This window comes from Yoonia sp. SWMV100, assembly GCF_056108365.1.
The window spans coordinates 562,191-618,887 of sequence record NZ_JBWBAQ010000002.1 but is presented as its reverse complement, the minus strand read 5'-3'; the positions used below and the strand labels follow the sequence as shown (position 1 = coordinate 618,887).

Sequence of the window (56,697 nt, the reverse complement as noted above, 5' to 3'; positions counted from 1 at the left end):
AACGGGGCCCTGTCGGTCATGTGTGGCGGCGCGCAAGACAGCTATGATGCCGCAGCCGAAATCATCGCGGCTTATGCCCGGATCTGCCGTCGTATCGGCGACAGTGGGGCGGGGCAGATGACCAAGATGTGCAATCAGATTGCGATTGCTGGTTTGGTGCAGGGACTGGCAGAGGCGCTTCATTTTGCGCAAAAAGCGGGGCTTGACGGGCAGGCGGTGGTCGAGGTGATCAGCCAGGGTGCCGCCGGAAGTTGGCAAATGTCAAACCGGTCCGAGACGATGTTGGCGGATCATTTTGACCATGGCTTTGCTGTCGATTGGATGCGCAAGGACCTGGGCATCTGTCTGGATGCGGCGGACGAAAACGGCGCCAGCCTGCCTGTGACTGCATTAGTGGATCAGTTTTACAAAGACGTCCAAAAGTTGGGCGGCGGACGGTGGGACACATCGTCGCTTTTGAAACGGTTGCAAGCGGCTGGTTAAAACAGCGTAATTTCGGATGCTGGTGCGACACGGCGTTGGACAGGTTCGATCACTTGTCCGGCACCTGCAATTTGCAACTGCCGCGCCGCGCCCGTTGCCGGGGTAAACTGCACACGGCGCGCCAGATCACCACCAATGCTTTGCGACACACAAGGGATCCCCTCGCGGTCCAGAAACTCTAAGGCGAACTCAGCATTTGTGCGTCCGATATCGCGTGCGTGTTGGGTCATCCTCGCTCCGCCAAATACTTTTGCCTGCAGTTTCGTCCGATCACCCCCAGCGCGCAGAACACGGTTAATCAGCAACTCCATCGCGTTCACCCCGTATTTAAGGTCATCACTTTTTGCCTCGCCCGCACTGGCGAGCAAAAAGTGGTTCATCCCGCCGATACGCGCGAATGGATCATATAGGCAGACTGCAATACACGACCCCAACACCGTCGACATCACGACGGCAGGGTCGGACGAAACAGAATAATCACCTTGCACAATTGTTACGGTTTTCTGATGTTCAACGAGCGTGTGGTCAACTGTCATCGAGGTTCCCCTTAGAGGCGGCCTGCAAGAGCATCGGGCCAATTTTAGAAAGCGGCAGTTGCGTTTCGACACCGCCTAAATCGTACGCGACCTTTGGCATGCCGTAGACCACCGAGGTTTGCTCGTCCTGTCCGAACGTCTGCGCACCGGCTTTGCGCAGGGCGACCATCCCGGTTGCGCCGTCGCGGCCCATACCTGTAAGAATGACAGCAGTGACCTGACGCGCAAATGGAACAGCAGATTCAAACAGCGCGTTGACCGACGGTCGGTGGCCATAACTATCCGTCGTGTTGCGCAGTGAAACTCTGGGCGTATTGCCGGCTGCAATACAAAGGTGCGCGGTGTCGTTCGGTGCAAGATAGATATTCCCAACTTTTAGTTCCGCGCCGTCGGTGGCTGCGCCAACATTTGCTTCAGTTGCCCCGTCCAGCAGACGAATAAGGCTTTTTGCGAAAACGCCGCCGGTATGTTGAACAATCAATGTCGGTGGACACTTCTCGCTGAAGTGGGAAATAATTTTCATCAGCGCGTCGACGCCACCGGTCGAAGACCCAATCAGTATGAAACGCCCGCCACCGCGATAGGGACGGGGAGATGATGATCCACGACGCAGTCGCTCGATATGGTTCACGCTAGTCTCCGATGTTCGCCTCTGCGATGTTTCATGCATTAAGGTGCAATTCATAGAAGCAACGAATGGTGATTTTCGTGGCTCCGTTCGCGCAGGACTAAAACAGTGAAATTTCGTCGCAATCAGCTGAGTCAGGTGGTTGCGCGTATCTGGCGCGTTGACCTGCGATGCGTTCCCTGATGCGCTGCAATCGGATGGGCGCAATGATATCGAAATAATCGATTTCGCCGGTCACGTGCTCGTGCATTTCCATGCGATCAAACATCAACGCAAGCTCCTCTATCGACTGCATGAGCAAATCTATGGTTTGCAGCGCGGGCTTGTTGACCATGCGGTTGGGCGTTTCCATTGCATCATCAAGAAGAGCAGATTCCAGTTGCGATAACGTTTGGCCAAGCTCGCGCATCGCGCCGCTGGTATTGCTCAGGACAGCCTTCAGATCGTGTCGATCGTCAATGATTGCCGCTTTGGTCATAGGCGCCCAACAACGCTTTCGATGCATTGCTTCATGCTGGCAGTTGTGAACGGTTTTTTAATGATATTGTTCAGCCCCAGAGCTTTTCCCTTTGTCACCAAATCTGGAGTCGGATTGCCTGTCACAAGAATGAAACCAACGCGCGCTGTCGTTCTGTTTTGACGAAGTGCGCGAAGCAGTTCCAACCCGTCCATGCCCGGCATGTTATAGTCGGACAATACCAAATGGACGGGCTCTGCCATTAGTTTTGTTAGCGCGACACGACCGTCATTTTCGGCCTGATTTTTCCAGATACCCATTTCTTCAAGCGCTTGAATGAGCAACCCGCGGCTGACCCCCATGTCATCAACGACCATTACGCGTAGTGTGTCTTTTAGGCTCATGCGTTGTTCTTTCTATTGGGCCGTTTGCCGTTTGTTGGCGACCGCTTGTTTTTGATATGTGGTTACACCGACGCTGCGAAAGCAAGTTTCAACACGCCCACCTAGCCGTTCGGAGTGTCCAATCATGAGATGGCCATCCTGCGTCAGGGTGTCAAAAAACCGCTCCCAGAGCCGATGTTGTGTCTCTTTGTCAAAGTAGATGGCTGCGTTCCGACAAAAAATAACATCAAATGGCCGGCGCATTGGCCATGGTGCGATCAGGTTCAGCTCACCGAACGATATGATGTCATGAAGCTGCGCACGTATGGCAAATGCCTCTGGTGTAGAACGTGTGCGATCGACAAATAAATCTCTGTATTGCACAGGGATCGCAGTAAGCTGTTCGATGGGGTAGATGCCACGCCGCGCCTTATCCATAATCTGCCGATCGATGTCGGTTGCCAATACCTTAATGTCGAGTTTGGTCAGATCCGCGCCGGACGCGATAATCATCGCCGCTATGCAATACGCCTCTTGACCGGCCGAACATGCTGATGTCCAAAGCCTGACACTCTCTCCTGACTGGGCCTTTCGGATGAGGCTAGGCATCACCACTTCACGGAGGAACTCAAAATGATGAAGCTCCCGAAAGAAATGGGTAACATTTGTGGTCAGTGCAGACACCAAATGCTGATGTTCATCATCACCGTCCGCGTGGTCCAAAAGCGTACAGTAGTCCTTGAAGGTTGCTAACTTCAGCGCACGAAGCCGTTTAGCCAAGCGCGAGTAAACCAGCGCCTTTTTCGATGCCTGAAGGTTGAGACCATACCTTTCTCGCGCCAGATCCGCGATCATACGAAAGTCTCCGTCCGAAAACGAGAATTCGTCTTTTAGGTATCCTGGCATTGCTTCCGACACAGCGATTTTCATGCGGCAACCTGATCGTTGCTGGGCAGCAGTGCGTTCAGGCTAATGATTTTTGTCATGTCGTCATCGATAGGAATGATGCCTAAAATCGCGCGCGTGGTCGGGTCTTCTGGACCACGCGGTGTCTCCCGCACCATATCGGAACTTACGCCTAAAATTTCCGAAACGGATTCAACCAAAAGCCCAACAATCCGGTCTTCAATTGCCGTCACGATAATAACATGCCGCTCGCTTGGTTGAATCTTGGCGAACCCCAATTTTGCTGCGAGGTCGATAATTGGAATGACGGCGCCCCGCAGATTGATCACGCCCAAGACGTGGCTTGGTGAGTGCGGGAGAATAGTCACCGGGGTCCAACGGCGGATTTCCCGGATTTGCGTAATCTCGATACAAAAATTTTGCCCACCCGCGACCAGGGTTACAAACTCAAGTTGTTTTTTCTGTACGGTTTCAACTCGCTGCGTCATATGACTGATCCCCTTCAATGTTGTGCGATACTGCTGAAATTGGTGCGACGTTTTGTGCGATCGCGTCAGGGTCAATGATCAGGGCAATTTTTCCGTCACCTAAAATGGTCGCACCCGAAATCCCTGCAATTTCGCCGTAGTTGCCCTGCATGCTCTTGACGACCACTTGGCGCTGGTCGAAGATATCATCAACAGCAAGTGCACATTGCGGGACGGTTTCTGTCTGGATCAGCAATAAGACACGTTCGGTCAGGCTCCGCTTCTTTTCGCGGTGTCCGAGGCGGTCGGCAAGGTCGACAATTGGAACATATTCGCCGCGGATGCGAAGCAGGTCGCCGTTCAAACCGATTTTGGACAGATCCGCTGCATTGGGCCTGATTGTTTCAAGAATGCTTGAAATTGGAACAACCATAGTTTGGCCGCTGACGTTGATGATCATACCGTCCATCACGGCGAGGGTGAGAGGAAGTGTGATCGAAAATGTCGTACCGTGCCCGGGAATACTCGAGATGCTGATGCGACCTCCCAGCGCGGCGATGGCGGTCTTAACGACATCCATTCCCACGCCGCGTCCAGACAGATTGGTCACTTCAGACGCCGTCGAAAAACCGGGCGCAAAGAGAAGTTGATCAATTTCTTGCTCAGAGAGTTGCATATCGTCGGAAATTAGGCCCTTTTCGACTGCAATTTTTCGAATTCTTGGCCGATTTAGCCCCGCGCCATCGTCAGCAATTTCAATGACAATGCTGCCCGAACGCTGGCTTGCCGTAAGCCTTAATGTACCCTGTTGAGGTTTGCCCGCTTGAATCCGGTCATGCGGTTTCTCGATCCCATGGTCGATTGCATTTCTGATCATATGCGTGAGCGGATCAGCGAGGCGCTCTACCACGGTTTTGTCGACCTCAGTATTTTCACCTTCGGTGACCATTTCCATATCTTTCCCAGTTGCATCCGCCGCCTCGCGCGCAATGCGCAGCATACGTTGGAACAGTGGCTTTACGGGTTGCGCACGGATGGCCATCACGCCCTCTTGGATCTCGCGCGCCAGCAGTTTGTAGTCGTCAAGGTCCGCAAACAAGTCCGACGATGTCGGAAGCTGTGCCTCTTGCAAGCGCTGAGAAATAACCGATTGGTTAATAATGAGTTCCCCGACAGCGTTGATCAGTCGGTCAACGCGCTCGGGGTCTACACGTAGGCTTGTCGCGGCGCGCTTTGCGGGCTTGTTGTCTGTGCTTTCGGTCACCACAATGGTTGATGGCTTTTCAAATCGCGGTTCTGGCTGAACAGCGGGCGCGGGCGCGGTGACTACCGTCACAGCGTCAACCGGCAAATCGGGTTCGGACCCGATCTGATCAAAGTCCATCAGCGTGACACGCAAATCACATAAGTCATCAACGAATTGAAAAATCTCTAGAATAGGTAAATCGTTCTGTAGATCTGCAATTTCGACAGTCCAACTGAGGTAACCATTTTCCCAATCGAAGCTGGCGAAATCTGCCGGAAGGTCGGTGAAATCCACAGATACCTTTGTTGGTCCCAATGAACTTAAGGCATCGATGACAAGTAACGGGTCATTTCCAGTCGCGTAAAAGTCCCGGCTCGGCTTAAAGAAGACGCGGTAGCCCGCAGCATCGTTGTCCATACCAAAATCGAGCGACATAGCTTCGAAAACGAATTCTTCTTCCGGGCCCTCGTCAGCGCCCAAGAACGACTGAAGTTCGGCAAGGACCGGGTCAACCTGCTCGCGGTTTCCGGCGATGTTGTCGCGCGCCGCTTCGACAAGGTCTGCAAGGACATCTCCGGCACGCTGGAGAACCCTTAGCAAGCTTTCATCAGTTTGCAGACGATGCGACCGCACTTCGTCCAGTACTGTTTCAAATTTGTGTGCGAAACCAACGAGTTCATCAAGTGCAAACGCACCCGCCGCCCCTTTGATCGAATGAACTGCACGAAACACGGCGTTCACTGTTTCATCGTCTGCCTGCCCGTCGCGCATCTCGACCAGCCCTTCGGTCAGGGCGACAATCAAGTCTTCGCATTCTTCGAAAAACGTATCCAGAATTGATGCATCTGCAGGCATTATTACGCTCCTGTCAGGCGACGAATGACGGAAATTAGTGAATCGTCGTTGAACGGTTTGACGATCCAACCTGTTGCGCCGGATTTGCGCGCCCGTTCTTTGAGCGCGGCACCGCTTTCAGTGGTGAGAACCAAAATCGGGACGGCACGGTTTTTATTGCCGCCACGAATATCCTCGATCACGCCAAAGCCGTCTTTGTTGGGCATGTTCACGTCCGTAATGACAAGGTCTGCATGTTCATCTTGGAACTTTTTGACCCCATCAACGCCGTCGACAGCTGTCGATACTTCGAAACCGGCACCTTCAAGTGCCATGGTCAACAGGTTGCGGATGGTGCGCGAGTCGTCGATTGCCAGAATGCGTGTGGTCATCAAGCAGTGCCCTCGTTTTCTATGAGATCAGACAAACCAAGTGTCGCGAACCCATCTGTAATCGGGGGCGTCATATTGATGAGCTTGAATGTGATATTGTTAGCGGCCCATGCGCATTGGGCCATTTTGATGGTTTGCGCTGCGAGTCCGTTGAGCCGTTCGACCGCCGCACAGTTCAATGCGACGGGTTGATCCACTGCGCCCCGCAGAAAGCTATGGAGCCTCTGACAGTCCTCATGCGCCATTGTCGGTGGCATATCAAATGTCGTGAAATTCTGGGTCATAGTCTTGCCAGTCTTGTCATGGAAACGGGACATCCTTCGTTTGGCGATGAAGGGAGTTATGACGTGCGGCCTATTAATTTGGCGTAAACACGCAAAGGTTCTGCCGGAACATGGCCGTGGGAATCCAAAATTTTGCATAAAAAAAGCGACCGATCCGGGGGATCAGTCGCTTTGCGTGTTTAAGCCCATTTACGACGGGGCGTTGCGCTTACATGGGTTCGAAAAAACCATCAGGCAAAAGACGCGTCATAAAGATCGTGTCGATTCCCTGGTTGTCGTCCGGCCCAAGGGAAATTTCGATCCCACCCAGATCGAAGGTCCCCAGACCCGCATAAGCTTGCAAAAAGCTCTCTCGGGTCGGGGTGTCGCCCGCGTTTTTAAGAGCCTCGATCGTGACGCGACCCACCATGTACCCTTCAAGAGAAACAAAGCCGAACAGCGCGTTCACGTCATTGGCCACCAATGCATCTTGGTAGTCCGCCACAATCTGCACCGAATTATCCCATGGAAATGGCACAACTTGGCTAATCACCACGCCCGCACCTTCGGGCCATAGTTCGTCGGCCAGTGCCTGCGAGCCGACAAAAGAGATCGTGACGAACTCTGGCGTAAACTCGTAAGAGCGCGACAGTTTGATGAATTCGCCAATGGGCTTGTACGCCCCGACCATGACGACGGCTTCTGGGTTCGAATCGCGGATCGCAAGCAGCGCGTCCTTTACGTCAGTGGTGTTGCGCGTATACGTTCCTTCGGCGACAAGCGTCATGTTGCGCGCGGTCATTGCTTTGTTCACGCCGCTGAGGCCAGCCTGGCCAAAGCTGTCATCTTGGTACAGAATCGCGATCCGGGTGAGGCCCATATTGTCGACCAAATGCGCGATCCATTGTTCGGTTTCCGCATCATAGCTGCCACGGATGTTGAACACGTTGCCAAGGCTGGCATTGCGCAGAAAGCCTGCGCCGGTGAAGGCACCAACCATCGGGAACTGGGCTTCGGTTGCGATCGGTTGCAAAACGCTGGCCGTGGGGGTACCGACGCTGCCGATCAGGGCAAAGTGCTTGTCCTCTGCGATCATTTGATTGATCGCAGCTGTTGAGCGATCAGGTTCGTATCCGTCATCCCAGCTATCAAGCGACAGCATCCGCCCGTTGACGCCGCCATTGCGATTGACTTCGTCAAAGGCGGCCAACAGGCCTTCCTTCATCCCAAGCCCAAGCTGCGCGGCGGGGCCATCCAACGCCGCGATTTGACCGAACTGTACAGTGTCGTTTGTGACGCCGCCATCGGCCAAGGTCATCTGAGGTATTGCGAGGGCAACAAGCGCCGACAACAATTTCGCTCTTAGTTTCATAATAAATCTCCAAAGTGCCTGTCACGCGGGGTGTCAAGGCGGGGACCGGTTTGTCCCGGATGAAATTGGGTTTCCCAAGTGAGCGACATGGCCCACTTGGGAAAGAACGGGCGGTTACGCAGGTGTTCGTACCCAGATTTCGACCCGGCGGTTTACACGCTTACCTTCGAGTGTGTCATTACATGCCGCTGGCGATAGTTCCCCAAAGCCTTTGACTTGCATGTTGATGTTTGACAGTTGGTCACCCGCAGCAGCCTGAATTTCGGCCAGGACTTGTTCGGCGCGGCCAACGGAAAGCTGTTGGTTGGAACCAAAAGCACCATCGCCATCGGTGAAGCCGACAACCGACATTTCTGTGCCTTCCGGTTGTTCCTTCAGGTAGTCGATCAGGCGCGCAAGGTCGGACTGACCTTTGCCGTCAAGGCGTGCAGACCCGGATGCAAAGCGGAAGGTTGTGGACAGACGGTTCCATTCAAACATGTCGAGCAGCATTTCGCGCGCCAAACCAAATTCAAAGGGATCAACGGCGTTCTGAAGAACCGAACGGACGCGGCCACCCTGCTGGTCTTGTGGAACTTCTGCGATCGAAAGATCGAACAGGCCAGACTTTGTGACAGCCTCGTCTGCACCGGGTGACTTCGCAAAATCAATGAACGCACGTGTTGTTGCGTCAACGTTGTCGGCACGGTTGTAAAGGTACAGGCGACGCTGCAACGGGTATTCTTCGGTCTTTGCGTTGAACGCCGTTGGGCGCGACGTGATCCCGCATGACCCTTCCAGGGCGACCGCGCGTGTCCCGCGTTCAAACGCCGTCGGGATAAAGCCGATTGCTGTCGGGTCGTTCCGGACCGCACTGGACATGTTATCATATGATGACGCCACGACAGCGGTATCCAGCATTGTCCGACCGGAGGCTTCGAAAATGACAGATTCAAGAACCGCTTGCGTGCCAGAGCCGTCATCGCTGCGGTAAACTGTAATCGGCATGTCAGGGCCGCCGATTTCGGACCAATTTGTCACACGACCGCTAAAGATTCCGTCCAGATTTTGGATCGAGATCGTCGTAATAGGGTTCTCTGGGTGGACAATAACCGAAATGCTATCCACAGCGACGATATGCTCTTGGTCAACTTCGATCATATTGCCTGCACCAAAGTTGCGCAACTGGCGCGCTTCGGCGGGTTCGATCCGGCGCGTCGCCAGACCAATTTTGACGCTGGGGTCACGCAGCGCGGCAAATGCACCGGCGGTGTCTGTCGATGCGACACTGAACGACCCAATCGGGTCGCCAAAGCCGCCTTCGGCAACCAGTAAGGACGTGACGATATTGCCGTCTTGATCTTGCGATTCGATGACGCCGTTCATTGATGTGGCAAAGCCTTCGACCAGGAATGGCATCAGACCTTCGGCAATGGTGTCAGACCCGACCATGACGACGTCAGATGCAGGCGCATCAAAGCGTGGACATGCATCGCCCGAACACTGCACGCGGCCGGCTTTGATCTGCAAACGGCCAAGCGCCGTTTCAACCACGTATGCGTCGTCTGTAAATTCTATGAAATTACCAACGATGTTAATTGCACCATCATTGGATGTCAGGGTGATCTCTTGCGAATATGCTGCAAGGGGTGAGATCGCTGTGCTGGCGATAGCCACTGCAAACAGTGTCTTCCTTGCTTGCTTATAATCTCGAATTGCCAACCTAATTTCTCCTATGATTCTCTGTGTTTGGGATGTTTATTCACGCGTTGATTGCGCGGATTTCCGCCTTCAACCTTGACGACATATTAAGCCCATTCTTGGGCAAAATAGGGACATGTTTCCGAATTCATCGCTGCTACATCGCGAATGCGCCACTATTTTGCCATAAAATAAACTGCACGCAGTTGACGAAGGCGAGTGCCGCTGACTTGATGCATCACGTTGTTATCGAACATTAAATTTATCTTTCATATGCCGGGTTTGGGTTCAAGCATCTTTGACGCTGCGCGTTCGCTACCCGACATGCTTGCCCGGCGCCGGCCACCCCTGCACCTTATTGCGTCAAAATTTGATTTTCGGCGGCTTTATTCAGCATTTTTATGACGACACGATGAATGCGCGCCGCCTTTGTTCGGGCTGTTGGACCGCGCGGCATGGGCCTTGGGCGACCAGACCATACTGCACAAAAGCATGGTTACCCTCTTTACCTTACAAAAACTATCAACTAATAAATCCCAAGCCAAAGCGTGCAGCGACGCACCGTCTTCGAGCCAATCCCGTAAAATAACTAACGTAATTGGAGACGACTTTGCGTTCTCAAGATTCTTATGTCCTGCCACGTACGCAGGCCATCCATTCGTTTGGCCTGCGTACGTTTTTGAAAAGCACGTCAACGGTGCTCGCCTTGGGCGCTGTTCTTTCGGCCGGTCAGGTTGCGGCAGACGAGGCGACGTTCCTTGTCCAGCTTAACGACTACGCCGGCGATGACGCCTATTTTTCGCTTTACCTTGTTGACCCCAGCAACCGCTTTGTCCGCACGTTGTGGGTTTCTGGCGACGAAGAGCGTTGGTATCCTGATCAGCCGCGTTGGTGGAAATATGTGGGGCGCGCCCAAGAAAATCTTTTGGCTGTTACGGGTGCGTCAACGGCACCGGGTGACCGCACTGTCATTCGCATCGACCTTGAACCCGAGGTGATGGATGCGGGGTATTCGGTCCGGATCGATACGTCTGTCGAGGACCAGCAAAATCATCCCACGGACGTCGAGGTCGCGCTGACCCCCGAGGCACAGGGCGAAAAGATTCCGGGCACCGGCTACGTGCGGTATCTGCGCTACAAGTGGGACTAAATTCCAATGTGGCGTAGCATTCATTCACTGATCGGTCTGACACTGTCGTTGCTTGTCATGGTTCTGTCGGTCAGCGGCACCGTCTTGGCGACCCAGCCGGTTTATGACCGTGTTATGTCCGATGGCGGCGCAGGCAATTTGTCTGTCGCCGACATGCTGCGCCACGTCGCTGCTGCAAATCCGGGTATCGCAGGCGAACGTCTAAAGCGCGACGCGTCAGGACAGTATAAACTGACCTTTGCACAGAATAACCGGAGGCAGGAGCGCTTTGTTGATCCTGCGACTGGGGCATTTTTACCTGAACGCAAAGAACCGGCGCTTTATACCTTTATGCGCGATCTGCACAGGTCGTTCACCTTGGGCGAAGGCGGGCGCATTTTGTCTGCCATCGGTGCGATTGCGATGGCATTCCTGACCATCACCGGCTTTGCGCTGTTCTTGCGGCGCATGGGCGGTTTGCGGCAATTATTGACACCCATTCAGGGGCGCGGGGCGGACGCACTGCATGCGATCGTCGGTCGGTTGCTGTTTATCCCGCTTTTGATCACTGCCGTGACCGCCATGTGGCTTTCTGCGGTGACGTTCGACCTGATCCCTGCGGGGGCGGGGCGCGCGCCAGCGTATCCGGAAAGCGTTGAGGAACGCGACCCTGTGGCGCCTTGGGACCTGCAAGGGCTGCAATCCGTTGCTTTGTCGGAAGCCGAAGAAGTCGTGTTTCCCATTCCTGACGACTGGTTTGATGTGTGGGCCATAAAGACGGATGCTGCGTATATCTTTTTCGACCAGTTTACAGGGGCAGAACTGTCGCGCGACCCGCTGCCAGTGTCGGGCCGTATTATGGGTTTTGTCACGCTTTTGCACACAGCCGAAGGCGTTTGGCCGTGGGCGATTGTGCTGTTTGTCTCGTCGCTGGGCGTGCCGTTTTTCACCGTCACCGGCATCTTGGTGTGGTGGCGTAATCGGCGCCAAGGCCGCGGGCGCATCCGCAATAATGCATCTGCGGGCGCAGCCAAGGTTGTGATCCTTGTCGGCTCTGAGGGGAATGCGACATGGGGCTTTGGCAAGGCGCTGCACGCTGCGTTCCATGCACAAGGCTGGCCCGTACGCCTGTGTGCGATGAACGACTTGCGCCGCGAACTGCCCAAGGCCGAATACCTGCTTGTGCTTGCTGCGACATACGGCGATGGCGATGCACCAAAATCGGCCAGCCGCTTTTTGACCCTGCTCGCACGGTTCAAGACGGCGGGTGTTGCACACGCAACCCTTGCGTTTGGTGATAAAGCGTTTCCCGATTTTTGCGGGTACGCGCACCGCGTCGATACGGCGATGACGGAAAAACTGGGCGCTCCCATCATGCCTGTGTGTGAAATTGACAAACAATCGGCGCAATCATTTCGGGACTGGTGTCGCCAGTTGTCAGCTGCGCTGGGCCTTTCGCTGGACGCGCATTACGAACCCAAGCGTCCGAAAACAAAAACCCTGCGTCTGGTCCGCCGCGAGATCTTCGGTGCTTCGATCGGTGCAACAACCGCGGTGCTGCGGTTCGCGGCCAAAAGGCTGCCGGCGCATCGCCCGGGCGACTTGGTACACATTTATCCGCCAAACAGCACTGTGCCGCGGCTCTATTCATTGGGATCCAGTTCGCGCGTCGACGGGTTCCTCGAAATTGTGGTGCGCCGTGTCGATGGCGGTCAATGCTCTGGTTGGCTGTGTGATCTGGACATCGGCGATGAAATCGACGTTGCGATTGCGCGCAACGAAAGGTTCCAGATGCCGCAACGCCGTCCGGTCGTCTTGATTGGGGCAGGGACCGGCATCGCGCCTTTTACGGGAATGATCCGGCATAACGCACCGCGGCGCAGCGTCGATCTGTATTGGGGCGGACGCGACCCGCACCAAGATGCGCTTTATGCGGGCGACATCAAGGATTGGCTGCAGGCCAAACGCCTGCGCCGTTTTGGTCCGGCGTGGTCGCGCGGCGACACTGGTGCTTATGTGCAAGATCGCATTCGCGATGACCGCACCCACCTTATCGACCGCCTCCAAGCGGGCGCCACGATCATGGTCTGCGGCGGCACCGCAATGGCCACTGCCGTGCGCAACGAAATTGACATTCTGGCCGCCGAAATTGGGCTTTCCGTGCAGGAACTGAAACGCCGCAATCGCTACCTCGAAGATGTCTATTAACCGGCAATTGCCGGATGTCACCAACCCCGAAAGGAAATGCAATGCGCTTTCAAATTAAATCAACTCTGGCCGCTCTGGCTCTTTCTGTCAGCACCCTCGCGCTGCCGGCCCATGCCGAAAACCTGCTGCTGGATTCCGACTTCTGGGAACAGGCTGATCTTGCTGCTGTCCAAGCGGCAGTTGCTGCGGGCGCAGACCCTGTGGAACTTGGCGATGGCAATTACACACCGTTGGTCCGTGCGCTGCGTGGCGGTGCCGCGATCGAGATCATTGATTATCTTGTGGCGCAAGGCGCCGATGTGAACCGTCCCAGCCATGATGGTCGCCCAGCGCTATTTTGGGCGGGCCGCTATGGCGATCTGGCGACCGTGCAGCGCATCGTTGATCTGGGTGCGGATGTCACCATCACCGAAACATCCGGACGCAACGCGCTGGGTTTCGCGGCGTTTGGTCAAAAAGACAAAGCGGTGTTTGAATATCTGGTATCGGTTGGGCTTGACCCGAACGCGACCGACGATTCAGGCCGCAACGCGGCGCTGGCGGCTGCAGGGCAGAATACAGACCTTGCGACTGTCGAATACCTTGCGCAGATCGCCGATATTTCTGCGCGTACCACAAACGGCGCTGACGCATTTATGGTCGCGGCGGAACGCAATACCAACCTTGATGTGATCAAAGCGATGATGGCGCTGTCCGACGATGTTCATGCGGTGACCGCTGATGATGGATCTGACGCGCTGTTGCTTGCTGCGGTGCGCAATGACAGCGTCGATGTGTTCAATTTCCTGATGGAAAACGGCTTTAGCGCTGATGCGACAACATCCGACGGTCGCTCGGCGTTATCTGTTGCCGCCTACCGCAACAGCGCGGACATCGTGCAACTGTTCTTGGACGCTGGCAATGACGTCAACGGTGTAGACGCCGATGGCAAAACACCGTTGTTCTACGCCGCGGAACGCAACACGCCCGAGGTTGTCGCGCAATTGCTTGCCGCGGGCGCATTGGTCAACGTGACCGACACCGACGGTAATACACCACTGTTGATTGCAACAGGGCGTGACCGTTCCGGCGCAGAAGAGATCATTGCAGCCTTCATGGCCGCCGGCGCGGATGCCACAGTGACGAACACCGCAGGCGTCAACACTGTGCTGGCCGCGACAGATATTGGTCATTCGATTGATATCATTACATCACTTGTTGCGGCGGGCGCTGATGTGAACACTGTAGACGGTGAAATGATGTCTCCGCTGATGCATGTAGCATTAAAAGGCACAGACCCTGCGGTCGTCGCTTATCTGCTTAGCGTCGGCGCTGATGCAACAGTCAGCGATGATTTTGGCGACACCGCAGCCGATATGGTTGCTGAAAATGACAACCTCGTAGGCACCGAAGCAGAGACGCTTTTGGTGACTGCGGTAAACTAGGCGAGACCCCCGCGCCGACACACGGGGCGGGGGGACACACCAATGACCAATCAAAACACCGATATGCACCACGCAAAAGGCACCGTCATGGGGGGGGCATGGCAGCTGTACCACATACCAGTTGCCGGTATTTGTTGTGACGATGTGGCGACAGCCGCGCTGGGCGCCTTGCAACAGGTTGATGCGCAGATGTCGACCTATCGCGCGGACAGTGACGTGATGCGCGTGAACGCCGGACCGTTGGGCGCGTTCCTGTCAATTCCCGCTGATATGCACACAGTGATGGCCTGCGCGGATCGGTACGCGCGCGCATCTGACGGCGCGATAAATATTGGGCTGGGCAAGCTGGTGAACAGATGGGGGTTTGGTCCGGATGCGGCGCCCGACACGCGACCGGATGCGCAGGAAACCTACGCCGAAGCGGCACGTGCTGCCTTGGGCAGCTTTGCGCTGCGGGCAGATCCGCCGGCGGTGTTGAAACACGCCGATGTTGCGCTTGACCTCTGCGCGCTGGCCAAAGGATTTGCGGTTGATAAAGCAGCCCAAGCCGTAAGGTCATTGGGCATCACCAACTTTTTGATCGAGGCATCCGGAGAAATCATCGGCTGCGGATGCGGGCCTGATGACACACCCTGGACAGTGGGGGTGGAGCTTCCGGTGCCGGGCAACGACCGGATCGTCTTTGACGAAATTTGTTTGAACAACATGGCCGTTGCGACGACAGGAGGGCATCGAAATCGGCGCCGCATCGGCGGGCACGATGTATCACACACGATTAACCCGATCACGGGCGCACCATTGGAAGGCGACCTGCTGTCCGTGACCGTTCTGCACCCTGCTTGCATGGATGCTGACGCGCTTGCCACTGTCCTTTATGTTTTGGGGGCCGATAGGGGGCCGCAATTTGCCGACGACAATCACATCGCGGCGCTATTTCTGATCCGTGAACCTGAAGGTTTGCGCGAAATCAGATCCGAGGCGTTTGTCGCGACGACGCGGCGCTAACGCACGTTACGCAGTCAGCAGCCGCCAGCCAAAAATACAAAAACCTGCCAAAAAGGCAAAACATATGCGGGGCTGACCTGCGTCGCATATATGCGAGGGACAAAATGAAATTACTATCCGCTGTTTACAGCGCAACGATCCCGCTTGCGCTGGCCGCATCGGCACATGCTGCGGCGTTTGAATTGGACACAGAAGGCAAAGTGACCTTTGGCTTCAATGACCGACTTGAAAACCATACCTATCTTGAAGGTGAATTCGAAATTGAGGTGGGCCAAACCTTTGACAATGGATTTGGTTGGGCGCTGTCCTACGAAGTCGAGGCAGACAAGCTGAATTGGCGCGAAGACGAAGTCGATTATGACGACGCGGTTTTACTGTCGTTCACGACCCCTGTCGGGACGCTGGCCTATGGTGACATGAATAAAAAAGGCGCATCAGAGCTTTTCTACACCGATATTGACGGCATGGACATTGATGTCGTGCGCTACAAAGACGGCTATCCAAGCTTGCGTTGGCGTGGCGATACCGGTGGGGCATTTCGCTATGCGGTGTCCGCACGAAATCTGATGAATGACGATGACGATGAAATTTCGGTTGGCATCGGCTATGACACTGACCGCTATGAAGTTGGCCTTGCGTGGGACAACGGGTCAGCGGAACAAGACGAAGCCATTGCAGCGACCGTCGCCATCACCGCGCAGCACGGCGGTGCAGAAACAACATACACCGTGTCACATATCGAAAAAACCGACGCCAATGCATCAGGTCTAAGCGTCGAGGTCGCGTTTGCATTTGGGCTGACCGTTGAAGCATCCTATGGGTTCAATCACGCAGAAGATGTCGCAGATGGTTTTGGCATCGACGTCGCGTACGAAAACGGACCGTGGGCCACAGAAGCGTCATATGCATTCGACGGCGAACAGGACGAATACGACATCGCGGTCGCGTATCATCTGGCGGATTTTGCCCCCAAGGGAACGACGCTCTATGCCGGATATACCTATGAGGAAGGGTCTGCTGAAGACATCGGGTACTACGCGGGTGCCGGGTTTGGCATCGCCGATAACACAGTGTTGGGCGTTGCTTATTCCGAAACGACAGAAGGTGGCGACCTTGCGGTTCAACCCGGTTGGTCAACCATGTTGAGTGTCGCGTTTTGATCCCGTCAGGGCGCGATTAACCCACCACACCCTGACGTCGTGTGCGCGACGTCAGGGTTGCAGGGCAAGGGGACCAACTACACCGGAACCACAAGTTTTTGATCATCTTCTGGTGCAAGCAGCGGCAGGTGGCTGTCGTCAAGAACCAACGTGTTTTCGACGCCGATGATGTCACTTTTCGTCTTGTACCCGATCACATTCTCGACCGGCATATCCAGATGACGCGCCAATAGCATTGTTTCTTCAGACGAGAAATTCGTCAGCCCCCGCGCGACCTCTTCGCCGACCTCATTGTAAACGTGCAGTACATCACCTTTGACAAAGCTGCCTTGGATCGAAATGATATCCCCTCTGGTAATCCCGCAGTTCCCTGCGATCACGGATGCGGCCACGTCATTCGACACAACCAGGGTCCCGGCGACTTGCAAGCGGTTGCTTAGCCAAACCTTCAGTGGCGACGCGGTTTCACCCGTAACCAGACACCGTGTATAACGGCGTTCGTTTTTTAACACAGACGAAACCGGCCGTTCGATGATTCCCTCGGCGATGATTGTCTCGACCCCGGCGTTTTGGGCCATGTTGGCGGCCTGCATCTTGGTTAACATGCCACCACTGCCCAGCGCACTGATGCTTGTGGTCGATTCCAGATGTTCGCTGACATCTTCGATTTCTTCAATAAACACTGCGTCCGGGTCTGACGGATCCCGGTCATACAGGCCTTCGACACTGGTCAATATCACCAACAGATCGGCCTGAACCATCTGCGCGACTTTTGCGGAAAGACGGTCATTGTCGCCCACGCGCAAGTCATGCGTCGCGACAGAGTCATTTTCATTGATAATCGGCACGATGTCGTTTTCGAACAGCCGCATCATGGTGTTCTTGATGTTCAAGAAACGGCGACGATCTTCCATATCTTCGACCGTCACCAGCATTTGGGCGACGTCCATGTCGTGCTCTGATGCCAACTGACGGTATGCATTCATTAACAACGGTTGGCCGCAGGCTGCTGCTGCCTGCTTGTCAAGAATACCGGCCTCTTCCGGCCGCTTCCCGACCATATTCAACCCAAGTGCCACAGATCCGGACGACGTCAATATGATGTCGTGACCTTCCTTTTGCAGTTGCGCAAGATCACTCAGCAGGCCATTCATGAATGCGTAGCGTAAAGTGAGCTTGTCGCTGTTTGCGAGCAGGCTTGATCCAATCTTTACGACGATCTTCTTTTTCTTCGGCATGTGCTTCTCCGCTATCTATTTGTTTCATAACACTTAAATGTGAACGATTTGCGCGCGTCGGCGCTGATCTGGAACACTTTTAAACGCATCCCCGACGTCCATTGGGCGGGGTTCGAGGTGATTTGGGCCACTCTTATCACCTAACGGACGGAAATGCCCCCCTGATTCCTGTTCAAAAAATCGTGGACGCCCGGACGGTGCCACCAATCGTGCGCAGCAATGGCCGCGCCGCATTATTGCCCCAAAAAATCAACAGGATTGATGAACGGCTACCATGCAACTATAACGACCAGACAGGGCGCTGACGCCTCTAGAAAGTTCCGTGAATGAAGCTAATTGTACAGATACCTTGCCTGAACGAAGAGGATAACATCGCGCAGGTTCTCGGCGCCATTCCACAGCATATCCCTGGAATCGATACAATTGAGACGCAGATCATTGACGATGGGTCGTCCGATCGCACCGTCGAAATCGCACAAAGCATGGGCGTGACCTATATCTTGCGCAACTATGCTAACCGTGGCCTTGCCTACAGCTTTCAGGCCGGGATCGAAAACGCGCTGCGCAACGGTGCTGATATCATCGTCAATACAGATGGCGATCATCAATATGACAGTGCCAGCATTACAGATCTGGTCAGACCGATCGTAGAAAAGCAGGCGGACATTGTGATTGGTGACCGCCAGCCAGCCCAAAATGCCGCGTTCTCACCGGTAAAACGGTTGCTCCAAAAAGTAGGGAGCGCGGTCGTCAGCAATCTGGCCAAAGTCGACATCTCGGATGCGGTGTCGGGGTTCCGGGCTTATTCTCGCGAAGCAGCGCTCAGCATCAACGTGATGACACGTTTTAGCTACACGACCGAAACCCTGATCCACGCTGGCCAGCACGGGTTCAAAATCACATCTGTCGTGATCAACACCAACCCGACAAATCGTCCATCGCGCCTGTTCCGGTCGATGTGGTCGTTTGTCGGAAAACAGGCGGCAACCATCCTGCGCAGCTATGTGATGTACCGTCCACTGAATGCCTTTATGACCTTGGGCGCCGCCATGATCTTCATTGGGATGCTGCCGGTCTTGCGGTTTCTTTACTTGTTCATGGCAGGGAACGGTGACGGCAACATTCAATCGCTTGTTTTGGCCGCAGTCTTTCTGTTGGCGGGGTATGTCACGGTGATTTTGGCGCTGCTTAGCGATACCATCGCGACAAACCGTCAATTGCTTGAAAGGATCTTGCGACGGGTCCGCGATATTGAAATGGCCAATGCAGATGCACCGGCTGTTGTTCCGGAAGACCGCACCACAAAACCGCGGAGCCCTCAGCCTTGATCAAAGATAAAACCGTTTTGTGCGCCATCCTATGCGCGGCAATAGGCAGTTTTCTTTATGGGTTGCTGGCCTTTAGCGTCATTTTGCCCCAGCCCTATCCCGATTTTGGTAGCGATATCTATAACGCCTATTTTTACCGCTTACTGGAAGGTCGTTTTGACCTTCCTTTGCGCATGTTGAATAGGGAAGGGCACTATAGTGCGGATGGAACCGGCATTCTGTATCACGGGATTGCGCCACTTTTGACACGCGCAGTCCTTCACCCGTTTGTCGCGCTCAACCAGTTCCCGACCGCAGCGTTTTCGATCTGGCTATGGGCGACCATTGGCACGGGTTTCTACCATCTCGCGGCTTTTCAGGTGGTTCGAAAATATGCGGGCCAAATACCTATGATTTGGGTCGTTATGGGCGGGGCGGCAATCTGGATTTGCAGCCCCGGTTTTTTGCTGAGTACGACTACGGTGCTTTATAACGAACCAATCAGCGTCGCCTATGCGGCGATGGCTGGCGCCTTTTATCTCATGGTACGTTGCGCTCTGTTTGGGATGACGTGGCGCTCTGCCTTAGTTCCTGCGGCCCTGTTAGCGGGGGTGACACTGCACGCGCGCCCGCATATGGCAGTCGGCCTCTATGGTGGTGTTGGGGCCATGATTGCTTTTGCGTTTTGGAACGACAAAAGGCGCGCGCTTATGCCCGCGATCGTCAGCTTGGCGATTCTTGGGGTGATTGGCCTTTCATTCATGCAACTCAATTCGTTGCGGTTTGGGTCCGCGACGGCAACACATGGCAAAATCGAAGGACCGGATGAAAATAGTCAGGTGCAATTCGGACCCGTCTTCTTTGGGACCGACTATGCGATCAACGGGCGTGGGGTGGTCTTTGCGGAACATGGCCGGTTTCATCCGTGGCGCATTTTGCCGAATGCGCTGGTTTACGTGTTGGATTATCCTGCGGCCGGTACGCAGATAGAGACGCTTCATCGCAAGGTCACCGAAAGCATTTCTGGGAACGGTTTTCTTGAAAAGCCGCGTTATGGAATGCTGTTCATTTGGTCTGCATGGATCGCGCTCATGTTGGTTGGTCTGATCGCTGGGCGGCCCCGCATATCTGGCGGTATGCGCGCGCTGCCGCTTTTGCTCGCGACGGGTATCGCCGCCGGATTGATGCTCAGCTATCCAACCGTGACGATTCGTTACAGGTTTGATGTGTGGCCGTTTGTCATGGCGCTCTGTTTGCTCAGCCTTCCTGGACTATTCCTGCGGTTCAGCCCGAATGTTCTGCGCAACACGCGCGTCGTTTTATTGAGCCTGTTTTTGGTGCTGGGCGGCGCTCTGACCTCAGCAAGTGTCACGATCCCCTTTATCGTAGGCTATCAAACAGCGCCCGGTTTCAGCTATGAAGCATGGGATGCTGAAATGTGCCGAACATTACTGGCCGGCAAAGAATTTACACCTGCGCGACTGGACGAATTATGCGTCGATCCTGACAGCGTTTTTGAGCAGCGCAGCAAAGGATGGCGACGTGGCAATAATTAAACTGATGGCAAAGCGCGGCTATGTGAAAATGATGCGCCATCTGGGCGCGCTCGCCGGACGCACGGGTATTCTTGGCTGGCTGGACCGTCGGCAGGATCGGCGCGGTCTGCACTGGCTGCGTTCACTTTTCGCCATTTACGATGTGGACCAAATGATTGCACTGGATGTGCCTTGGTGGACGTATCGTGCGATTGATGCAGTGGATCAGTATTTGCAGGCGCATCCCAATGCGGCGGTTTTCGAATTCGGCAGCGGTGCCAGCACCGTTTGGCTGGCGCGCCGCGCGGGAACCGTTCACAGCGTCGAACATGACAAAGACTGGTTCGACTTGATGCAAAGCCGGATTGCGCCCTATCCGTCAATTACGCTGACACACGTGCCAGCCGATGCGGTGCGCTGTGATGACCCGCTTTATCGTTCCCAAAAAGAGGCGTACTTGGGGCGTAGCTTTCAAAACTACGTCAAGACAATTGCGGACACTGGCCAGACTTACGACCTGATCGTTATCGACGGACGGGCGCGTCAGGCCTGCCTGCACGTTGCACAAACCTGCTTGGCGAAGGGTGGTATGATTGTTTTCGATAACACCAAGCGGACACGCTATGATGTCGCCATACGCAAATCCGACTTTGTCGCGACCCATTTTTCAGGCATGACACCGTCGTTGCCCTATCCGGATAAGACCACGCTTTTGCGGCACGGACAAACCAGCGGACGCAATGCCTGACAGGGCCGCAATGTTGAAACGGGCCGCGCGGCGGATCGGGCAACTCGTCACAATTTCAGCACTCGTATTTCTGGCTTGGGCGCTCTACCAACAACGGGCGGACATGAGCGATTGGACTCCGACGGCTGCGCAGATCGCTTTGGTATTTGCACTGACATTGGCCTACACTGCTGCGCTGGTGCTGCTGGCATTCAACTGGGCGACGATCGTGCAAACACTTGTGCCGCAATCGCCGCCGCGCGCACCCCTTTTGCTATCGTATACAAAAACGCAGATCGCCAAATATGTGCCGGGTAACGTTGTGCATCTTGTCAGTCGGCACATGTACCTGAAAAACTTTGGCCTCGACCATCGCCCGCTTGCCACCGCGTCCTTGCTTGAACTGGTCAGCCTTCCGTTGGCTGCCATTATCGCGATGTGCCTGACCATCACTTTTACCGATGGCGCAAGCGCCGGGATTTGGGCGCTTGGGGCGTTCGCGCCACTGGCCTTATTCGCGGCAGTCGCCATAGCGACCTTGGCTATCTATCGCGCGCGACCATCGTGGCGCCGCCCTGCGGTGACCGTCCTGACGCGCGGCGTGGCCTTTATGGTATGTCAGGGGGCAATCTTTGCGGTTGTTCTCTATACAGTTTCCGGCAGCTTTGTCGCGCTTGCGATCCCTGCTGCGATATTCGCATGGTTGGTTGGGTTTCTGACACCCGGTTCGCCGGGGGGGATCGCCGTGCGCGAGGCGCTTTTAATCAACTTTCTTGCGCATCTGTCCGCCACCGATGACGTCCTGATCGCCGCATTGCTTTTACGTGTCATTACCGCATTCGGTGACCTTGTCCTGTATCTGTTCGGAAACCTGATCGTGGAAAAATTTGTACCCGGGACGCATTCTAACCGATCATCCTAAGGCTGCTTTCAAGGTGCTTCGGGACATTTGGCGGATTGTGCAAACTGTGTCATGTTCAACCTATGCGAACAACAGGGGTAAAAACAATGACACCAAAAGCAGCCGGAGGCGGCAAGGCCATGTCGCTTACAATGAAGATCATGATCGCGATGGGCGTCGGGATCGTGGTTGGGGTGATTTTCAACCAGATCAACAGCGCCTTTATCAACCAGCACGTCGTTGCGGGACTTTTTGCGATGATCGGCAAAATGTTTGTGAACGCTTTGAAAATGCTGGTTGTGCCTTTGGTGTTTTTCTCGCTGCTGGGCGGTGTCACCGGGATCGGGGACATCCGGGTGTTGGGGCGGGTCGGAACAAAGTCGTTCTTTTTATACCTTGGGACCACCGCGTTAGCGATTACCGTTGCGATCGCGCTTGCGACACTGATCGGCCCCGGTAAGGGCTTTGACATGCAGGGGCTGGCTTTGAACGGTGTGACCGGTCGCGATGCTCCATCGGTTTGGGATGTTTTTGCAGCGATTGTTCCGACCAATCCGATAGCGGCCTTTGCCAATGGGGACATGCTGCAAGTGATATTTTACACCGTTGTATTGGGTGTGGCAGTGTTGATGTTGGGGGCAAGGTCCGAAGGCTTTATCGCGGCCTGCGACTATATGAATGACCTGATGATGAAGGTTGTCCAGATTGTCATGCACTTTGCGCCCTACGGTGTTTTTTGTCTGATCGCCAAAACATTCGCAGAGCAGGGGCTGGATCTGTTCCTGCCCGTGATTGCCTATGTCGTCACGCTTGTCGCGGCGCTGTTTATCCATTTGTTCGTCACGCTGCCGGTGCTGCTCAAGGTGCTGTCCGGGCTGAATCCGCTGATCTTTATGCGCAAAATGCGTCCGGCGCAGGTCTTTGCGTTTTCGACCGCCAGCTCGAACGCGACTATCCCGGTGACCTATCGGACGGTGACCGAACGTGTTGGTGTGGACGATTCAGTGGCGTCATTCTGCATCCCGTTCGGGGCAACGATCAACATGGACGGCACTGCGATCATGCAAGGGGTGGCCACGGTGTTTTTGGCCAACGTCTATGCGATTGATCTGGGGCTTGGTGGCTATTTGACGGTCATCGGTATGGCTGTTCTGGCGTCGATTGGAACGGCTGGCGTGCCGGGTGTTGGACTTGTGATGCTGACGATGGTGCTTAGCCAGGTTGGCTTGCCGATCGAAGGCATCGCAATCATCCTGGGTGTCGACCGCCTCATGGACATGATCCGCACCGCGGTGAATATCACAGGTGACGCGGTGGTGACGGCGATCGTCGCCAAAAGCGAAGGCAAGATTGACCTTGTGGTCTTTGATGACCCGGACGCCGGTATGCTGACCGACGACGACATCGAACTGCCGCACGCAAACGTCGCCTGAAAACAAACAAAAGACCCGCGTCCGAATGCGGCGCGGGTTTCTGGCCGCTACGGCAGGCCATGGGCAGGTCTGACCAACGGCGATTGGTCTCAGGACTGGTCGTAAGGGGATGCGGTCGGTGCGCCGTCCAGCGTCACGTAGCGCCGCGCGCCCGTTGTCCGGTCGAAATGCAGGACGCAGTCATGATCGGGATATGTGACAACGTCGCAGTCGGCGCGGGTGCCGATGACCAGATAGGTGGCGTCCGCTGTGCTTGCGTTTTCAAGGTAATGCCCCAACGGAACCCCGGCTTTAAATGTGGCGCTGTCGCCGGGATAGAGGGGTGAAATGCTGCTGCCTTCGTGCAGGGTGACTTCGCCCGCCAGCATAAAGATCATCTCGTCCTCGGTCGCGTGCCAGTGACGCAGCGACGACTTTGATCCGGGCGAAAGCGTTTCGGTGAACGCCCCGAATTGTGATAGCCCACCGCTGTCGCTGTAAAGCTTGGCGGTATAGCGCCCCAATACCGGATGCGCCTGCGCGGGCGCGTCAATTTTGGCGTCTTTGGCACGAATGATCGGCATGGCGTTTCCTGTCAAAAGAAAAGGGCCAGCGTTTCCACTGGCCCTCTGTGTGACTGTTGTTTCTTCAGGCTTAGTCGCGGTTGCCAAACAGTTGCAGCAAGAAGAGGAACATGTTGATGAAATCAAGGTACAAGTTCAGCGCACCCATGATCGCCGCTTTGCCCAACCATTCGGTATCGCCATGTGCAGCATGAGCAAGATAGTCTGTTTTGATCTTCTGGGTGTCATAGGCAGTCAAACCTGCAAAGATCAGCACGCCAATGCCCGAAATCGCAAACATGATGGCTTCGGACTGCATGAAAATGTTGACGACCGATGCAACAATCAGACCGACGACGCCCATGATCAGGAACGAACCCCAAGCCGAGATGTCTTTTTTGGTGGTATACCCCCAAAGCGACAGGCTGGCGAAGGCGATGGCCGTGATCAGGAAAATCTGCACGATCGAAAAGCTGGTGTAGATCAAAAAGATCGAGCTAAGCGAAAGACCCATCACGGCGGCAAAGGTGTAGAAGACCAATTGCGCAGTCGCGGCGGACATGCGGTTGATCATCGCGGACAGACCAAAGACAAACGCCAAAGGTGCAAGCATCACAACCCATTTCAGCGGGGTGGCATAAAGCATGTACCCAAGTTGCGTCAGATATTCACCTGCACCCACTTGGTATTGTGTTGGCACCGTGGTGGTCGACAGGTTCGCAATCGCCCAAGCTGCCAACGCAGTAATAACCATGCCGACGGACATCGTTCCGTAGACCTTGTTCATGTGGGCGCGCAGCCCCACATCTACCGAGGCTGAACGGGTTGTCGCACCCGTATTTGCCCAATCATATTCTGCCATTTTGACCTCCAGCTAAACAATCGGCTCTGCATTCAGAACCCTTGGCGAACATATTGGCATCAATCTGTCTTTTTTCAAGGCCTTCTCGCCCTCGAACGGTGCGAAATCAGCGGGTCCAATGCGACGGGGCGCTCCAGATCGCTTTTTGGGCTTCTTGCATGGCCTCGGCGCGGGTAATTCCGATGTCGCGCAACAGATGATCGTCAAGGTCGGCCAGATGGCGGCGTTGACGCGCCACGGCCGCCAGTGTGATCAGGCGGCGCAGCAGGGTAACGCGTTTTGCGGGCGCGCAGCAGGTGATCTGGTTGATAACATGGCTCATGTCATGTTCCTTTGTGATGAATGGGCGTCGTTTCATTTCGATGCTTGATATGTAGCGCGCCCTGATGCATATTAAAAATGAATGATTAGCATACCAAACATCAAGGAATGTGATGTGCCCCGAAATCTGGACCTGACTGCGCTGCGCTCTTTTGTTACCGTCGCCGAGGCGGGCGGCGTGACGCGTGCGGCGGGGATGTTGAACCTGACCCAATCAGCAGTGTCGATGCAGTTGAAACGACTGGAAGAGTCGTTGAACCTGTCCTTGCTTGATCGCACAGCGCGCACAATCGGGCTCACGCCCGCAGGCGAGCAATTGCTTGGCTATGCGCGAAATATGCTGGCAATTAACGATGAAATCCTCAGCCGTCTTACGGCTACCGAATTCGAAGGAGAGCTGCGTTTAGGTGCCCCGCATGACATCATTTACCCGGGGATACCGCAAATCTTGCGCCGCTTTGTTGCCGACTTTCCGCGGATGCACGTCAAACTTATTTCGGCCCCGACCCGCAAATTGCTGGAAATGTTTGGTCGCGGCGAAGTTGATGTGATCCTCACAACAGAAGAGTGTTGCAGCGCTGGCGGGCAGGCGTTGGTCGAACTGCCGCTGTTGTGGGTCGGTGCGATCGGCGGCCAAGCATGGCGCAAAACACCGTTGCCCGTCGCCTTTTGCAGCAGCTGCATATTTCGCAGTGGCGTCTTGCAGGCGTTGAACACGCGCGGTGCGCCGTGGGAAATGGCGGTCGATTCCGAACTGGATAACGCTGTTGATGCTGCCGTCAGCGCCGATTTGGCCGTGCATGTCGCGCTGGAAGGCAGCTTGCCCCCCCATACCGAAGTCATACAACATGGCGGGGCCTTACCGCCGCTGCCAAGCCAGCAGATCAACCTGTACGTGCTAAAGCCCAACGACCCTGTAAGCGCGGCCATGGCGGATATCGTGCAACAAGTTTATGCAACGCCACCTGCATTACGCGCTGTTGCTATGGGGTGATGACAACCTTGCCGGTCGATTTTCGTGTGCGCAATAACGCGAGCCCCTCTGCCGCTTGGTCAAGCGGCATAACGTGGCTAATATGGGGCCGCAGGCGTCCCGCGCTGTACCATTCCATCAATGTGTGCAGGCTGTCTGTCACCGCATCGGGTGCGAACGTCAAATAGCCGCCCCAATAAAACCCCATCACAGTGACGTTTTTAACCAACAAAATATTGGCAGGGATAGGTGGCACCGTCCCACTGGCAAACCCGATCACGATGATCCGGGCCTCGCGGTTGCACGCACCAAGCGCGGCTTTGAACAAATCGCCGCCAACAGGGTCATAAACGACGTCAGCGCCACCAAGATCCTTGACGGCCTGTTTCACGTCTTGGGTATCGCAATCAATGAGGTGGTCAGCACCTGCCGATTTGGCGACGCCGAGCTTGGCCGCGCCTGCTGCCACAGCAATCACGCGCGCGCCCATCGCCTTGCCAGTTTCAACAGCCGTGAGGCCAACGCCACCTGCGGCACCCAGCACAAGCAGGGTTTCACCAGCGTGCAAGTTGGCGCGACGGGTCAGCGCCAGATGGGACGTTCCATAAGCCACCATAAACCCGGCAGCGACGTCGGACGGCATATCGTCTGGCACAATGCTACAGCGCGCGGCGGGGAATACACCTTGGTCGGCAAGGCCGCCCTGTCCACCGAACACCGCAACGCGCGCGCCGATCGGTGGAAATGTAACGCCGTCCCCATGCGCTGTGACTGTACCGCATATTTCCATCCCCATGGTGAACGGCAGCGGCGGCGTATCCTGATAAGTGCCTTTGGTCATGAGCAGGTCAGCGAAATTCAATCCACACGCGTCGATATCGATCAGTACTTCACCACGTTGCGGTTGCGGCGCAGGTATCGTTACAAGCGCCGGATGTTGATCAAATGATGATACTTGAAATGCCCGCATATCAGCCGAATCCTGTCCTAAAGTGTATGGCCTGCGTTATCTTGTATTTCCAACAGTTTTACAAATCGCCGCGTTTTTGGTCGCTTGGCATGTAAAACGGGCCGTTGAACCTGTCTTTAAGGTCAGGAATTGCACTGCAACCGTTGCGTGTTTGAAAATCGGGGGGCAAGCCTTGGTCACCAGCGTCGGCAGGGGACATCCAAGCCCCTTAGTCGGCGCCCCATAATATCACTGCGATGCTTTGGTTGTCGCGCTATAGAACTAAGGAAATACAAGATGAAGCACCCGGTTGACGTCCATGTTGGGAAGCGTATTCGCCATCGTCGGTGGATGAATGGCACGACCCAACAGCAATTGGCCGAAAAGGTTGGGATCAAATTCCAGCAAATTCAGAAATATGAAACAGGTATGAACCGCGTCAGCGCATCGCGTCTGTGGGACATTTCCAATGTTTTGGGCGTTCCGGTGTCGTTCTTCTTTGAAGGTATCGATGCCGAAGCCCAGAACGACGCTGTGAAAGGCGATATGCCCGGCGATATTCTGACAGACAAAGAGGCGCTAGAGTTGCTGCGGTCTTATTATGCAATTCCGGAAAACCAGCGCCGTCGTCTGTTTGATTTGGCGCGTGTTCTAAGCGAAGCAGCCTAAAGCGGCCTTGACCATTCTATCTGCGCTACGTTACCGCAAAGGTAATCTAGCGTAGATGGGGTGATCACGTGTCCTTGAATCCAAATACACAGGCGGAACTAATCGGCGTCGCACATTTGCTTGCGGATGCAGCGCGGCCTGAAACGCTTCTTCATTTTCGTACCCCTGCATTGGTTGCAGACGACAAGGGCGGCAAAGTCTTTGACCCCGTAACTGTCGCGGACCGTGCCGCAGAGCAGGCGATGCGCGCTGTTCTTGCGCGCATGCGCCCTGATGATGGAATCATTGGCGAGGAATTCGGCGCAACAGCCGGGACATCGGGCCTGACTTGGGTGCTGGACCCGATTGATGGCACACGCGGTTACATCAGCGGCACCCCGACGTGGGGTGTGCTGGTGTCCGTCGCCGACGAGACCGGGCCACTGTTCGGTGTCATTGACCAGCCCTATATCAACGAACGTTTTGTTGGCGGCTTTGGCGTGGCCGAAGTTGTCGGCCCGATGGGAAAGCACGCATTGAATTGCGTAACCCATAGCACGCTCGCGGCGGCGACAGTTCTGTCGACTTTCCCCGAAGTCGGAACCAAAGCCGAAGAACGCGCCTTTCGTGCCGTATCACAGTGCGCAAAGCTGACCCGCTATGGAATGGATTGTTACGGGTATGCGTTGCTGGCCGCAGGTCAGGTTGATCTGGTCATCGAAGCCGGGTTGCAACCCTATGATGTGCAAGCCCCGATCGCGGTCATTACCGCAGCAGGCGGTATTGTCACAGACTGGGACGGCGGTCCCGCGCACGGCGGGGGGCGGGTGTTAGCCGCCGCAAATGCCGCAATCCATGCCGAAGCACTGGCGATCCTGCGAGACAGCATCAGTGGCTGAAACGCTGATCAAAAACGCGGATATTATCCTGACGATGGACGACGCGCGGCAGGAATTGCGGCAGACTGACATTTTGATCCGGCGAGGTGTGATCGCTGCGGTGGGGCAGGGGTTATCCACGTCGGGCCGCGTATTTGATGCGCAGGGTACGATTGTGACCCCTGGTCTGGTAAACACACACCACCATTTGTATCAGACGCTCACGCGGGCCGTGCCGGGTGCGCAAGACGCGTTGCTGTTTGGCTGGCTCAAACGGCTCTATCCGATCTGGGCGCGGTTTGGTCCGGAAGAAATGTTTGTGTCAGCACAGGTCGGGCTTGCGGAACTGGCCTTGTCTGGTTGCACGCTGACGTCTGATCATCTGTATCTTTTTCCCAACAGGTCGCGGCTAGATGACACAATCGCTGCGGCGCAAGAGGTCGGCTTGCGGTTTCATGCGACACGCGGCGCAATGAGCATCGGTGAAAGCGACGGCGGACTTCCCCCGGACGCGTTGGCCGAAAATGAAAACGTAATCCTCGAAGACAGCATACGGGTGATCGATGCGTTTCATGATCCCCGTCCGGGGGCAATGGTGCGTGTCGGCGTGGCCCCATGCAGCCCTTTTTCAGTCTCGCGCGATTTGATGCGCAATGCCGCGCTTTTGGCGCGTGATAAGGGGGTGATGATGCACACCCACTTGGCCGAGAACGACGAAGACATTGCCTATTCACTCGCGACATTCGGCTGCCGTCCCGGCCAATACGCCGAAGATCTGGGTTGGACAGGTGATGATGTCTGGCATGCACACTGTGTAAAGCTCGACGCAGCCGAGATTGATTTATTCGCGCGATCCCGCACAGGCGTCGCGCATTGCCCTTGTTCCAATTGTCGGCTTGGGTCGGGCATCGCCCCTGTGCGTGCAATGCGCGATGCGGGCGTTCATGTCGGACTGGGTGTTGATGGTTCTGCCAGCAACGATATCGGGAACGTCATGGCAGAGGCGCGCCAGACCATGCTGTTGCAACGCGTGCAAAACGGCGCTGACGCGATGTCCGCCCGTGAAGCGCTAGAGATCGCGACGCGCGGCGGCGCGCAGGTGTTGGGTCGTGATGATTGTGGACAGATTGTTGTGGGGCAGCGCGCTGATATCGCGGTTTGGGATGCGCAGGCCATTGAAAATGCGGGGTCGTGGGATCCAGCAGCGCTGGTGTTGGCCGGTCCTGCAAAAGTCCGTGATCTGTTTGTTGAGGGACGCCAGATTGTGTCGCGTGGCGAAATGGTATCGATCAATTTGGGTGCTGCGATCCGACGACAAAACGCGCTGGCCCAGCGGCTCATGCAATAAAGACCCCGGCAGATGGTCCGACATTTGGTCTTGGTGTGTGCGATTGCGAGCGCCGCTGGATGCGGCAAAACCCCCATTGCACGTTATGCGACACCCCATGTGCCTGATCCTTTTGCTGGGCAGTTCGAAGACCACCTGACGGCGTTTCGGACCGCCAACGAGGTGGCGGTCTTTGCGCGCGGTTGCTAGGTGCGATAGCGTTGCCCTGCGACCCAGACATCTTTCACCGCGCGGTCGTCGCCCATCATGATCGTTGGAAAAAGCGCGTCCCAAATATCGGTTGCCCGGGCCGCGCGTTGTGCGATTGCAGGCGTCGATGCCAGATCAATCACCGTAATATCGGCCATAGCGCCCGCACCAAGGTGACCTATTTGGCCTTGCATATGCAAGGTGCGCGCGGATCCTTCAGTGGCAAGCCACAAAAGCTGCGCTGGGTGCAGCGCCGTGCCGCGCAGTTGTGCAATCTCATAGGCCGCTGCCATTGTGCGCAACATGGAAAATGATGATCCGCCGCCGGTATCGGTGGCAAGCCCAATTGACAGCCCGGTCTTGGCCAATCCCATCAGATCAAACAATCCAGACCCGATAAAAGTATTGGATGTCGGACAATGTACCACGGCCGCACCGACGTCATTCAGGCGGTCAATCTCGCGCGGCGCGAGGTGGATCGCATGCCCATACAACCCCTTGGTGCCCAGCAATCCGTATTTTTCGTAGGTATCCAAATAGTCGCGCGTATCGGGAAACAGATCACGCACCCATGATATTTCGGGCAACTGTTCGCTCAGGTGGGTTTGCATCAGGCAATCTGGGTTTTCGGCCCATAGCGCACCCAATGCAGCCAGTTGGTCAGGGGTCGAGGTTGGTGAAAACCGCGGGGTGATCGCATATGTCGCACGACCGGCACCGTGCCATTTTTCCAGCAGGGCCTTGCTCTCGTCATAAGCCGTTTGCGCGGTATCGCGCAAGTTGTCTGGCGCGTTGCGGTCCATGCAGGTTTTGCCGGCCACCACGGCCATGTTACGCTGGCTGGCCGCTTCAAAAAACGCATCCACGCTTTGTGGATGAACGGTGCAAAAGCTGGTCAGCGTTGTTGTCCCGTGATCGCGCGCCAAATCCAGCGTGCGCCCGGCAACATCAGCAGCGTAATCGGGGTCGCAAAAACGGGCTTCTTCTGGAAACGTATATGTATTCAGCCAATCAATCAGTTGCTTGCCCCAGCTCGCGATCATACCGGTTTGGGGGTAATGCATATGCGCATCAACAAAGCCGGAACTGATGACCGCATCACCGTAATCGGTGACGGCGGCGTCCGGATGTGCTGTCCGCAGGCTGTCCTTGTTCCCGACCGCGACGATGCGGTCCCCGTCAATCAGCACCGCGCCGTTGCTGTCAAACCGCACCGTGTCCGCCCAGTCAGTGATGAGAGGATTACCATCAAAGCCGAGCGTCTGCCCAAGAAGTAATTGTTTTGTCATATCCCTATCTTATGACGACGCAACGGGCGCGTAAATCTCGGAATGATCGTTGTCAGCGGGGATTGTTCCAGTATGTTGCGGGGAATAACCGGGGGTAGACGATGGCAGATCTGGACGACATCATCGAAGAAGTCGATGACGAAGACGAGGCGTTCGGGATCACCGACCGTGTGGTTGCTGATGTGCTGGCCGCCATCGAGGCGAAAGATGCCGATGCCATTGACGCCCTGCTTGACCCGTTGCACCCCGCCGATATCGCCCACCTGATTGAACAGATCGATAGCCGGGACCGGCGCGGCCTGCTTGAGGTTTGGAAAGGCGGGATGGATGGGGACATCCTATCGGAACTTGACGAAAGCCTGCGCGAAGAAATTATCAGCCAACTTGCGCCCGCCGAACTGGCGGACGCCGTGCGCGACCTGGAAAGCGACGATGTAGTCGATCTGGTCGAATATCTGGACGAAGACCAACAAGAGGCCGTGCTGGACGCATTGGACGCCGGTGACCGGGTGGTTGTCGAACAGGCGCTATCCTACCCAGAGGAATCCGCAGGCCGCCATATGCAGTCCGAACTGGTCCGCGCACCAGAACACTGGACGGTCGGCGATGCGATCGATTACATGCGGTCGGATGTTGTGTTGCCCGATCAATTCTACCACGTTATTTTGGTCGATCCACGTCTTAAGGCTGTGGGTTATGTCACATTGGGACGCATTCTTAGCCATCCGCGCGCGATTCCATTGCGCGACCTGCAAGAGGACACGTTCCGCACCTTCCACGTGACGCAAGACGTTGAAGAAGTCGCGCAAGCGATCAATCACTATCACATGATTACGGCCCCGGTTGTTGACGACGATGACCGTATCGTTGGTGTCATTACAATCGACGACGCGATGGCGTTTTTGGAGGAAGAGGCAGAGGAAGACATCCTGCGTCTGGCCGGTGTTGGCGAAGGGTCGCTGTCTGACCGTGTGATCGAGACCACAAAACAGCGGTTCCCGTGGTTGGCGGTGAACCTCGTGACCGCAATTTTCGCATCCATGGTAATTTCGCTTTTCGAAGGCACGATCTCGAGCCTTGTGGCGCTGGCCGTGCTGATGCCGATTGTCGCGTCAATGGGCGGGAATGCCGGCACCCAGTCGCTGACGGTGGCAGTGCGGGCCATTGCAACGCGCGATTTGACCGCCGCCAACGTGTGGCGGGTTATCCGCCGAGAGGTTTTGGTAGGGTTGATCAACGGTCTGATCTTTGCAGTGGTCATGGGCGCTGTCGGGGTGCTTTGGTTCGGGTCCCCGATGCTGGGCGCGGTGATTGGGTTGGCGATGGTGATCAACCTTGTGGTTGCGGGGCTTGCAGGCACTGTGGTGCCCGTCACGCTTGAGCGGTTCGGGATCGACCCCGCGCTGGCGTCAGGTGCGTTTGTGACCACTGTTACCGACGTTGTCGGCTTTTTCGCATTCCTTGGGCTGGCGGCGCTGTGGCTGATTTAGATCATAAAACGGTCGCCCGGCAGGCCGCTTTTGCCCGTCGCAAGGCCGCACACGCATTGGGTGGGCCAGCAGCAGGATACCTGAGCGAAGTACTGGCCGGATATCGTGGTGTGCCACTGGCAGGCTACATGCCGATACGCACCGAAATCGACCCGCTGCCAGCGATGGAAGAGGCCAGCGCCTATGGGCCAGTCGGTGTGCCCGTCATCAGTGGCGAAGGCGCGCCGTTGCGGTTTCGCATTTGGGAACCGGGCTGCGCCATGGTGCCCGGGGCATTTGGCGCACTGGTCCCCGAAGCAGGCGAATGGATGGTGCCTGAAATCGTGATTGTGCCGCTTGTCGCGTTTGACCGGCAGGGTGGGCGGCTTGGCTATGGCGGCGGCTTTTATGACCGGACGCTGGAAGAATTGCGGGCGGCACAACCGACATTGGCGATCGGTTTTGCCTTCGCCGCGCAAGAAGATGTTGCGCTGCCGCTTGAACCCACCGACCAACCGCTTGATTTAATTGTGACCGATCGGGGTGTGATCACGCCGACCTAGCAGATGGTCCGCGCCCCATTGTCCCGGCGTAAGGTCACGGATTTCGGAAAAAATCCGTGACGTTTTGCGCGGCGTGGTTCGTACAATAAGAACGAACTGGCGTGTTAGCTGTCTGCAAACGCCGCCATGACGTCGTCCGAGGCTTCGAAATTGGCAGTGACGCGCTGCACATCATCGTCTTCTTCCAGCGTGTCCAACAGCTTCATCAACTTGGTCAGGCCCTCGGCGTCGACTTCGGTGGTGATGTTGGGCTGCCAAATCAATTTGGTCGATGCGGATTCGCCCAGATCTGCCTCGAGCGCTGTCGCGACCTCGTTCAGGTCGGTGTCGGCACAATAGATGACGTGGTTTTCATCGTCGCTTTGCACATCTTCTGCGCCGGCTTCGATCGCGGCCATCATCACGGTGTCAGCGTCGCCCGCAGAAGCGGGATAGACGATTTCGCCTTTGCGGTCGAACATGAACCCGACTGATCCGGTTTCGCCCAAGTTTCCGCCATTTTTGGTAAAGGTTGAACGCACGGTCGATGCGGTGCGGTTACGGTTGTCGGTCATCGCCTCGACAATCACTGCAACGCCGCCCGGACCGTAGCCTTCGTAACGAATTTCGTCGTAATTCTCTGCATCACCACCTTGGGATTTCTTGATCGCGCGATCAATGACGTCCTTTGGTACAGAGCTTGATTTTGCTTCTTTCACTGCCATCCGCAGGCGTGGGTTTTTATCGGGATCCGGGTCGCCCATTTTGGCGGCCACGGTGATTTCCTTGGCAAGCTTCGAGAAAAGTTTAGAGCGCAGTTTATCCTGCCGTCCTTTGCGGTGCTGAATATTCGCCCATTTTGAGTGGCCAGCCATGTCGGAATCCTATGCATGATCGTTTGGCGTCTCTTACGCCAATTGTGGGGGCCGTGTCAAAGCGGCCAAATGAGCGGGATCGCAATAGAGCAAACCACGGCAAGTGACAGGTTCAGCGGCACCCCGACACGCAAGAAGTCGGTGAATTTGTACCCCCCCGGCCCGTAGACCAATGTGTTGGTCTGATAGCCGATTGGCGTCGAAAAACTAGCCGAGGCCGCCATCATGACCGCAATGACCAACGGGCGCGGATCGACCCCCAATGCAGCGGCAAGACCAATGGCAATCGGTGTCATGACCACGCCGACCGCGTTGTTGGATACCAATTCTGTCAACACCATAGAGAGCGTGTAAACCACAAAGATCACGAGCGATGGCGGCAACAGCTGCATATAGGGCGACAGCGTGCCTGCAATAATTTCGACTGCACCCGATGACTCAAGCGCCGCCCCGACGGCCAGCATCGCAAAGATAAGCGCGAGCAGAGACCCGTCGATGGCTTCCATCGCCTCTTCGGCATCGATGCATCCCGTCAGCAAAACAACCGCGACAGCCATAAACGCAAGCGCCAAAATGGGTGCGACGTTAAAGGCCGCAAGAACGACGACGGCCATCATCGCACCGATCGCAATAGGCGCATGACTGCGGCGATAGGCGCGCGCAGTCGGTTTGGACACATCCGTCATATTCATATCGACGGCCAGACGCTGTATGTCTTCTGGTGCCCCCTCCAGCAAAAGCGTGTCGCCGACCTTGACCACCAGATCGTCCAGCTGGCGACCGATGTTGCGGTCGCGCCGATGCGCCGCCAGCGTGTAGACGCCATAACGGCGGCGCAAACGCAATGACCCCAATGTGCGTCCCAGCATCTTGCAGTCAGGAGAAATCAGCACCTCTACGGTGTTGGTTTCTACGGCCGAAACCTGATCAACGCGGCGCAAGTCTTTGGTCGTTTGAAGCGACAACAGTTCGGTGATAGCCGACCGCAAGACAACGCGGTCACCCATTTGCAGTTGCACGCCATCAAGGTTGCGGCGCAGCGATTGATCGCCCCGGATCACGTCGATCAGGCGCACGCCATCACGTTTAAAAAGCTGAACAGACAAGACATCCCGCCCGATGAGGTTGCTATCGGGAGGGATCACCGCCTCGGTGAAAAACTTCATTTTACTGCGGTCGGACAGCAGCATCGCCAGACTGTCACGGTCGGGCAGCAGCCTGTTTCCAAACAAGAACAGATATAGCATCGACCAGAGCGCGATGATGATCCCGATCGGGGTCACCTCAAAAATCGTAAATGGCTCAAGGCCAGATTGGCGCGCCACACCATCGACCACAAGGTTGGTTGAGGTCCCGATCAATGTAAGCGTGCCGCCAACGATCGATGCATACGACAAAGGGATCAGTAATTTAGAGGCCGCGATTTTCAGCGTGCGCGCCATCTGCACAAACACCGGCAACATCACAACCACAACCGGGGTGTTGTTCACAAAAGCAGAGGCCGCGATCACAAAGGTCATGGAGCCGCCGATGGCTTGCTTTGCGTTCCGCCGTGCGGCGCGTTCCGCCAAAACAGTCACGTAATTGAGCGCGCCAGTCCGCACCAACGCCCCCATCACGATAAACATCATTGCAATCGTCCACGGTGCGGCATTCGACAACACCGACACAGCATCATCGTATTTAAGGATACCGGTAAACAGCAAAAACGCGGCCCCACCCATCGCGACGACCTCGGTCGGATAGGTTTCGCGCAGAAACAATATGAACATCACGGCCAACACCAGGAGGGCGGTGATGGCTTCTTGGGTTTGGGACAGATGCAAAAATGAGGTCATTTTGGTGCCCTAAGGTAAAGTTATGCAGGTCCAGCCGGCGAAAGACGGCCGCCTTGGCGCACCATCTCGATGCGTGTGGCCTTGCCTGAACGATCATCGGTTTCGACATATAGCCCTGACAGCGTCGCCTCGTCGGCGGCAGGTGTAAAGCGGGCTTTGGGCATTCCCGTCACAAAGCGGCGCATGGGTTCGGCTTTGTCCATCCCAATGACGGAATTATAGTCGCCGCACATGCCTGCGTCCGACAGATAGGCGGTGCCGCCTGGCAAAATCATCGCGTCGGCAGTTGGCACATGGGTATGGGTGCCGACCACGATACTGGCGCGCCCATCGCAAAAATGCCCGGTTGCCATCTTTTCGGACGTGGCCTCGCAGTGGATGTCGATCAGGCTTGCCTGTACTTGGCCACCCATTGGAAACTGGCGCAAAACGGCGTCCAACGCTGAAAACGGATCGTCAAAGGGGCGTTTCATAAACACCTGACCCAAGGCTTGCGCGACAAGAACCTTGCGTCCACCCGGTGCGTTGAAAATCCGTGCGCCGACACCCGGTGCCGTTTTGGAAAAGTTCAGCGGGCGAATGATGCGCGGCTCAGTTGTGATGAAACTCAGCATGTCTTTTTGGTCGAACGCGTGATCACCCAGCGTCACAACATCCGCGCCCGCGTCCAAGATCAGTTTTGCATGGTCACCCGAAAGGCCCATGCCAGAGGTGGCGTTTTCGCCGTTCACCACAACAAAATCAAGTTTCCACTCTTTCCGCAGTCGCGGAAGATGTGTGCTGATTGCGGTGCGGCCAGCGCGGCCCATGACGTCGCCAAGAAACAATATTTTCATGCACCCGGTGTTAAGCTGCTCGGGCGACTTCTGCCAGATGAATTTTTTCTGTCTGGTGACGTCAGGCTGACTTGCCAATCCGAAGGCATGGTGCGACCCATTGCCTATGAAGACACAGAAACCTTCGCGCCCTGTTGCGGGTATTGGCTGGATGATCGTCACGGGTGTGATGTTCGTGGCGGTCACGGCTATTGTAAAACACGTCGGGGATGCGGTGCCGGCGGCGCAGGCGGCGTTCCTGCGGTATCTTTTGGGCGTGGTCTTTCTGATACCGATGATCAAACCGATCCTGAATGCGCATTTGACACGCCGCCAGATCAAACTTTTTGCGCTGCGCGGGGTGGTCCACACCGTGGCGGTAATTTTGTGGTTCTTTGCGATGGCGCGCATTCCGATCGCCGAAGTCACCGCGATGAACTATCTTTCGCCCGTTTATGTGTCGATTGGTGCGGCGCTGTTTTTAGGTGAACGCCTGCCGCCACGGCGTCTGGCCGCGGTTGGGATGGCGTTGGTCGGGGCACTGATTATCTTGCGCCCGGGCGTCAAGGAAATTGAGCCGGGACATATCGCGATGCTGGGAACAGCCGTCTGTTTTGCCATTGGGTATCTGGTTGCCAAACAGCTGTCCGGCGAGGTGTCAGCGGCCGTCGTCGTTGGGATGCTGTCGGTGACCGTGACGATCGGGCTGGCCCCTGCGGCTATGGCTGTGTGGGTCACACCCACGCTTGCACAGATTGGTTGGCTGTTTCTTGTCGCGTGTTTTGCAACGGCGGGACACTATGCCATGACGCTGGCCTTTGCGGCGGCGCCGCTCACCGTCACGCAACCCGTGACGTTTTTGCAATTGGTGTGGGCGGTGTTGTTGGGCGCAGTTGTGTTCGGCGAAGCGGTTGATGGTTGGGTCGTCTTTGGCGGCGCGGTGATCATGGCATCGGTCAGCTTTATCACATGGCGGGAAGCAATCGCGCGCCGCCAGATTACGCCGTTGGTCTCGGAAACAAAGGTGTGATCCGCACGCGGCGTGTTACACCGACGGCGGTGGTACAAGCCGCGCCAGAAGCGAACTTTGGGTGATTTTGCCGATGTGTTCGCCGTTTTCCGTGACCTGCATCGCGGTGGTTTCGATTTGCGCGATGATGTCGTTGACGGGGGTTTCGACATCTATCGACGGGCCGTCACAGTCGCCCGCAATCATCACATCCCGTGCGGTCAGTACCCCAAGCGGGTTCATGTGGGCGACGAATTCCGCGACATAGGCGTTGACGGGATTGGTGAAAATATCGCGCGGCGTCCCGCATTGGACAATACGCCCGCCTTCCATAATCGCGATCCGGTTCCCGATCTTAAAGGCTTCGTCTAGATCATGACTGACGAAAATGATGGTCCGGTTGCGCTTGGCCTGGAGGTCAAGCAGCTCGTCCTGTAATTTGGTGCGGATCAACGGGTCAAGCGCGGAAAACGGCTCGTCCATCAGAAGGATCGGCGCATCTGTGGTAAAGGCGCGGGCAAGCCCCACGCGCTGCTGCATGCCGCCGGACAGTTCACCAACCAAAGCATCGGCCCGGTCTGCAAGCCCGACAAGCGCAAGTTCTTCCGCGACACGCGCTTTGCGCGCCGTTTTATCCATGCCTGCCAGTTCCAGCCCCAGCCCGACGTTGTCACGCACGGTTCGCCATGGAAGCAACCCAAACTGTTGGAAAACCATGGCAACGTCATGCAGCCGCAGATCGCGTAACGTCTTTTTGTCGGCGTTTGTCACCGATGTCATGCCTGCGGCCGTTTTGATGCGCACGTCCCCGCGGACCACCGGATTCAGCCCGTTCACCGCACGCAGCAAGGTGGATTTGCCTGACCCGGACAGCCCCATCAGGACAAGAATTTCGCCCTCTTCCACGGTTAAGGAACAGTTGTGGACACCCAAAATTTGATCGGTTGCGGCGCGTATTTCTGCGCGCTCTTTCCCGGCGTCCATCATTTTTAACGCACTGGCTGGCTTGCTGCCGAAGACAATGGAGACGTTATCAAACTCTACAGCGCTCATTTGTTCACCCTCAGCATACGGTCCAGCATGATCGCAACGGCCACAATCACAAAACCAGATTCAAAGCCAAGGCCGGGATCATTGCGTCCCAGCGCCTGCACCACAGGTTTTCCCAGCCCGTTCGCCCCGACATAGGCCGAGATCACAACCATCGACAGCGACAGCATGATCACTTGGTTCAACCCCGCCATAATTTGGGGAAAGGCATAGGGCAGTTCAACTTTCCAAAGCCGTTGCGCGGGCGTGGCGCCAAACGATTCGGCGGCCTCCAGCAACGGGGTCGGGGTATTCGAGACCCCCAGATACGTCAGCCGGATCGGCGCGGGCAGCACAAAAATGACAGTCGCGAACAAGCCCGGAACCATGCCCAAGCCAAAGAAAACGATCGCGGGGATCAAGTAGACGAAGGCGGGCAGGGTTTGCATCAGGTCCAGCACCGGGCTGAACGATTGATAGGTGCGCGGGCGATGCGCAAAAAAGATACCCAAAGGCACACCCAAACCCATGCACACCACGCATGATGACAACACCAGCGCAAGGCTGTCGGTGGTTTCTTCCCAGTATCCCTGGTTCACAACAAACAGAAGGCACAGCAGCACCAGCAGGCAAACCTTCCATGACCTTTGCAATGCCCACGTCAGGCCGATAAACAATGCGATCACGACAAATTCTGGGGGTGTTTGCAAGCACCAGACAATACCATCGATCATCCAATCCAGCCCATCACTGAGCGTGTCAAAGAATGAACGCCCGTTCGTTTTAAGCCAATCAACGCCGATTTCCGCCCAATCCCCGACGGGGATTTTGTGCTCGGTTAGCCAGTTCATGTGTGTCCCTTCCCGCGTGCAAAAAAGGGGGCCAGCAGGTGGCCCCCTTTTCTGGTATTATTCAGCCAAGGCTGCCGTGACTGCCGCGACAGCGTCGCCGCCGTCTTTGGTGGTCACACCATCAAGCCACGGTGTCCAGGCGTCGGTATTTGCTACCAGCCACGCTTTGGCTGCATCTTCTGGATCGACGTTATCATTCAGGATTGCACCCATGATTTCGTTTTCCATTTCCAAAGAAAACGCAAGGTTTTCCAAAAGCTTGCCAGTATTCGGGCATTCCGTGACGTACCCCGCGCGGGTGTTGGTCGCGACGATGGCGCCACCCAGATCGGGGCCAAAGTAATCATCACCACCGGGCAGGTAAGTCATGTCGTAATTGGCATTCATTGGGTGAGGTTCCCAACCCAAAAATACAATCGGCTCGCCACGATCATCTGCGCGTTCGACCTGTGCCAGCATGCCCTGCTCAGAGCTTTCAACAACTTCGAAACCGGTCAATCCAAACGCATCCGCCTCGATCATATCCATGATCAGACGGTTGCCGTCGTTCCCGGCTTCGATGCCATAGATGTTGCCTTCAAGCGCGTCCTTGGCAGAAGCGATGGATGCAAAGTCGGTGATGCCCGCAGCCACGCCAGCGGCATTTGTGGCCAGCGTGTATTTTGCGCCTTCAAGGTTGGTGCGCACTGTGTCGACAGTACCGGCTTCGCGGTAGCTGGCGATGTCACCTTCCATTGTCGGCATCCAGTTGCCCAAGAAAACGTCGATGTCACCTTCAGCCATTGATGCATAGGTCACCGGCACTGACAGGATGTCAGTTGATGTCTCATAGCCCAACGCCTCTAGCACGATCGAGGTCGCCGCAGTGGTCGCGGTGATGTCGGTCCAGCCCACATCGGAAAAACGCACACTATCACAATCAGCAAGGGCAGGCATCGCTGCACAGATTGCCAGAACAGACAGGGTCGATTTAAGTTTCATTTTTGGTAGCTCCCAGTTTTGGTTCTTTTTTCTTGATTGACGAGTCAATAAAGAACGATCTAGTCTGCTTTGGCAACCTCACAGTGAGAAATTGATGCCAAAGCTTGGGATGGAACCTATCCGTCGTGCCGCGCTTGTGAAAGCGACTATTGACGAAATTGGCGCCACTGGGACGCTGGACGTGACGGTCAGCAAGATCGCCAAGCGCGCTGGCATGTCGTCTGCGCTTGCGCATCACTACTTTGGTGGCAAAGACCAGATTTTTCTAGCTGCCATGCGCCATACGATGACCGTTTACGGTGCAGAGGTTCGCGGCGCCCTGACGATGGCGACCGATCCAACGTCCCGGTTGCAAGCGATTATCCGCGCGGGTTTCACCACCACAAACTTCCGGCGCGAGGTGATCGCGGCATGGCTCAATTTTTATGTGCTCGCCCAATCCAGCGCCGAGGCACAGCGCCTGCTGACAATCTATCAGCGTCGCCTGCATAGCAATCTCGTCTATAATCTGCGCCCGCTGATTGGCGACCGGGCAGATCCCGCAGCAGAACGAATCGCGGGGCTGATCGATGGCTTGTACCTGCGCCGCGGCCTTGCCCGCCAGAATGACACAGGCATGGAGGCTGCAAATCACGTGCTGATCCAGCTTGATGCCGAACTGAAGGGCTTGACATGACCCAACCTAATTTTTTGATCATTATGGTCGATCAGCTTAATGGAACCTTGTTCCCGGACGGTCCAGCCGATTGGCTCCATGCCCCCAACCTCAAGGCGCTCGCGGCACGTTCAACGCGGTTTGCGAACAGCTATACGGCATCGCCACTCTGCGCGCCGGCGCGTGCGGCGTTTATGTCTGGGCAGCTGCCCAGCCGGAATGGCGTGTATGACAATGCCGCCGAATTCACGTCCAGTATTCCAACCTATGCCCACCACTTGCGCCGCGCGGGATACCAGACCTGTTTGTCAGGCAAGATGCATTTTGTTGGCCCCGATCAGTTGCACGGGTTCGAAGAACGCCTGACCACTGATATCTATCCCGCCGATTTTGGCTGGACCCCCGATTACCGCAAGCCGGGCGAACGGATCGATTGGTGGTATCACAACATGGGCAGTGTAACGGGTGCAGGTGTCGCCGAGATTACCAACCAGATGGAATATGATGACGAGGTCGCCTATAATGCGATCCGTAAAATCTATGACCTGTCGCGTGGCCACGACCCGCGGCCTTGGTGCCTGACTGTCAGCTTTACACATCCACACGACCCGTATGTCGCGCGGAAAAAATATTGGGACATGTATAACGACTGTGCGCATCTGGATCCCGATGTGCCGGAAATTCCCTACGACGATCTCGATCCGCACTCGAAACGGCTTTACGATTCAATGGATGCCGCCAAGTTTGATATCACGCCCGACCAAATCCGCCGGGCGCGTCAGGCGTATTTTGCCAATATCAGCTACCTCGACGATAAAATCGGGGAAATTCTGCAAACCCTGACCGATGCGCGCCAAGAGGCCACAATCCTGTTTGTGTCCGACCATGGCGATATGTTGGGTGACCGGGGCATGTGGTTCAAAATGTCATTCTTTGACGGGTCGGCACGCGTGCCATTGATGGTCGCAAGCCCCGATATGACACCGGGCCTGATCGATACGCCGGTCAGCACCATCGACGTGACACCAACCCTGTGCGATTTGGCGGGTGTCGACATGTCCGAAGTTATGCCATGGACGATGGGCGAAAGCCTTGTCCAATTGGGGCAGGGCGGGGAACGCACGACGCCGGTCGCAATGGAATACGCTGCCGAAGGCAGCAATGCACCGCTGGTGTGTCTGCGCGACGGAAAATGGAAATACACCCGCTGCGCGCTTGACCCGGATCAGTTATTCGACCTGGAAACCGACCCGCAAGAGCTTACAAATCTGGCCGAAGTCGCCGCCCATCAAGCCACGCGCGCCCACCTCAAAGCCAAATCAGAGGCGCGTTGGGATTTGGCCAAGTTTGATGCCGATGTGCGCCATTCACAAGCCTGTCGCTGGGTCGTCTACGAGGCGCTGCGCAACGGCAACTACTATCCATGGGACTACCAGCCGCTGCAAAAAGCGTCCGAGCGCTATATGCGCAACCACATGGACCTCAATATCCTCGAGGAAAGCCAACGCTTCCCGCGTGGTGAATAATCCCTCGCTTTGTCTGAAATACTCCCGCCGGAGGCGCCAACAATGAATACACAACCCAAAGCCAGCCATTTTATTGATGGTCATTATGTCGAAGACACCGCTGGTGAGGTGATCAATGTGATTTACCCTTACACAGGCAAGGTCATCGCGACGCTTCATGCCGCCACCCCGGCGATCATTGATCAGGCGCTTGCCGCGGCCAAGCGCGCCCAAAAAGTCTGGGCGGGCTGGACTGCGACCGAACGCGGTCGCGTGTTGCGCCGCGCCGCAGATATCATGCGCGACCGCAATCACGAACTGTCGGTCTTGGAAACCTATGACACCGGCAAGCCCTATCAGGAAACCTCGGTTGCGGACGCGACATCAGGGGCAGATGCGCTGGAATACTTCGGCGGTCTGGCCGCCAGCATCACGGGTGAACATATCCAACTTGGCGATGACTTTGTTTATACGCGCCGCGAACCTTTGGGCGTCTGCGTCGGCATTGGTGCATGGAATTACCCGACACAAATCGCCTGTTGGAAGGCCGCGCCAGCGCTGGCTTGCGGCAATGCGATGGTCTTTAAACCTTCAGAGATAACCCCGCTTTGCGCGTTGAAAGTCGCGGAAATTCTGGTCGAAGCTGGTGCGCCTGCTGGCATCTATAACGTCGTTCAAGGTTACGGCGCTGTCGGCGCCGCGTTAATTACCGACCCCTGCGTCGATAAGGTGTCGCTGACCGGTTCAGTGCCGACAGGGCGCAAGGTTTATGCCGCCGCCGCCGAAGGCATGCGCCACGTGACGATGGAGCTGGGCGGCAAATCGCCCATGGTGGTTTTTGATGATGCCAATCTGGAAAACGCCGTATCGGGCGCGATACTCGGTAACTTTTATTCCACAGGCCAAGTGTGTTCGAACGGCACGCGGGTGTTCGTGCAAAAGGGGATCAAGGACGCCTTTCTCAAACGGCTGACCGAACGGCTTGCGGGGATCAAAATGGGTGATCCGCAAGACCCTGACGTGAACTTTGGCCCGATGGTATCGGAACGTCAGCGCGACATCGTTGCCGGGTTCATCACCACGGGTATCGCCGAGGGCGCGACGTTGGTCGCGGGCGGTCAATGCGTCGACGGCGATGGTTTCTTTATCGAGGCGACTGTCTTTGCTGATGTGACCGACGATATGACAATCGCACGCGACGAAATCTTTGGCCCGGTTATGGCCGTGCTGGATTTCGACACCGAAGAAGAGGCATTGACCCGCGCCAACGCGACAGAGTTTGGATTGGCTGCCGGTGTCTTTACCGCTGACCTGACGCGCGCACATCGCATGGCCGCCGGGTTCGAGGCGGGCACATGTTACATCAATACCTATAACCTTGCCCCGGTAGAGGCCCCCTTTGGCGGGTCAAAAATGTCGGGCGTGGGGCGTGAAAACTCTAAGGCTGCGATTGAACATTACAGCCAGATCAAGGGCGTTTATGTCGCGATGGGCGACGTGGAGGCCCCGTTCTGATGCAAGCTGATTATGTGATCGTCGGCGCAGGTTCGGCTGGATGCGCCATGGCTTACCGCTTGGCAGAGGCGGGGAAACAGGTTCTGATCATCGAACATGGCGGGTCCGATCGTGGGCCTTTCATCCAGATGCCTGCCGCGCTGTCTTATCCCATGAACATGAAGATGTACGATTGGGGACTGAAAACCGAACCTGAACCGCATTTAGGTGGGCGTACACTGGTGACGCCGCGCGGCAAAGTGATTGGCGGGTCGTCGTCGATCAACGGAATGATCTATGTGCGCGGGCATGCCCACGATTTCGACCACTGGGCCGATAACGGCGCGCAGGGATGGTCGTATGCGGATGTTTTACCATATTTCAAGCGGATGGAGCATTGGCACGATGGCGGTCATGGCGGCGACGCGGCATGGCGCGGCACAGACGGCCCGCTGCACATCACCCGTGGCCCGCGCAAAAACCCTCTCACCCGCGCCTTTGTTGCGGCAGGCGAACAGGCCGGATACCCTGTAACGGGTGACTATAACGGTGAACAGCAAGAAGGCTTTGGCCCCTTCGACGCGACGATTTACAAAGGTTACCGTTGGTCGGCGGCGTCTGCTTATTTACGCCCGGCGCTTAAGCGGCCCAACTGCACGATTACGCGTGCCTTTGCGCGCAAGATTGTCATCGAAAACGGGCGTGCTGTCGGCGTCGAGGTCAGCCGCGGCAAAAAGATCGAGGTGATCAAGGCGAATGTCGAAGTGATCATCGCGGCCTCTTCGTTGAATTCGCCCAAACTTTTGATGCTGTCAGGCGTTGGCCCTGCTGCACATCTGGCCGAACACGGTATTGACGTGATCGTGGACCGGCCGGGCGTCGGGCAAAACCTGCAAGACCATCTTGAACTTTATATCCAGCAGGCCGCGACCAAACCGGTTTCGCTGTTTGCCTATTGGAACTTGCGCGGCAAGGCCAAGATCGGCTTGGAATGGCTGCTATGGAAAACCGGACTGGGCAGTTCGAACCAGTTTGAAAGCGCCGGTTTCATTCGGTCCGACAAAGGCGTGAAATATCCCGATATCCAGTTCCACTTTTTGCCGATCGCGGTCAGCTATGATGGCAAGGTTGCCCCTGAAGGCCACGGGTTTCAGGCGCATGTCGGTCCGATGCGGTCAAAATCGCGTGGCCAGGTGACCCTGCGGTCCAGCGACCCGAACGACAACCCGAAAATCGAATTCAACTATATGTCTGATCCGTCCGACTGGGAGGATTTTCGCAAGTGTATCCGCCTCACCCGAGAAATTTTTGCACAGCCGGCGTTTGACGACTATCGCGGGCACGAAATTCAGCCCGGTGATGCCGCGCAAAGTGACGCTGCGCTGGATGATTTTATCCGTGATCACGCCGAAAGCGCCTATCATCCGTGCGGCACATGCAAAATGGGCGCAGTCGATGATCCGATGGCCGTCGTTGATCCCCAAGCGCGCGTCATTGGTGTACAGGGGCTGCGCGTTGCGGATAGTTCTATTTTTCCGCGGATTACCAACGGTAACTTGAATGCGCCGTCGATTATGGTGGGCGAAAAAGTGGCGGACTATGTGTTGAAACGCAATCCGTTGCCTGCGGCCAATGATGCGCCTTGGATAAACCCGCATTGGGAAACATCACAGCGTTAACCTTTATTAACATCGGCCCTTGAGGGGGGCGGTGCTAAGATTTAGTTAACCGGTATGCTCCGGTTTTGGTCCTTTTTGATATGCGCACTGATGGTGTCACCCGGCTGGGCGGCGCCGGATGGTCGATTGCATGTGATTGACGCGGACACCTTTGACATTGGTGGCGTGCGGGTGCGGCTGTTCGGGGTGGATGCACCGGAAATGGGGCAACCTTGCGCGGCGAACGGGCAGGAATGGGATTGCGGCGCGTGGGCGCGTGACGCGGTTGTGGCAACCTACGAAGGGCGGCGGGCAGAATGTACAGCCGTTGATGTGGATCGATATGATCGGGTGGTTGCCCGCTGCGTCGTTGACGGCCAAGACATCGGTGCGGCACTGGTCAACGCCGGGATCGCGTGGGCCTACCGCCAGTATTCAAATGACTATGATCTGGATGAAAAGGCCGCTGCCATCACCGGGCGCGGGCTTTGGGGGTTTCAATCACAGCGCCCTGCCGCATACCGCGCTGAAACTGTCGCAAATCAGAACGCGCCTACGGGTGACTGCGTGATCAAAGGCAATATTTCGGACAGCGGTCGGATCTATCACATGCCGGGCAATCAAAATTACGACAGGACGGGGATTAATACCGCCCAAAGTGAACGTTGGTTCTGCACAACGGCCGAGGCAGAGGCGGCAGGCTGGCGGGCCGCGCGTCGCTAGTTTGTTGATCCCGATCAAAGCGGGTGCGCGCGGATGACCCTATGGTGTCATCAAGATGACATCAGGAGGACAATACAATGTCAAATACCCCACATGAACTGCTTGAAGAATTTCCAGATCAGCACGACGCGATCCACAAACTGAAAACGACAGACGCGCATTTTGCCAAGCTGGCTGACGCGTACCACGTGGTTAACGGCGCGATTCACCGGGCGGAAACGGACGTAGAGCCGACAGACGACCTGCACATGGGCCAAATGCGCAAACAGCGGTTGGTACTAAAGGACGAAATCGCAGGTATGCTCTCCAAAGCGGTTTAAGCGGGATCGGCGGGGGCTTCCGGGTCTTCGCCGTCTTCGACGACCGCCTGGAACTTTTCAAAGAACTGGTCGGCCATCTTGCGGGCAAAGCCACCAATGATGCGGCTGCCCAATTGCGCGAGTTTCCCACCGACTTTTGCATCGACGTTATAGGTCAGCTCGGTCCCGTTCGCGACCTGCGCCAACGCGACGTCTGCCCGCCCCTTGGCAAACCCTGCGACACCACCTTTGCCCTCACCAACAATCGTATAACTGTTTGGGGCGTCGACGTTTTCCAATGTGACAACGCCCTGAAACGTTGCCGATACCGGGCCAACCTTTTGCTTTACAACGGCGGCGAACCCTTCTTGGGGTGATCCTGTTAATTCCTGACAGCCGGGAATGCAGACTTGAAGTGTCTCGGCGTTATTGAGGTGCGCCCAAACGGTGGCGATGTCTGCCGCGATCACCCGCGTCCCTGTCAATTCCATGATGTCGTCCTTTATGGTGTTTGGCACGATGGGCCAAAATTAATCCAGTTGATAGGGCAGCACTCCGCGCGTATCCGGGTCAACCCGCAATTGTCGCTCTAATGGTGGCACAGACCGCTGATGGCATTGGCGGCGTTCGCAAATGCGACACGAAATCCCGATCGGGGCATACGCGTCCGACGACCCGATATCAAGGTGATCGGCGTAAACCAGCGCTGCTGCATGGCGTACCTCGCAGCCCAACCCGATCGCATAGCGCCGGGTGGGCGCGTTATAGGCGCCGCCCGATTTACTGACGTCACGCGCAAGGCAGAAATATCGTTCTCCGTCGGGTGTTTCCGCCAACTGCCGCAGGAATTGCCCCGGCAATTCAAACGCCTGATGTACATTCCAAAGCGGGCAGGCCCCACCGTATCGCGCGAATTGTAACGAGGTCGCTGAATGGCGTTTTGTGATCGTCCCAGCTTGGTCTACACGTACGAAAAAGAACGGTATGCCCTTTTCGCCCGGCCTTTGCAGCGTGGATAGACGATGCGCCACCTGCTCTAAAGACGCGCCAAACCGTGTTGCAAGGATTTCAAGATCGTGCCGCGACGCCTGTGCCGCCGCAAGAAACGCGCCATAGGGCATCAAAGCCGCCCCGGCGAAATAATTCGCCAGTCCAAGCTTTGCAATACTACGTGCTTCGGGTGATTGAAAACGCGCCAAATCCAGCGTCGCCTCGAGCAAGGGGCCTTGGGTAATCAGGGCCAATTGCAGCAATAACTGAAAGCTTTGGGTGGCGTGCTGCGCATCACGTGAGATCGTGAGCGTTTTTGTGGTCGGGTCGAATTGGCGTAATTTGACGCTGTCGGCGAAGACCACCTTGATATCATGATCAGCCAATGCGCGGACAACCGCATCGTTTACGGTTTCCCCCGGCTTCCGCTGCCCCGCGATACGTTCAGCGCTGCGATCAACAGCATCGATATAGTTGTCGCAATAATGGAAGAAATCGCGCACCTCTTCCCACGGGCTGGGGCGCAGGCGCGTATCTTCGCGGCCTAACGCCTCGTCAAGTGACGCCAAGCGTTCGTGGGTTTGTCGATAGGCCGCATGAAGGTCAAGAAACGCGCGGGCAAGGGCGGGCGCGTTCGCAGCAACCAGCCGCAGATCGGGCAGCGCGGGCGTGGGGCCCGTCAGGACAGGATCAGCCAAGGCTTCGCGCAGGTCGCTGACAATGCGCGCTTCGTCGCCTGACTGCAATTCGGTGACGTCAAACCCGAATTCCTGCGCAAGGCCCATGACCACCCCGGTCGACACGGGCCGGTTATTGTTTTCCATTTGGTTCAGATAAGGCAGCGATACCCCCAGCTTATCCGCAAACGCCTTTTGTGTCAGCGACAGCCGCCCCCGCAATTCGCGCAGTTTCGCACCCGCGTATAGTTTCTGGATAGCCATCTGCGCCCTTTGCAACTTTGCTAAGTTAACTTAGCGACTGCAAATATTTGGTCAAGTAACGCGCCGTTCGCGGCTGACGACAAACAGGACCGACAGCAAGGCCAGAACGGATGTTGCCAGCATCAAGAGCTGCAGTGGCATTGTGCCGGTTTCAACGGTCAGCATACCACCCGCCAGTTGCGACAGCACCGCGCCGCCACCGATCATGATCGCGCCACCCAAGCCGCTGGCGGTGCCTGCCAGATGCGGGCGCACCGAAATTGATCCGGCCATCACATTGGGAAGAACAATACCGTTCCCCAGCCCGAGAAAGATGCAAAACCCGAAGAAGTTGAGCGGGTGAACCACGCCAGCCAAAGTGAGGGCCACAGAACAGCCCAAGCCGAAAATCGTGATGCTTGTCCCGACGATCGCCATCCTATTTATACCGACCTGTACCGAAAACCGTCCCGAAATATAGTTACCGACTGCGTAGCCAATGGCGGGTGCGCCAAGGGCGATCCCGCTCCACAATGGCGATAGGCCAAAAATTTTGCTGCCGACAAAAGATGCCCCGCCCAGCAATGCAAAAAACGCACCAGACGAGAAGGCGCTGCACAAAGAATACCCCCAAAAACGCGGTGATCGCAGCAATTCGGGGTAGCCTTTGATTTGGTCGGCAAAGCTGACGCCGCCCTTTTTGACGGTTTCGCCAAGGTCAAAATAGGTCAGCAAAAGGGTCGCAAATCCAGCCAGTGCCATAAAAGCAAAAGTCGCATGCCAATCGAACAATTCATCAAGCGCGCCGCCGATCATTGGTCCGACCATCGGGACCAGGGCTGTGCCCATGGTGACATAGCCCATCATTGACGCGGCTTCGGCTTGTGAAACGATGTCACGCACGATCGCCCGGCTCAGCGCCATGGTCGTGGCGACTGCTGCTTGCAAAATGCGAAAGAACAAAAACACCTCGACGGATTTCGCCATCATCGCGCCAAGCGACGCCAGCGCAAAAATCCCCAACGCGCCCATGATCATCATGCGCCGCCCGTAGCGGTCAGAGATCGGGCCGATAAAGATTTGCAGCACGGCTGTCGTCGCCAGGTACCCTGACAACGCAATCTGCATGATCGCGTAGTCGGTGTTGAAATAGCTGGTCATTTTTGCCAGCGACGGCAGGAAAATCGACATGCTGAGCGCGGACATACCGGTGATCAAGACCAAAGTCAGGATATGCGGTGGGGTGCTGCGATCAAGAAATTGAATGTTGGGGCGCTGTTCCATCGTCAGGAAGTAGGCTGCAATGTGGCGGTTGTCTATTCGTGTATCAAAATAATTTCTGTCCGGCTTATTTGCATATTTGCAAATATTGATTTTAGCAAATAGCGGTATTTGCAAATATTCGCCTTCGTGCTTCGCGTTTAGGAGGGTTCGCTGTATCACCGATGAAACACTAGATCTCGGGGAGCGATTGAATGGATGTTTTGCAGGAGCTTGAGAGCCGACGTGATTTTGCGCGCCAAGGTGGTGGTGCGCGTCGGGTCGCTGCACAGCATGCGAAAGGAAAGCTGACCGCGCGCGAACGTATCGACTTGTTGCTCGACGAGGGATCGTTCGAAGAATTTGACATGTTTGTCGCCCACCGTTGTACTGATTTCGGAATGGAAGCTGACCGACCGGCCGGTGACGGTGTCGTGACCGGATGGGGTACGATCAACGGCCGCATGGTTTATGTCTTCAGCCAGGACTTCACCGTGTTCGGCGGATCGCTGTCCGAGACCCACGCCCAGAAAATTTGCAAGATCATGGACATGGCCATGCAAAATGGCGCGCCGGTTATCGGGATAAACGACTCGGGTGGGGCGCGTATCCAAGAAGGCGTTGCGTCACTCGCGGGTTACGCCGAAGTATTCCAGCGCAATATCATGGCATCGGGCGTGGTGCCGCAAATCAGCCTCATTATGGGCCCTTGTGCAGGTGGCGCGGTTTATTCCCCTGCGATGACCGACTTTATTTTTATGGTCAAAGACAGCAGCTATATGTTCGTCACCGGCCCTGATGTCGTGAAGACCGTAACCAACGAAGTTGTCACGGCCGAGGAACTGGGGGGCGCATCCACCCATACCAAAAAATCTTCGGTTGCGGATGGCGCTTTTGAAAACGATATCGAGGCCTTGGCCGAAGCACGTCGTTTGTTCGACTTTCTGCCGCTCAACAACCGTCAAAAACCCCCTGTGCGTCCGTTCTTTGATGACGTCACCCGGATCGAAGACAGCCTTGATACGCTGATCCCCGACAATCCGAACGCGCCATACGATATGAAAGAGCTTATTCATAAACTGGCGGACGAGGGCGATTTTTATGAAATTCAGGCCGATTTTGCAAAAAATATCCTGACCGGGTTTATCCGCCTCGAAGGGTCGACCGTTGGGGTTGTTGCCAATCAGCCGATGGTGCTGGCGGGCTGTCTTGATATAGACAGCTCTCGTAAGGCGGCGCGGTTTGTGCGGTTTTGTGATGCATTTGAAATTCCGATCCTGACCTTGGTCGATGTCCCCGGTTTCTTGCCCGGCACCAGCCAGGAATATGGCGGCGTTATCAAACATGGTGCCAAACTGCTGTTCGCCTATGGCGAAGCGACCGTTCCCAAAGTGACAGTGATTACCCGCAAGGCCTATGGTGGCGCATATGACGTGATGGCGTCCAAACATTTGCGCGGTGATTTCAATTATGCGTGGCCCACTGCCGAGATTGCGGTGATGGGTGCCAAAGGTGCGACCGAGATCATTCATCGTGGCAAATCGCCCGAAGAAATCGCCGAGCGCACCAAAGAATATGAAGCCCGGTTCGCCAACCCCTTTGTCGCTGCCGAAAAAGGGTTCATCGACGAGGTGATCATGCCGCACTCTACGCGCAAACGGATTTGTCGGGCGTTCGCATCCCTGCGCGGCAAGCAGTTGCAAAACCCGTGGAAGAAACACGACAACATTCCTTTGTAATAGAGGTTTCGGGCGCGTTTGCGCTGGCTGCTGGCTGCGCCGCGTGATTTATCGCGGTCCAGCAGATCACTCTAATGAGGTACGACATGGCACTGCCATATATGGATAAACACCGCGGCTTTCCCGGGCGCTTGGCTGGAACGGACTTCCAGTTCGTTTTACGCCGCGCAAACAAGGACGGCGCGACCGAACTGTCAGAACGCGTGCGCTATCCCGATCGTCGCCCCGCTGATAAACGCGCAGATGCCGGATTTATGCGTGCGCTGTGGGAAAACTTTGGCGAAGATCCGTTTGTGCGCGGGAACCTGGATGCGGGGCGTCTCAGCTGGCTGTTCGGGCGCGAGGTGATTCCAGCCGAAGACCCTTTTGACGCCGCCAGCTATGAGGCGATGCTGCGCATAAACGTCAAAGTTGCGCGCATCAGCTTTCCTGAACTTTTCGAGGACTAGACGTGTCATATGCACCCGCTTCCATAATGTGTGCTGCCCGCGACGAGCGGAAAACTGCCCATTATTGGGGGGGCGCATCAAGCGGGTTTGCTTCACCAGCAAACCTGCGCAAACTGGTTTCAGCAGCGTCTAGGTTCAGCATCCTTGCTGCTGAAAAATGTCAACATGTTTACCCTTCCCCTCGCCGGCCTGTCCCCTCACTGGACAGGCCGGTCCCCCGGATGCGGCAATATGTCGGCGGAAAAATGACTGCTATTGAATATCATTTGATTCTGGCTATTGCTTTCAGCGTCAGTAGAGCCATTCTTGGTTGTGCTAAGAAACTTAATGAAAGCAGAGAAATATGCAAAAGACATCACTCATTCTGGCCGCAGTGGCTCTTTTTGGACTCGCAGGTTGCCTTGAGGGCGACGTTGAACGTGGCGTTGCAGGCGCAGGCGCAGGCTTGGTCGCATCCGAAGTGCTGGGTACTGACCGTACCGGTACAATTCTTGCTGGCGCAGCCGCAGGCGTGCTTTGCGACGACGCAGGCATCAACGGCTGCAAGTAATGTAAATATGCGTGCCACTGCGGCACGCAGATACGAAATGAATCGCCGCCCGGGTTTCACCCCGGCGGCGATTTTTTGTTTTGGGGACGGAAACTGATGTTCAAGAAAATACTGATTGCCAACCGCGGCGAAATCGCCTGCCGCGTCATTAAGACCGCCCGCAAGATGGGGATCAAAACGGTTGCGATATATTCCGATGCCGACCGCAACGCACTGCATGTCAAGATGGCAGATGAAGCCGTGCACATCGGACCATCGCCGGCAAACCAGTCCTACATCGTCATCGACAAGGTGATGGCAGCGATTAAGCAGACAGGCGCCGAAGCTGTACACCCCGGCTATGGTTTCCTGTCCGAGAATTCAAAATTTGCCGAGGCTCTAGAGGCCGCAGGCGTTGCCTTTATCGGGCCGCCAAAAGGCGCGATTGAAGCAATGGGCGACAAGATTACGTCGAAAAAGCTTGCGCAAGAGGCCAACGTATCGACCGTACCCGGTTACATGGGGTTAATCGAAGACGCAGACGACGCTGTCAAAATCTCGAACGAAGTCGGCTATCCGGTGATGATCAAGGCCTCTGCCGGCGGTGGCGGCAAGGGTATGCGCATTGCGTGGAACGACCAAGAAGCCCGCGAGGGCTTTCAATCGTCCAAGAACGAGGCGGCCAATTCCTTTGGTGACGACCGCATTTTCATCGAGAAATTTGTCACCCAGCCGCGCCACATCGAAATTCAGGTGCTGGCCGACCAACACGGCAATGCGGTCTATCTGCATGAACGCGAATGTTCGATCCAGCGCCGCAACCAGAAAGTCATTGAAGAGGCGCCAAGCCCGTTTTTGGACGCGGCAACGCGCAAGGCAATGGGCGAGCAGTCCGTCGCATTGGCGCAGGCTGTGGGCTATACCAGCGCGGGTACCGTTGAATTTATCGTCGACGGCGACCGCAATTTCTATTTTCTTGAAATGAACACGCGTCTTCAGGTTGAACACCCTGTCACCGAACTGATCACAGGGATTGATCTGGTCGAACAGATGATCCGGGGCGCTGCCGGGGAAAAGCTGCCGTTTGCCCAAGAGGATTTGAAAATTAACGGTTGGGCGATGGAAAGCCGGCTTTATGCCGAAGACCCGTATCGTGGTTTCCTGCCGTCGATTGGCCGTTTGACCCGCTACCGTCCGCCCGTCGAAGAGGCGACGCCAACCCGCGCGGTGCGCAACGACACCGGCGTTTTTGAAGGTGGCGAAATCAGCATGTTCTATGACCCGATGATTGCCAAGCTGTGCACTTGGGCCCCTGATCGCGCGACAGCGATCGAGGAAATGCGCCTTGCCTTGGATGGCTTCGAGGTAGAAGGGATCGGACACAACCTGCCGTTTTTGGCGGCGGTCTATGACCACCCGAAATTCACCAGCGGCAACATGACGACCGCCTTCATCGAAGAAGAGTTCCCTGACGGGTTTGATGGCGTGACCTTGCCCGACGCCACCTGCCTGCGGATGGCAGCCACCGCCGCGGCCATGCACCGCGTGGGGGAAATTCGACGGACCCGCATTTCAGGAACGATGGGCAATCACGAACGTCACGTCGGAAATGACTGGGTGGTCAGCTTGCAAGGGGTGTCGCATGATGTTGTGATGACTGCCGATAAAACAGGCGCGGATGTGCAGATCGCCGGGCAAAGTCTGCGTGTCGAAAGCAACTGGCGTCCGGGCGAACCGCTTGTGCGGGCAACCGTCAACGGTGAACCGCTGGTGATGAAAGTCAGCAAGATTTCCGGCGGTTTCCGCGTCAGGTATCGTGGTGCAGACCTAAAGGTGCATGTCCGCACAGCGCGTCAGGCGGAGTTGGCGAAACTGATGCCCGAAAAGGTACCAGCGGATACGTCGAAATTCTTGCTGTGCCCGATGCCGGGCCTGATCGTAAAGGTCGATGTGGCTGTCGGCGACGAGGTCCAGGAAGGACAGGCGCTTTGCACGGTCGAGGCGATGAAAATGGAAAACATCCTGCGTGCCGAACGCAAGGGGGTGGTAAAACTGGTCAAGGCTGCCGCTGGCGATAGCCTTGCGGTGGATGATGTCATTATGGAGTTTGAATAGGTGACCTATCGCGCCAACAGACGCCGATCTTCGATCTCTTGCTGGCGCAGGGGCATCTTGTCGATAGAGCGCGATATTTCACGCACATCCCATGGGGCAGGTTTGCGGAACGCGACGGTGCCGTCTTTGGCAAGCAAGGTCAGCATGAAACCGCGCGGCCGCAGCGCAATACGCACATCGCTGCGTGCGGCGGGGTCGGTATCGGTGATCAAAACCACGTCACGCGCCGCCAACGCCGGAAGATCGCGCAACAACAACGCCATTTGCTGTTGGAAACGCGGGTCATTCGGGCTGTCGGCAAAAACCACCACGGGGCGTGCCAGCCATGCAAAATCCGAAAGCTGTACCGCGGTGGCATCAAACACCACGCTGGGGTCTGCCTGCCATCGTGCAACTGCCGTGTCGTCTTGGGCAAAGGCTGCGTTGCCTGAAAAGGCGCATAATAGGGCGACAAGCCCGAACGTGATCACTGATTTCATACTTATGCATATAGGGCCTTCGCGCCGAAATACGAAGCGACCTGTTGAACAATTCACATCTTTTGCCTGTCACCTGTCACGGAGACCATCATGACCGATAAAAAAAACTGGGAAGAGATTGCCAAAAAGGAACTGCGTGGCAAGCCGTTGGACGCCCTGACATGGGATACGCTTGAAGGTATCGCGGTCAAACCGCTTTACACATCGGCGGACACCGACGACCTGCCACATATGCATGGGATCCCCGGCAAAGCCCCATTTACGCGTGGCGTCAAGGCGACGATGTACGCCGGCCGCCCATGGACGATCCGCCAATACGCGGGGTTTTCGACGGCAGAGGAATCAAATGCCTTCTACCGGAAGGCGCTGGATGCCGGCCAGCAGGGGGTTTCTGTTGCTTTTGATCTGGCGACGCACCGTGGATATGACAGCGACCATCCCCGTGTCGAAGGCGATGTCGGCAAGGCAGGCGTCGCGATTGATAGCGTCGAGGATATGAAGATTTTGTTTGACGGTATCCCGCTGGACAAGGTTAGTGTGTCGATGACGATGAACGGCGCGGTTATCCCTATTCTGGCAAACTTTATCGTCGCAGGCGAAGAACAGGGCCATAACAAGGCGCTGCTATCGGGCACAATCCAGAACGACATTCTCAAGGAATTTATGGTCCGCAACACCTATGTCTATCCGCCCGAACCATCGATGCGGATCATCGCGGACATCATCGAATATACGTCCGCAGAGATGCCGAAATTCAACT

58 protein-coding genes (2 of these 58 running past the window's edge) are annotated in these 56,697 nt (G+C 56.1%); 30 read left to right on the top strand and 28 right to left on the bottom strand.

Annotated elements, in window-relative coordinates; all coding sequences use genetic code 11:
• Positions 1-483: the 3' portion of an NAD(P)-dependent oxidoreductase gene (locus ACXJGX_RS03180; RefSeq protein WP_474778683.1), read on the top strand. Its footprint begins 390 nt before the window's first position; 483 of the gene's 873 nt are visible here — the last part of the coding sequence; the start codon falls outside the window, past its left edge; it ends in the stop codon at positions 481-483.
• Here the strand turns inward: ACXJGX_RS03180 and ACXJGX_RS03175 are convergent.
• The 11 genes from ACXJGX_RS03175 to ACXJGX_RS03125 form a co-directional block, all read right to left on the bottom strand.
• On the bottom strand, positions 480-1,019 hold the full coding sequence (locus ACXJGX_RS03175; protein ID WP_474778682.1) for a chemotaxis protein CheD: 540 nt from the start codon (positions 1,017-1,019) through the stop codon (positions 480-482). The two genes, ACXJGX_RS03180 and ACXJGX_RS03175, sit on opposite strands and share 4 nt — an antisense overlap.
• Positions 1,009-1,689 (bottom strand): CheB methylesterase domain-containing protein, encoded by a 681-nt coding sequence (locus ACXJGX_RS03170; RefSeq protein WP_474778681.1) that lies wholly within the window; start codon positions 1,687-1,689, stop codon positions 1,009-1,011. The genes ACXJGX_RS03175 and ACXJGX_RS03170 overlap by 11 nt, the downstream gene beginning before the upstream one ends.
• A gap of 58 nt (positions 1,690-1,747) precedes the next feature.
• Complete coding sequence (locus ACXJGX_RS03165; protein WP_474778680.1) at positions 1,748-2,125, bottom strand: hypothetical protein; 378 nt, start codon at positions 2,123-2,125, stop codon at positions 1,748-1,750.
• The gene (locus tag ACXJGX_RS03160) at positions 2,122-2,508 is read right to left on the bottom strand and encodes a response regulator (protein WP_474778679.1); all 387 of its coding nucleotides are present in this window, start codon (positions 2,506-2,508) and stop codon (positions 2,122-2,124) included. The genes ACXJGX_RS03165 and ACXJGX_RS03160 overlap by 4 nt, the downstream gene beginning before the upstream one ends.
• A gap of 12 nt (positions 2,509-2,520) precedes the next feature.
• The gene (locus ACXJGX_RS03155; RefSeq protein WP_474778678.1) at positions 2,521-3,417 is read right to left on the bottom strand and encodes a CheR family methyltransferase; all 897 of its coding nucleotides are present in this window, start codon (positions 3,415-3,417) and stop codon (positions 2,521-2,523) included.
• Positions 3,414-3,881, bottom strand: coding sequence for a chemotaxis protein CheW (locus tag ACXJGX_RS03150; RefSeq protein ID WP_474779182.1), 468 nt, complete (start codon positions 3,879-3,881; stop codon positions 3,414-3,416). Before ACXJGX_RS03150 ends, ACXJGX_RS03155 begins: the two co-directional genes overlap by 4 nt.
• Positions 3,865-5,961 (bottom strand): chemotaxis protein CheA, encoded by a 2,097-nt coding sequence (locus tag ACXJGX_RS03145; RefSeq protein WP_474778677.1) that lies wholly within the window; start codon positions 5,959-5,961, stop codon positions 3,865-3,867. The genes ACXJGX_RS03150 and ACXJGX_RS03145 overlap by 17 nt, the downstream gene beginning before the upstream one ends.
• A gap of 2 nt (positions 5,962-5,963) precedes the next feature.
• Positions 5,964-6,332 carry a response regulator gene (locus tag ACXJGX_RS03140; RefSeq protein WP_474778676.1) on the bottom strand — a complete coding sequence of 123 codons (369 nt, stop codon included), beginning with the start codon at positions 6,330-6,332 and terminating at the stop codon, positions 5,964-5,966.
• Positions 6,332-6,616 (bottom strand): hypothetical protein, encoded by a 285-nt coding sequence (locus ACXJGX_RS03135; RefSeq protein WP_474778675.1) that lies wholly within the window; start codon positions 6,614-6,616, stop codon positions 6,332-6,334. Before ACXJGX_RS03135 ends, ACXJGX_RS03140 begins: the two co-directional genes overlap by 1 nt.
• 208 nt (positions 6,617-6,824) lie before the next feature.
• The gene (locus ACXJGX_RS03130) at positions 6,825-7,967 is read right to left on the bottom strand and encodes an ABC transporter substrate-binding protein (protein WP_474778674.1); all 1,143 of its coding nucleotides are present in this window, start codon (positions 7,965-7,967) and stop codon (positions 6,825-6,827) included.
• A gap of 114 nt (positions 7,968-8,081) precedes the next feature.
• Entirely contained in the window at positions 8,082-9,623 is a 1,542-nt protein-coding gene (locus ACXJGX_RS03125) for a phosphate ABC transporter substrate-binding/OmpA family protein (protein WP_474778673.1), read from the bottom strand.
• Positions 9,624-10,257: 634 nt separating this feature from the next.
• Here ACXJGX_RS03125 and ACXJGX_RS03120 point away from each other — a divergent pair.
• The 5 genes from ACXJGX_RS03120 (at position 10,258) to ACXJGX_RS03100 (ending at position 16,573) form a co-directional block, all read left to right on the top strand.
• Positions 10,258-10,797: a DUF2271 domain-containing protein gene (locus ACXJGX_RS03120; protein ID WP_474778672.1), complete on the top strand. Its 540-nt coding sequence runs from the start codon at positions 10,258-10,260 to the stop codon at positions 10,795-10,797.
• A 6-nt stretch (positions 10,798-10,803) separates the two neighbouring features.
• Complete coding sequence (locus ACXJGX_RS03115) at positions 10,804-12,984, top strand: PepSY domain-containing protein (RefSeq protein WP_474778671.1); 2,181 nt, start codon at positions 10,804-10,806, stop codon at positions 12,982-12,984.
• Between the two features lie 41 nt (positions 12,985-13,025).
• Positions 13,026-14,408 carry an ankyrin repeat domain-containing protein gene (locus tag ACXJGX_RS03110; protein WP_474778670.1) on the top strand — a complete coding sequence of 461 codons (1,383 nt, stop codon included), beginning with the start codon at positions 13,026-13,028 and terminating at the stop codon, positions 14,406-14,408.
• 42 nt (positions 14,409-14,450) lie between these two features.
• Complete coding sequence (locus ACXJGX_RS03105) at positions 14,451-15,413, top strand: FAD:protein FMN transferase (RefSeq protein WP_474778669.1); 963 nt, start codon at positions 14,451-14,453, stop codon at positions 15,411-15,413.
• A gap of 104 nt (positions 15,414-15,517) precedes the next feature.
• Positions 15,518-16,573 (top strand): hypothetical protein, encoded by a 1,056-nt coding sequence (locus ACXJGX_RS03100; protein ID WP_474778668.1) that lies wholly within the window; start codon positions 15,518-15,520, stop codon positions 16,571-16,573.
• Positions 16,574-16,650: 77 nt separating this feature from the next.
• Here ACXJGX_RS03100 and proB read toward each other — a convergent pair whose 3' ends face one another.
• Entirely contained in the window at positions 16,651-17,811 is a 1,161-nt protein-coding gene (gene proB / locus ACXJGX_RS03095; RefSeq protein ID WP_474778667.1) for a glutamate 5-kinase, read from the bottom strand.
• A 326-nt stretch (positions 17,812-18,137) separates the two neighbouring features.
• On the opposite strand from proB, the gene ACXJGX_RS03090 reads away from it, so the two are divergent.
• The 5 genes from ACXJGX_RS03090 (at position 18,138) to ACXJGX_RS03070 (ending at position 23,714) form a co-directional block, all read left to right on the top strand.
• Complete coding sequence (locus ACXJGX_RS03090; protein ID WP_474778666.1) at positions 18,138-19,139, top strand: glycosyltransferase family 2 protein; 1,002 nt, start codon at positions 18,138-18,140, stop codon at positions 19,137-19,139.
• A complete protein-coding gene (locus ACXJGX_RS03085; RefSeq protein WP_474778665.1) occupies positions 19,136-20,674 on the top strand; it encodes a hypothetical protein in 1,539 nt (512 codons plus the stop codon). The genes ACXJGX_RS03090 and ACXJGX_RS03085 overlap by 4 nt, the downstream gene beginning before the upstream one ends.
• Positions 20,661-21,401 carry a class I SAM-dependent methyltransferase gene (locus ACXJGX_RS03080; protein ID WP_474778664.1) on the top strand — a complete coding sequence of 247 codons (741 nt, stop codon included), beginning with the start codon at positions 20,661-20,663 and terminating at the stop codon, positions 21,399-21,401. The genes ACXJGX_RS03085 and ACXJGX_RS03080 overlap by 14 nt, the downstream gene beginning before the upstream one ends.
• Positions 21,402-21,411: 10 nt before the next feature.
• Complete coding sequence (locus tag ACXJGX_RS03075; RefSeq protein WP_474778663.1) at positions 21,412-22,302, top strand: hypothetical protein; 891 nt, start codon at positions 21,412-21,414, stop codon at positions 22,300-22,302.
• A gap of 86 nt (positions 22,303-22,388) precedes the next feature.
• Positions 22,389-23,714: a dicarboxylate/amino acid:cation symporter gene (locus tag ACXJGX_RS03070; RefSeq protein ID WP_474778662.1), complete on the top strand. Its 1,326-nt coding sequence runs from the start codon at positions 22,389-22,391 to the stop codon at positions 23,712-23,714.
• A gap of 89 nt (positions 23,715-23,803) precedes the next feature.
• On the opposite strand, the gene ACXJGX_RS03065 is transcribed toward ACXJGX_RS03070, so the two are convergent.
• From ACXJGX_RS03065 to ACXJGX_RS03055, 3 genes are all read right to left on the bottom strand, one after another.
• On the bottom strand, positions 23,804-24,277 hold the full coding sequence (locus ACXJGX_RS03065) for a cupin domain-containing protein (RefSeq protein WP_474778661.1): 474 nt from the start codon (positions 24,275-24,277) through the stop codon (positions 23,804-23,806).
• Positions 24,278-24,347: 70 nt separating this feature from the next.
• Positions 24,348-25,118, bottom strand: coding sequence for a Bax inhibitor-1/YccA family protein (locus tag ACXJGX_RS03060; RefSeq protein WP_474778660.1), 771 nt, complete (start codon positions 25,116-25,118; stop codon positions 24,348-24,350).
• Between the two features lie 106 nt (positions 25,119-25,224).
• Positions 25,225-25,440, bottom strand: coding sequence for a DUF1127 domain-containing protein (locus tag ACXJGX_RS03055; protein WP_474778659.1), 216 nt, complete (start codon positions 25,438-25,440; stop codon positions 25,225-25,227).
• A gap of 114 nt (positions 25,441-25,554) precedes the next feature.
• Here ACXJGX_RS03055 and ACXJGX_RS03050 point away from each other — a divergent pair, with 114 nt between their 5' ends.
• On the top strand, positions 25,555-26,433 hold the full coding sequence (locus tag ACXJGX_RS03050) for a LysR family transcriptional regulator (protein ID WP_474779180.1): 879 nt from the start codon (positions 25,555-25,557) through the stop codon (positions 26,431-26,433).
• On the opposite strand, the gene ACXJGX_RS03045 is transcribed toward ACXJGX_RS03050, so the two are convergent.
• Positions 26,423-27,382, bottom strand: coding sequence for an NADPH:quinone oxidoreductase family protein (locus tag ACXJGX_RS03045; RefSeq protein WP_474778658.1), 960 nt, complete (start codon positions 27,380-27,382; stop codon positions 26,423-26,425). The two genes, ACXJGX_RS03050 and ACXJGX_RS03045, sit on opposite strands and share 11 nt — an antisense overlap.
• A 58-nt stretch (positions 27,383-27,440) precedes the next feature.
• The gene (locus tag ACXJGX_RS03040; RefSeq protein WP_474778657.1) at positions 27,441-27,581 is read right to left on the bottom strand and encodes a hypothetical protein; all 141 of its coding nucleotides are present in this window, start codon (positions 27,579-27,581) and stop codon (positions 27,441-27,443) included.
• Positions 27,582-27,658: 77 nt separating this feature from the next.
• Here ACXJGX_RS03040 and ACXJGX_RS03035 point away from each other — a divergent pair, with 77 nt between their 5' ends.
• From ACXJGX_RS03035 to ACXJGX_RS03020, 4 genes are all read left to right on the top strand, one after another.
• Positions 27,659-28,030 (top strand): helix-turn-helix domain-containing protein, encoded by a 372-nt coding sequence (locus tag ACXJGX_RS03035; protein WP_474778656.1) that lies wholly within the window; start codon positions 27,659-27,661, stop codon positions 28,028-28,030.
• A gap of 74 nt (positions 28,031-28,104) precedes the next feature.
• Complete coding sequence (locus ACXJGX_RS03030; RefSeq protein ID WP_474779178.1) at positions 28,105-28,908, top strand: inositol monophosphatase family protein; 804 nt, start codon at positions 28,105-28,107, stop codon at positions 28,906-28,908.
• Positions 28,901-30,235, top strand: coding sequence for an 8-oxoguanine deaminase (locus tag ACXJGX_RS03025; RefSeq protein ID WP_474779176.1), 1,335 nt, complete (start codon positions 28,901-28,903; stop codon positions 30,233-30,235). The genes ACXJGX_RS03030 and ACXJGX_RS03025 overlap by 8 nt, the downstream gene beginning before the upstream one ends.
• Before the next feature lie 12 nt (positions 30,236-30,247).
• Positions 30,248-30,424, top strand: a complete 177-nt coding sequence (locus tag ACXJGX_RS03020; RefSeq protein ID WP_474778655.1) for a hypothetical protein — start codon at positions 30,248-30,250, stop codon at positions 30,422-30,424.
• Here ACXJGX_RS03020 and guaD read toward each other — a convergent pair.
• Positions 30,421-31,713 (bottom strand): guanine deaminase, encoded by a 1,293-nt coding sequence (guaD, locus tag ACXJGX_RS03015; protein WP_474778654.1) that lies wholly within the window; start codon positions 31,711-31,713, stop codon positions 30,421-30,423. The genes ACXJGX_RS03020 and guaD overlap by 4 nt on opposite strands.
• A gap of 101 nt (positions 31,714-31,814) precedes the next feature.
• On the opposite strand from guaD, the gene mgtE reads away from it, so the two are divergent.
• Positions 31,815-33,203 carry a magnesium transporter gene (gene mgtE / locus ACXJGX_RS03010; protein ID WP_474778653.1) on the top strand — a complete coding sequence of 463 codons (1,389 nt, stop codon included), beginning with the start codon at positions 31,815-31,817 and terminating at the stop codon, positions 33,201-33,203.
• Positions 33,191-33,745, top strand: a complete 555-nt coding sequence (locus tag ACXJGX_RS03005) for a 5-formyltetrahydrofolate cyclo-ligase (protein WP_474778652.1) — start codon at positions 33,191-33,193, stop codon at positions 33,743-33,745. The genes mgtE and ACXJGX_RS03005 overlap by 13 nt, the downstream gene beginning before the upstream one ends.
• A 104-nt stretch (positions 33,746-33,849) precedes the next feature.
• On the opposite strand, the gene ACXJGX_RS03000 is transcribed toward ACXJGX_RS03005, so the two are convergent.
• The 3 genes from ACXJGX_RS03000 to ACXJGX_RS02990 are packed head-to-tail and all read right to left on the bottom strand — an operon-like array spanning position 33,850 to position 37,273.
• A complete protein-coding gene (locus tag ACXJGX_RS03000) occupies positions 33,850-34,599 on the bottom strand; it encodes a YebC/PmpR family DNA-binding transcriptional regulator (RefSeq protein ID WP_474778651.1) in 750 nt (249 codons plus the stop codon).
• A 56-nt stretch (positions 34,600-34,655) separates the two neighbouring features.
• Entirely contained in the window at positions 34,656-36,437 is a 1,782-nt protein-coding gene (locus ACXJGX_RS02995; protein WP_474778650.1) for an SLC13 family permease, read from the bottom strand.
• 20 nt (positions 36,438-36,457) lie between these two features.
• Positions 36,458-37,273, bottom strand: coding sequence for a TIGR00282 family metallophosphoesterase (locus ACXJGX_RS02990; RefSeq protein WP_474778649.1), 816 nt, complete (start codon positions 37,271-37,273; stop codon positions 36,458-36,460).
• Between the two features lie 106 nt (positions 37,274-37,379).
• Between ACXJGX_RS02990 and ACXJGX_RS02985 the strand changes: the two genes are divergently transcribed.
• Positions 37,380-38,282, top strand: coding sequence for a DMT family transporter (locus ACXJGX_RS02985; protein WP_474778648.1), 903 nt, complete (start codon positions 37,380-37,382; stop codon positions 38,280-38,282).
• A 15-nt stretch (positions 38,283-38,297) separates the two neighbouring features.
• Here the strand turns inward: ACXJGX_RS02985 and choV are convergent, their stop codons facing one another.
• The 3 genes from choV to choX are packed head-to-tail and all read right to left on the bottom strand — an operon-like array spanning position 38,298 to position 41,122.
• On the bottom strand, positions 38,298-39,314 hold the full coding sequence (gene choV, locus ACXJGX_RS02980; protein ID WP_474778647.1) for a choline ABC transporter ATP-binding protein: 1,017 nt from the start codon (positions 39,312-39,314) through the stop codon (positions 38,298-38,300).
• Positions 39,311-40,141 (bottom strand): choline ABC transporter permease subunit, encoded by an 831-nt coding sequence (choW, locus tag ACXJGX_RS02975; protein ID WP_474778646.1) that lies wholly within the window; start codon positions 40,139-40,141, stop codon positions 39,311-39,313. Before choW ends, choV begins: the two co-directional genes overlap by 4 nt.
• A gap of 57 nt (positions 40,142-40,198) precedes the next feature.
• The gene (choX, locus tag ACXJGX_RS02970) at positions 40,199-41,122 is read right to left on the bottom strand and encodes a choline ABC transporter substrate-binding protein (RefSeq protein WP_474778645.1); all 924 of its coding nucleotides are present in this window, start codon (positions 41,120-41,122) and stop codon (positions 40,199-40,201) included.
• A gap of 94 nt (positions 41,123-41,216) precedes the next feature.
• On the opposite strand from choX, the gene betI reads away from it, so the two are divergent.
• The 6 genes from betI (at position 41,217) to ACXJGX_RS02940 (ending at position 47,477) form a co-directional block, all read left to right on the top strand.
• Positions 41,217-41,798, top strand: a complete 582-nt coding sequence (gene betI, locus ACXJGX_RS02965; RefSeq protein ID WP_474778644.1) for a choline-binding transcriptional repressor BetI — start codon at positions 41,217-41,219, stop codon at positions 41,796-41,798.
• A complete protein-coding gene (gene betC, locus ACXJGX_RS02960; RefSeq protein WP_474778643.1) occupies positions 41,795-43,303 on the top strand; it encodes a choline-sulfatase in 1,509 nt (502 codons plus the stop codon). Before betI ends, betC begins: the two co-directional genes overlap by 4 nt.
• A 42-nt stretch (positions 43,304-43,345) precedes the next feature.
• On the top strand, positions 43,346-44,797 hold the full coding sequence (gene betB / locus ACXJGX_RS02955) for a betaine-aldehyde dehydrogenase (RefSeq protein WP_474778642.1): 1,452 nt from the start codon (positions 43,346-43,348) through the stop codon (positions 44,795-44,797).
• Complete coding sequence (gene betA, locus ACXJGX_RS02950; RefSeq protein ID WP_474778641.1) at positions 44,797-46,455, top strand: choline dehydrogenase; 1,659 nt, start codon at positions 44,797-44,799, stop codon at positions 46,453-46,455. Before betB ends, betA begins: the two co-directional genes overlap by 1 nt.
• Before the next feature lie 90 nt (positions 46,456-46,545).
• Positions 46,546-47,157 (top strand): thermonuclease family protein, encoded by a 612-nt coding sequence (locus ACXJGX_RS02945; RefSeq protein WP_474778640.1) that lies wholly within the window; start codon positions 46,546-46,548, stop codon positions 47,155-47,157.
• A gap of 77 nt (positions 47,158-47,234) precedes the next feature.
• Positions 47,235-47,477 (top strand): HP1242/YdcH family protein, encoded by a 243-nt coding sequence (locus ACXJGX_RS02940; protein ID WP_474778639.1) that lies wholly within the window; start codon positions 47,235-47,237, stop codon positions 47,475-47,477.
• Here ACXJGX_RS02940 and ACXJGX_RS02935 read toward each other — a convergent pair.
• The 3 genes from ACXJGX_RS02935 to ACXJGX_RS02925 are packed head-to-tail and all read right to left on the bottom strand — an operon-like array spanning position 47,474 to position 50,650.
• The gene (locus ACXJGX_RS02935; protein ID WP_474778638.1) at positions 47,474-47,947 is read right to left on the bottom strand and encodes a CoxG family protein; all 474 of its coding nucleotides are present in this window, start codon (positions 47,945-47,947) and stop codon (positions 47,474-47,476) included. The two genes, ACXJGX_RS02940 and ACXJGX_RS02935, sit on opposite strands and share 4 nt — an antisense overlap.
• 39 nt (positions 47,948-47,986) lie before the next feature.
• Positions 47,987-49,387 (bottom strand): helix-turn-helix domain-containing protein, encoded by a 1,401-nt coding sequence (locus ACXJGX_RS02930; RefSeq protein WP_474778637.1) that lies wholly within the window; start codon positions 49,385-49,387, stop codon positions 47,987-47,989.
• Positions 49,388-49,438: 51 nt separating this feature from the next.
• On the bottom strand, positions 49,439-50,650 hold the full coding sequence (locus tag ACXJGX_RS02925) for a multidrug effflux MFS transporter (protein ID WP_474778636.1): 1,212 nt from the start codon (positions 50,648-50,650) through the stop codon (positions 49,439-49,441).
• A 191-nt stretch (positions 50,651-50,841) separates the two neighbouring features.
• Between ACXJGX_RS02925 and ACXJGX_RS02920 the strand changes: the two genes are divergently transcribed.
• The 4 genes from ACXJGX_RS02920 (at position 50,842) to ACXJGX_RS02905 (ending at position 55,458) form a co-directional block, all read left to right on the top strand.
• Positions 50,842-52,365 (top strand): acyl-CoA carboxylase subunit beta, encoded by a 1,524-nt coding sequence (locus tag ACXJGX_RS02920; RefSeq protein ID WP_474778635.1) that lies wholly within the window; start codon positions 50,842-50,844, stop codon positions 52,363-52,365.
• Between the two features lie 86 nt (positions 52,366-52,451).
• Positions 52,452-52,814, top strand: a complete 363-nt coding sequence (locus tag ACXJGX_RS02915) for a hypothetical protein (protein ID WP_474778634.1) — start codon at positions 52,452-52,454, stop codon at positions 52,812-52,814.
• Between the two features lie 343 nt (positions 52,815-53,157).
• Entirely contained in the window at positions 53,158-53,364 is a 207-nt protein-coding gene (locus tag ACXJGX_RS02910) for a hypothetical protein (RefSeq protein WP_474778633.1), read from the top strand.
• Between the two features lie 96 nt (positions 53,365-53,460).
• Positions 53,461-55,458, top strand: coding sequence for an acetyl-CoA carboxylase biotin carboxylase subunit (locus ACXJGX_RS02905; RefSeq protein ID WP_474778632.1), 1,998 nt, complete (start codon positions 53,461-53,463; stop codon positions 55,456-55,458).
• A 5-nt stretch (positions 55,459-55,463) separates the two neighbouring features.
• Here ACXJGX_RS02905 and ACXJGX_RS02900 read toward each other — a convergent pair whose 3' ends face one another.
• The gene (locus ACXJGX_RS02900) at positions 55,464-55,937 is read right to left on the bottom strand and encodes a DUF4174 domain-containing protein (RefSeq protein ID WP_474778631.1); all 474 of its coding nucleotides are present in this window, start codon (positions 55,935-55,937) and stop codon (positions 55,464-55,466) included.
• A 90-nt stretch (positions 55,938-56,027) separates the two neighbouring features.
• Here ACXJGX_RS02900 and scpA point away from each other — a divergent pair, with 90 nt between their 5' ends.
• Positions 56,028-56,697 carry the 5' end (the start) of a methylmalonyl-CoA mutase gene (gene scpA / locus ACXJGX_RS02895; protein WP_474778630.1) on the top strand. The gene runs 1,457 nt beyond the window's last position, so 670 of the gene's 2,127 nt are visible here — the first part of the coding sequence; the start codon lies at positions 56,028-56,030; its stop codon lies beyond the right edge, outside the window.

Coding starts and splice junctions, on each gene's coding strand:
- ACXJGX_RS03035 (WP_474778656.1), top strand. CDS start 27,659: ATGAAGCACCCGGTTGACGTCCATGTTGGGAAGCGTATTCGCCATCGT.
- ACXJGX_RS03100 (WP_474778668.1), top strand. CDS start 15,518: ATGAAATTACTATCCGCTGTTTACAGCGCAACGATCCCGCTTGCGCTG.
- ACXJGX_RS02945 (WP_474778640.1), top strand. CDS start 46,546: ATGGTGTCACCCGGCTGGGCGGCGCCGGATGGTCGATTGCATGTGATT.
- ACXJGX_RS03040 (WP_474778657.1), bottom strand. CDS start 27,581: ATGTCCCCTGCCGACGCTGGTGACCAAGGCTTGCCCCCCGATTTTCAA.
- ACXJGX_RS03155 (WP_474778678.1), bottom strand. CDS start 3,417: ATGAAAATCGCTGTGTCGGAAGCAATGCCAGGATACCTAAAAGACGAA.
- ACXJGX_RS03110 (WP_474778670.1), top strand. CDS start 13,026: ATGCGCTTTCAAATTAAATCAACTCTGGCCGCTCTGGCTCTTTCTGTC.
- proB (WP_474778667.1), bottom strand. CDS start 17,811: ATGCCGAAGAAAAAGAAGATCGTCGTAAAGATTGGATCAAGCCTGCTC.
- ACXJGX_RS03160 (WP_474778679.1), bottom strand. CDS start 2,508: ATGAGCCTAAAAGACACACTACGCGTAATGGTCGTTGATGACATGGGG.
- ACXJGX_RS02940 (WP_474778639.1), top strand. CDS start 47,235: ATGTCAAATACCCCACATGAACTGCTTGAAGAATTTCCAGATCAGCAC.
- ACXJGX_RS03130 (WP_474778674.1), bottom strand. CDS start 7,967: ATGAAACTAAGAGCGAAATTGTTGTCGGCGCTTGTTGCCCTCGCAATA.
- ACXJGX_RS02985 (WP_474778648.1), top strand. CDS start 37,380: ATGAAGACACAGAAACCTTCGCGCCCTGTTGCGGGTATTGGCTGGATG.
- choX (WP_474778645.1), bottom strand. CDS start 41,122: ATGAAACTTAAATCGACCCTGTCTGTTCTGGCAATCTGTGCAGCGATG.
- ACXJGX_RS03055 (WP_474778659.1), bottom strand. CDS start 25,440: ATGAGCCATGTTATCAACCAGATCACCTGCTGCGCGCCCGCAAAACGC.
- ACXJGX_RS03075 (WP_474778663.1), top strand. CDS start 21,412: ATGTTGAAACGGGCCGCGCGGCGGATCGGGCAACTCGTCACAATTTCA.
- ACXJGX_RS03175 (WP_474778682.1), bottom strand. CDS start 1,019: ATGACAGTTGACCACACGCTCGTTGAACATCAGAAAACCGTAACAATT.
- ACXJGX_RS03115 (WP_474778671.1), top strand. CDS start 10,804: ATGTGGCGTAGCATTCATTCACTGATCGGTCTGACACTGTCGTTGCTT.
- betC (WP_474778643.1), top strand. CDS start 41,795: ATGACCCAACCTAATTTTTTGATCATTATGGTCGATCAGCTTAATGGA.
- betA (WP_474778641.1), top strand. CDS start 44,797: ATGCAAGCTGATTATGTGATCGTCGGCGCAGGTTCGGCTGGATGCGCC.
- ACXJGX_RS03060 (WP_474778660.1), bottom strand. CDS start 25,118: ATGGCAGAATATGATTGGGCAAATACGGGTGCGACAACCCGTTCAGCC.
- ACXJGX_RS02990 (WP_474778649.1), bottom strand. CDS start 37,273: ATGAAAATATTGTTTCTTGGCGACGTCATGGGCCGCGCTGGCCGCACC.
- betI (WP_474778644.1), top strand. CDS start 41,217: ATGCCAAAGCTTGGGATGGAACCTATCCGTCGTGCCGCGCTTGTGAAA.
- mgtE (WP_474778653.1), top strand. CDS start 31,815: ATGGCAGATCTGGACGACATCATCGAAGAAGTCGATGACGAAGACGAG.
- betB (WP_474778642.1), top strand. CDS start 43,346: ATGAATACACAACCCAAAGCCAGCCATTTTATTGATGGTCATTATGTC.
- ACXJGX_RS03150 (WP_474779182.1), bottom strand. CDS start 3,881: ATGACGCAGCGAGTTGAAACCGTACAGAAAAAACAACTTGAGTTTGTA.
- ACXJGX_RS02995 (WP_474778650.1), bottom strand. CDS start 36,437: ATGACCTCATTTTTGCATCTGTCCCAAACCCAAGAAGCCATCACCGCC.
- choW (WP_474778646.1), bottom strand. CDS start 40,141: ATGAACTGGCTAACCGAGCACAAAATCCCCGTCGGGGATTGGGCGGAA.
- ACXJGX_RS03105 (WP_474778669.1), top strand. CDS start 14,451: ATGACCAATCAAAACACCGATATGCACCACGCAAAAGGCACCGTCATG.
- ACXJGX_RS02930 (WP_474778637.1), bottom strand. CDS start 49,387: ATGGCTATCCAGAAACTATACGCGGGTGCGAAACTGCGCGAATTGCGG.
- choV (WP_474778647.1), bottom strand. CDS start 39,314: ATGAGCGCTGTAGAGTTTGATAACGTCTCCATTGTCTTCGGCAGCAAG.
- ACXJGX_RS03020 (WP_474778655.1), top strand. CDS start 30,248: ATGGTCCGACATTTGGTCTTGGTGTGTGCGATTGCGAGCGCCGCTGGA.
- ACXJGX_RS03145 (WP_474778677.1), bottom strand. CDS start 5,961: ATGCCTGCAGATGCATCAATTCTGGATACGTTTTTCGAAGAATGCGAA.
- ACXJGX_RS02905 (WP_474778632.1), top strand. CDS start 53,461: ATGTTCAAGAAAATACTGATTGCCAACCGCGGCGAAATCGCCTGCCGC.
- guaD (WP_474778654.1), bottom strand. CDS start 31,713: ATGACAAAACAATTACTTCTTGGGCAGACGCTCGGCTTTGATGGTAAT.
- ACXJGX_RS03170 (WP_474778681.1), bottom strand. CDS start 1,689: ATGCATGAAACATCGCAGAGGCGAACATCGGAGACTAGCGTGAACCAT.
- ACXJGX_RS03140 (WP_474778676.1), bottom strand. CDS start 6,332: ATGACCACACGCATTCTGGCAATCGACGACTCGCGCACCATCCGCAAC.
- ACXJGX_RS02925 (WP_474778636.1), bottom strand. CDS start 50,650: ATGGAACAGCGCCCCAACATTCAATTTCTTGATCGCAGCACCCCACCG.
- ACXJGX_RS02910 (WP_474778633.1), top strand. CDS start 53,158: ATGCAAAAGACATCACTCATTCTGGCCGCAGTGGCTCTTTTTGGACTC.
- ACXJGX_RS02915 (WP_474778634.1), top strand. CDS start 52,452: ATGGCACTGCCATATATGGATAAACACCGCGGCTTTCCCGGGCGCTTG.
- ACXJGX_RS03045 (WP_474778658.1), bottom strand. CDS start 27,382: ATGCGGGCATTTCAAGTATCATCATTTGATCAACATCCGGCGCTTGTA.
- ACXJGX_RS02920 (WP_474778635.1), top strand. CDS start 50,842: ATGGATGTTTTGCAGGAGCTTGAGAGCCGACGTGATTTTGCGCGCCAA.
- ACXJGX_RS03135 (WP_474778675.1), bottom strand. CDS start 6,616: ATGACCCAGAATTTCACGACATTTGATATGCCACCGACAATGGCGCAT.
- ACXJGX_RS02900 (WP_474778631.1), bottom strand. CDS start 55,937: ATGAAATCAGTGATCACGTTCGGGCTTGTCGCCCTATTATGCGCCTTT.
- ACXJGX_RS03000 (WP_474778651.1), bottom strand. CDS start 34,599: ATGGCTGGCCACTCAAAATGGGCGAATATTCAGCACCGCAAAGGACGG.
- ACXJGX_RS03065 (WP_474778661.1), bottom strand. CDS start 24,277: ATGCCGATCATTCGTGCCAAAGACGCCAAAATTGACGCGCCCGCGCAG.
- ACXJGX_RS03090 (WP_474778666.1), top strand. CDS start 18,138: ATGAAGCTAATTGTACAGATACCTTGCCTGAACGAAGAGGATAACATC.
- ACXJGX_RS03070 (WP_474778662.1), top strand. CDS start 22,389: ATGACACCAAAAGCAGCCGGAGGCGGCAAGGCCATGTCGCTTACAATG.
- ACXJGX_RS03165 (WP_474778680.1), bottom strand. CDS start 2,125: ATGACCAAAGCGGCAATCATTGACGATCGACACGATCTGAAGGCTGTC.
- ACXJGX_RS02935 (WP_474778638.1), bottom strand. CDS start 47,947: ATGGAATTGACAGGGACGCGGGTGATCGCGGCAGACATCGCCACCGTT.